Source organism: Dysgonomonas termitidis (assembly GCF_042654545.1).
Taxonomy (GTDB): Bacteria; Bacteroidota; Bacteroidia; order Bacteroidales; family Dysgonomonadaceae; genus Dysgonomonas; species Dysgonomonas termitidis.
In genome coordinates this window covers 1-57,671 of the sequence record NZ_JBHSGN010000063.1, presented here as the reverse complement: position 1 = coordinate 57,671, position 57,671 = coordinate 1, and the positions used below count along the sequence as shown (strand labels likewise).

Here is a 57,671-nt window from a genome sequence, read left to right as displayed (position 1 = left end):
AGATGAAAACACATGATTCAGCGTAACGGACTGATGATTATTTATCATATAGCTGATATTGGCATTGGCTACCCACTCCCTATTCCTTATTTTGGAATCGGTATAAGAATTAGTTCCCCGTTCACCCTTTGTATCAGAAGGTTGCCATTCACCCAGCCAGTTATAGTTGCGTGCCAGAGTATCTGTGCTGAATGAATTGACCATGCTGTATGCTCCATAGAATGAAGCGGATAATCCTTCAACGAACAGATCATCCTTTTTGTAGCGGATAGACGGTATCATCGACTCGCTTTTGGATTTTACACCACCGTATACAGCATCTATCACAGCGCCGGTTTGTACATCTTTATCGTTCTTTGACAGGATAACGCCTGCTAACAGATAATCAGCGTATGATTTATTGGTTATCCCTGTTTCAAATTTTATCCCCATCGACTGGTAATCGTCATGGAAACGTTTCACCCATCGTTCTTCAATTGTTTTTCCGTTACTCAAATCCTTAATAGGAGCGAATACTTTATAGTCGTTATCCGAGTAATTGAAGAATGTATTGGCGCGGACGGTAAAGCCTGTTTTCAGGTCAGTATAAGCTCCATTCAGAGATATCCGGTGCGTATTGAATGACCCGATAGAGTATGATGCATCCAGATAGTTGGCATCTTTGCGACTGATTATATTCACCGCTCCGCCCAAGGCATCGGCGCCTAAGCTTACAGGCAGGACACCTTTATAAACTTCGATACGTTCAGCCATATTCACAGAGATATTACTCAGGTTGAACGAAGATCCGAAGTTATCCATCGGAATCCCATCCAGAAAGAATTTCACCTGATTTCCTGAAAAGCCATTGAGACTGAAATTGTAATTAGACCCTACTCCTCCGTCTTCCCGGATACGGACACTTGAGATATTGCTCAGCATCTTGCTTAGGGGGGCTACAGTATTGTACGACTGCTTAAGGTCGACCACGGTTATGGCATAAGCTTGTTCCTGCTTTTGCCGGGCTTCGGTTTTCCCTTCTACAGCTACTTCATGTAATTCTACGGAATTGTCTATTTCAACATCAGGGACACGGGTAGTTTTACCCGCTTCGACCAGTACATTTACTCTGACCGTCTTTGCCCCCACACCCGATACGACAATAGTCTGATTTCCGGGCGGTACGTTGACCAGCTTAAATTCTCCACTCTCGCTTGTATATTCCCCGATTGCAGTTCCTTCTACCGATACAGCTATCGAATAAACAGCTTTTTTCTGCGCATCCGTCACACGCCCGGTAATAATCCCACTTTTTGATTGCTGGGCCGATATATTTAATGTATTGCTTATAAAAAATAATAAAAGCAAAGAGCATAAAAGATTAGCTCCGAATAGTTTGTTACTCATTTTGATTCTTAATTTTCGAACGCGTAAAAGTAGTACACCGCGTCCCTCCTCACAATCACCATAAATAGGTATTTGCAGAGTATTTTATACCTAAATAGTATGAGTGAACACTACAACAAACAGGCCCATTAACTCCTATGCAACAACGTTTTAGTTACACGATACCATTTACAGTCCATCGTGGCTGCAGCAATTATTAACGCTATTCTGGCCTGGAACACAAGCAATTTTTGATTGCATACACCACATAGTACATGACATAAAATACAGCGATAAAAGTTACCTTGAATATAATAAATTATTTTTTTACAAATATTTTATCTATATAGTACGCCATTAGCTGTTGGCTATTGGTTTATAGTTCTTTGAAAGAATGAACAAGCCCCTAATTGACTCTGTCGAACGTTGTTTCCCCTCGGGGGATTTGCAGGGAGGGAAAAAAATGACAGATAGAAAATAGTAGAAAATGTGTCAAGTTTGTCAAGTTTTGTACATAAGCTATTGGCTAACGGCTATCAGCTAATAGCTAAAAAGGTGTTACTTTTTAACAGTTACAAGTTACGAGTTGTTTATTGATATATCTTTTACCTTTTGAAGAAAATCAATACTCCAAAATAACTTTAAGCGACCCAGAGAAATGACAATCCTCAAGTATATGGAAAAATACTTCCTTATATACCTGAGGATTAAATAGATTCAGAGTCCTGACCGATAATTTAATTATATTCCTTATATAGTAAAAACAGGTGTGCGGCCGACCAGCTGAAATGCGAGGCTTTTAGCCGTTCTCCAGTATACACATCATAGTTCTCATGTATCGGCGCATCGTCTTCCAGGCCTTGCAGCCGATCGAAAACCTGCTGTGTATACATATCTGCCTCTTTTGTATATCCATACTTCCGTATGCCGGATATGGCAAAATAAATCTGGTCGATCCATATAGGTCCCCGCCAGTATCCCCTCGGTGCAAATTCAGGATTATCTGCGGCAGCAGTCGGAAAAGGAATATATGTAGAGAACTTTTCCGCATCGAACATGATTTTAACTGTTTCATCTGCCTGCTCTTTAGTTGCCAGCCCTGTCCATAACGGAGTCCACCCTTCGGGACCGAATACTTTTATGAACGATTTATTCAGCTTCTTATCAAAAAAGTACCCTGTCTCTTTATCGAAGAAATAATCCTGAATAAGGTCTTTCCTGTCCGGCTCGTTAAAAGGAGTATTCAAAATTGCAGCAAACTCTTTCAACAGTGAATATTCGTATTGCAGATAAGCATTCAGGTCGACGGATTCCTGATCCATACTCCATGCTTTCTCACCGTTTTTCACCATTTTTGCGTCATCGAAACGTATGGCGTTATCCATGCCGCTCTCCCATTTGGCAGCTTCCAAAGTTCCATCGGTAGCTCCATATTCACAGATACCGTTCCGGTCGTGATCCCTGTATTTATACCACCACTGATGATACCTGAGGAGTTTCGGGTACATTTCAGCCACAAAAGAAGTGTCCTTATCGGCCTGGAATACTGCATTGACAGCCCAGGCAGCCAAAGGAGGCTTCGTATCACGGTAATTATTCCCGGCAGGATCGGTATAGATACAATCTGCAATCATTCCGGCATCATCCTGATAATCGAACATCGTCCGTATCTGGTCTTTTGCGAGAACCGGATCAAGATACGACAGGGCAACAGCATGCTTCCATGAATCCCATGCCCAGAATCCGACAAAGTAGTTCATCGCATGCGAAGGTACAATGCCCGCGTGCAGCAATGCCCCTTTGGGACTGCGCCAGTTACTCATAAGCGTCATGATGCTTTTTACCATTATCCGGTTATTCTTATCCGGCATATCCTGACGGAGATTCTGCCTAATATAATGATTCCAGCATATATTGCGTTCTTTGGCTTTAGCTTCGGAATTGGTCAAAATATCAACTATTTCCCCGTTCTTTTTTAAGAAATCCTCTTTTGTATTGAAATAAGAAATTACAATATCGAATTGCTTTCCGATATCTTTCGATGTAGCAATATAGCGGTCTGCCGATAGTTCCAATAAAATATCTTCAGGAAAACTAATCATTACTATTTCCCCGGTTCTTAAAGATGCCGTAATCCCGTGTGATTCTTTATTCCATATCAGGCTGTCATTCAGACATCCCTCTGTCACAAAATAAACTTCATTATCCGATTTACATTTCAATAGAGCATGATTGGCTGTTACGAAAACCAGTTCCTGCCGGATGCTTCGCGCATCGCCCGACAGGTTCAGAGTCAATTTGCCCGGATAATAAATTGCCGTATCTTGCTTTAATGCAACAGGCGTACCCTTTCCATCTAGAACCGAAACTTCACAAATGGAATTACTGATCCACTTACGATGGTCTAAATCGACAGGGCCGCAAAATCCACTGAAACCTGCTTCTTTACCGGGTATTGAAAAGCCCATCCACGAACCGCAATCGGTAAAATAGCCCTGCCCCTGCCTGACTTTTCCCTGTGGGGTATGAACTACATTAAGCAAATTGGGAAAATTGAGGGTCAAATCTTCTCTCTGAAGTTCTGCTTTGTCTCCGGCCTTACAGGAATGTAAAAGCATTCCCGTAATAACAGCCAGAAGTATAAATATCTTTGATCTATTCATTTCGCTCTTTTAATATTGTTTACCGGTCTCTACAAGGTTTGTGTCTTTATCTACCGGAATAATAGTGAATCCGTACGACATATCTTCCGGAGTAATCGTATATTCAGGGTGAGTCTGGGCTCCCCAAGTATTATCTCCGCCCACACCCATCTGCATATAGTCTATATTCAGCCATACCATATCCTGCTTTCTTACACTGCCGCCATGCTTGCGCTCTACATCGAAAGGTATATACATCAGGTCTTTCATCGGAAAATTCCATGCACTTATGCTCAGAGGCTGTTTACCTTTTATCAATAGCCCGTCTCCCGTTGCATTTTGCAGGCTAAACCACCGGACATCGGATTTATTTGCAGTTTCCTGCGGACGTATGTACGGGTGGAACTGGCTCCAAACATCACTTTTATACAAATCGACCATAGCTGATGTTTTCCTGTCCCAATAATTTTCATGAGGTCCGCGGCCAAACCATGTCATTTGGTCATATTCACCTTGTAATACCATATATAAGCCTACTTTCGGTATTTCGGGCAAAGCGATATCTCCTGTTGTCAGTTTATAATCCGTTTCGATAGTACCATCCGGGCAAATCATATAACTGATGCCAATCTTACAATTTTGTTTTTCCAGATTATAGGCAACCTTTATGAGCGTGTTATTACCGGACTTCTCACTTGTCAGATTTTCTAATGTCATTTCCCCGGTCGCTTCCTTCCATGTCAGGCAACGTGTACCCAGTCCGTTAGCTACGTCATTATCGGTCAGCGGTCGCCAGAAATTCGGAGTAATGCCCGTTTGCAGCAGTTCTTTCCCATTTCTCCTGAGTGAATACAATTGTCCGTTTTCCTTTGAGAATGAGACTTCGAAAGCATTACCCGACACAACAATACGGTTGGCATATTCAGCTGATTGGGTATTACCCTGTATGCTGTTCTTTACAATATCTTTACTGCCGGCAAGCAAAGGAAACTGTTCATATGCCTGTAAGTGTCCTTCAGGTATAAATGGATGGCTACCCCTGTAATAAGCATTAAGATGCAGAAAATATTCGGTGTTATTCCTGACGGCAAAATCAGGAATATCGAGTGTAATATTTCTCGATTGATGCGCATTTAATCCTTGTACATCAAAATTTTTCCGGGCTATAATTTCTCCGTCTGCTTTCACCTGCCATTCGAAATCAAAGTCATCCAGATTTATAAAATCGAATTTATTGGTAATACGGACTACATTATTCGTAAACGAAACAGATTCGAAACGTACAGGCTGATATACTTTTTTCACTTCCCATATATGCGGACGAAGCTTCCTGTCCGCCAATACCAACCCATTGGCACAGAAGTTGGAATCATTGGGAATGCCGACGAATCCCATATCTCCTCCATATCCCCAGATATCATTACCGGCCTGGTCTTTGATAGGGAAAGTCTGGTCTACCCAGTCCCATATAAATCCGCCTTGCAACTGGTCGTGCTCATCTATAAGATCCCAGTAATCCTTCAGATTACCGACACTGTTCCCCATCGCATGTGCATATTCGCAGAGAATCAACGGGCGGCTCTGGCGTTGATTGACATGCTCTCTCAATTGCCAGATGCGTGCATACATCGGACAATAAATATCCGAAAGGCCTGTCTTACGCGCACCTTCGTATTGTACAGGACGCGAAGCATCGAACTTTTTCAGCCAATGATATACCGTTTCGAAATGTTCTCCGTATCCGGATTCATTTCCCAGAGACCATGTAACTACACTGGTATAATTACGGTCGCGAAGCGCCATTCGTTCCACCCGTTCCTGAAACGGTACAATCCAGTCCGGAAAGTTTGCCAGCGTACGGGCTTCCGTTGCTTCCATTCCATGAGATTCTATATTAGCCTCATCTACAAGATACAAGCCATATTCATCGCATAGTTCGTACCAGCGTTCTATATTCGGATAATGGCTACAACGCACGGCATTGATATTGAATTGCTTCATCAGCCTGATATCTTCTATCATGCTGCTCTCGGTGATGGTACGGCCTGTTTTCGGCTCGAACTCATGACGGTTAACCCCCTTAATCGTAACAGGTACGCCATTTACCATAAAGAGTCCGTTCTTCATTTCCACCGTACGGAATCCGAAACGATGGGAAAAAGCTTCTGAAACTTTTCCTCCTTTGTCCAATGTGGAAACAGTCAGGGTATAGAGGTCAGGCGCTTCTGCACTCCAAGGTTTCACTGCCACAAATGTATTCTCCATGCTGATTGTGCTACCCATTATATCCGACAATTTTTTAGTTGAAGAATAAATGATTTTTCCGTTTTCAGCAACTTCTATTTGTAGCGAAGAATTGGTAAAAGAAGTATTCTTATCCATCTCTATATTGAGTCTGAACAGGCCGTCTTTATAGCCATTGACTAAATCGGCCTTCAATTCAAAGTCCTGAATTCTTACTTTAGGACGGGCAAGAAGAGATACGCTGCGTTCTATACCGCTATACCGCCAGTAATCCTGCCCTTCGAGATAAGACCCGTCGCTGTATCTGTACACTTCTACTGCGATGTCGTTAGTTCCGGCCTGCAGGTAATCATTGACAAGGAATTCGGCCGGGAGCCGGCTATCCTCACTATATCCTACATAATGTCCGTTTATCCAGCAATAAAAAGCGGATTCAACCCCTCCAAAGTGCAGGATTATATCCATTCCTTTCCAATGCGCAGGGAGTGTAAATGTGCGTTTGTACGAACCTACCGGATTGTAATCGTGCGGAACATAAGGAGGGTTTGCAGGGAACGGATAAGCCACATCGGTATAGATAGGCGAATCGAAGCCTTGTAGTTCCCAACTTCCGGGAACCGCAATTTTACTCCATTCCCTCACATCGAAATCCTTTTGATAGAAAGCGGACGGACGCGAAGCCGGATTTTTTGCATAATGAAAATCCCATGTGCCATCGAGGGATAATTCCCTGTCGCTTGCCTGTTGTTTTATTGCAGCTTCTTTAGTCGAATGCGGCCTGAAAAAAGCATGCATAGGCAAACGGTTGACCTGATTGACCAATGGATTTTCCCACTCTTTGGGCTGTTGTTGAGCCAGACTGTATTGTAAAAACAGAAACAGTCCGATTAAAAGATTTATTTTTTTCATAATGATTTAGGTCGCAGACCTATTTATTACTTTGTTAAGTTCAAATACAACAAGAAGTTAAACTGAAATAGCATGTCATTAAATCCTTATTCTACTTATTTACAAATAGCAGAAGAAAGTAACAAGAAACGGGACGGTAAGGTCGAGTGTAATTCCATGGAATATGGCGATTATTACAAATTCCGGCCCGGAATATTTGGTAATAATGGGAAGTGTAGTATCCATTGTCGTCGCTCCGCCGGATGAGACAGGCGCCAGTTTTCCGAAATAAGTAACAAGCAACGGTGCCGCGAGCAGCGTAAACAGTTCCCTTATAATATTTGAGACTAAAGCGATTGTACCTAATTCAGCCCCCTTATATTGAGTAATAAAAATACTGGATAACGAGTAATACCCGAATCCCGAACCTACTGCCATACATTCGAAAATGCTCCAGCGGGGAATAAACAGACCGACGATTGCACATCCTGCCAAAGTGCCGACCAGTGTAGCTGCTGGTACGAGTATCACCTTAAGCTTATTATTTTTGAGAGCGGATAATGCTTTCTTATCATATCCTATATTAATACCAACCAGAAACATAAGGCCATAAAGGATATACACGCTTAAATCGTTATCAAGAACGACCTGAGGCAATATGCCCATATATGAAGCAATGGCTCCGGCTATAAAAAACGCAAGGATTATCAGACTGCCTTTCATATTTATTCTTTTCCTTTTACAAAGAATTTTTTATAGACAAACCATGCCAGCAAGATGCTGCCTGCAATGGCTCCCATCGTGATGATGAGAGCCTGCAAGCCAATTGTTGTCAGATTGTTTACTATCTTTTCATTATGTCCTACCGATATCCCCAGAAAAAAAAGGAGCAGGAATATGAAACAGGTTATCAGTTTCCCGATTATTTTTATATCCGGGATGCGGCGCAGAAAGTATCCGGCACCAATACCGGCAAGCATAATAGCAAAGACTGTAAGCATTATTAAGTAATGAATTGAAAAGAGTTTATTAATTAATCTGGTCGTTCGATTTTATTTCCAACAAAGGTATGGGATAAAAATTATTTTTGTCGGGAGAAAAACCCGTCCGACCGACAGCGGTAAGGGCTTCCTTTACCTTACCCCAACGGCGCATATCGTAGAAACGTGTGTTTTCAAGAGCAAATTCCAGTATACGTTCATGCTCAATCTGCTTCTTCACAAAGTCCTGATTCGAGTCAGCAGGAATCCCCGGCATATCCGCCCTGTCTCTTACCTGATTGATAAGCGGTACAGCTTCCGGTGTCTTCCCCTGTTCGTTTAAGCTTTCGGCAAGGAGCAACAAGACATCTGCATAACGCATCAGAGGCAAATTGACCGCCGTCCTCGATTTATTCAGGTCTTCCAGAGTCGCAGGAAGATATTTTCTGAAACAGGCTTTTTGTGAAGCGGCCCCGAATAATTCATTATAGGTATAACCGTACACCTTCTTATCTGTCACATCATTGAAATATGAATCGTTAAAGAAGACGGTTTGGTACAGCCGGGAATCGTACAGGCCTGTCGTGGCTGTCTTTCCTTCTTTTTTATATTCATCGATAAGTATCTGGTTAGGGAATATTTCGTCCCATCCTCCCAGTTCCCCGGTCGATATCCATTTGTGCAATGCAGTTCTGTATGCCGCACCATTAGCAGTATTTTCTGTGAACTGCAACTCAAAAACAGATTCTTTGGAATTTTTATTTGTCCCGTTAAACATAGACAGGAAATTCTTTTCCAATTCATAGCCTTTCACCTTTTTAAAGGCGTCTTCAGCCTTAGCCAGATATTCGGATTTCCTGCCTGTTTCTTCATAAGCCCGGGTAAGGAGCGAATATCCCATGTATGCATAAACGGCTCCCTGTGTTGCACGTCCGGTACGTTCAGGAGTTTGTTTCTGAGGCAAACCTGTAGCCGCTTCAAATTCACCGATTATAAAGTCCCACGCGGCGGCCCTGTCTGACAATGGCTTGCTGATCTGCGCTTCACTCGTAATATATTCGTTACGGATAATTATTCTCTCCCAGTTAAGCAAAAGTTTCATGTGGTAATATCCTCTTAAGAAATGGGCTTCGGCCAGGATTTGATTTTTATACGTCTCATCCATGCTGATGGAAGGAACTTTTTCCAGCACCTGATTAGCATAAGATATTCCCTGATAATGGATCTCCCAATATGTGTAAAACTGGCTGTTGCCATTCGTATATGTGAAATTGAATAATTCTACCCATGTAGGATAATTAAGCGCGTCACTTCCGATATTACAAACGTCCTCCCTATAAGCCTCTACGGGGAACTTTACTTCAGCAAATTCCCAGGTTTCAGTCGCGCATTCCAGTTTTGAATATACAGCCGCGAGCCCTGCTTCCGCATCGGTCTGGCTACGCCAGAAATTAGTCGAAGTAAGTTTGTCGGGGGAGTTCATATCAAGCCTGTCATCGCAAGACGATACAAAAAGTCCTGTAAGTATCAGACAAAGTATAATATATAGATTTTTTTTCATGTCGATAAAATTTATAAATTCAACAAGCCTCATTTAAAATGTATATTGGATACCCAGTACATATGAACGTGTGAAAGGGAATATATAACGGTCTACCCCTGTATTCAACACACCTGAAGGTGCGAATTCAGGGTCAATCCCTTTATACTTAGTCCATGTTAGCAGGTTTTCACCACTGATATATATCCTCAGATTTTCGGATTTCATCTTCGCAAGCAATGACTTAGGTAATGAATATCCTATCTGTATCTGACGCAGGCGGATAAAGTCGCCGGACTCAAGGAAACGATCCGATTCACGGGTATTTCCATTAGGGTCCTGTAAGACAGCGCGAGGTACGTTGCTATTCGTATTTTCCGGTGTCCATGAATCCAGAGTGGATGCAAGGAAATTTGATCCGGAGTTCATGCCTTCGTAAAAATATCTGTTGGCATTGTATAACTTGTGTCCCCATCCGCTACCGATAAGAGCACTGAAATCAAAACCTTTGAATGAAGCCCCTAAAGTCAGGTTTATTTCTGCTTTCGGAAGACCTGTTCCGGAATATACCTTGTCGTTATCATCAATTACACCGTCGCCATTTGTATCTGCAAAGCGGATATCACCGGGTTTTGCATTTTCCTGCAACAATTCACCCTTATCGTTTCTGTGAGCATTAACTTCGGCTTCCGTCTGGAAAATACCGTCCGTTTTATAGAGGAAGAATGCTCCGATAGGATACCCCACCCTTGTCTGGTTCGGGAAGTGCTCTGTACCAAATTTCAGTCCGGTTCCCAATAATATCTGATCTTCATCGGCCAGTGCAACCATTTTATTTTTCAGCAGGGAAACATTAAATCCTACATTATATTTAAAATCCCCTGAACTCTCCGCATAAGTAAATTCAAATTCCAACCCGGTATTACGCATTTTTCCTACATTGAGTGTCGGATTCTCCAATCCGGCAGAAGGTGCAAGTCTCTTGGTTATCAGCAAATCCTCTGTAGTATTGTTGAAATAATTTATTGTACCCGTAATTTTATTGTTCAGGAATCCATAATCCAGTCCGATATTTTTCGATACTGTGGTTTCCCATTGCAGTTTTTTGTTCTCAAGTCCCATTGCTATACTTCCGGGCCAGGGGTTATTGCCATCGCCCTGTACATATCCCATATAGAGGCTGTTATATGTAGTTATCAACGCCTGATGGGCATAATATCCCAAAGCTACTTCATTTCCCAGTTTACCCCAGCTCGCTCTCAGTTTCAGGTTCGAAACCGGAGTATTTTCGGGGAAGAATGCTTCCTCGGTGATCCGCCATCCTAAAGCCAGTGACGGGAAGTTACCAAAACGGCTGTCTTTACCGAACTTGGATGAACCGTCGCGACGGAATGTAAACTGCAACAGATAACGATTATCGAATGAATAATTCACACGTCCGAAGTAAGACATACGGTTATATTTGTATTTGGAGCCATCGGCACTGTATGTACCACCTTTTCCAGCTCCTATAGTCATAAAGAATGGATCAAGGAAACCCTCTGGTAACTCACTGGTTATAATAGACCCGTTATCTATAGAGTAAATTGTCTTTTTACCTTCAACTCCGACGCTGTTCCAGTTGTACGACTGCAAATCGAGAGATGTTCCCAGCATTGCATTAACCGAATGCTTATTGAAGGTGGCATTATAGTTCAACAGGTTATCAAACACCTGTTCGTCCCAATAGCTTCTGTTCTCCTCATAATATGCATATTCGTACGGATTTTTGATATCAGAAGTAAAAGGCGGGTTGTGATAATATGATTGGGTATTGTTACCCCTGTATGAGTAGCTGGTTTTGAAGGTCAAACCTTTCATTATGTCCACTCCTACCGCAATATTTCCGGCAACCTCCTGACTCTTTGTCCAGCTTGTGATATAGTGATTGTTTGCCATCACATTCACATTATTTGGAATATCGCCCCAGTTTGTAAGAGCAAAACCGTCTTTTTCATTCTCATCATATACAGCCACCAAAGGGGAAATCATGTACACTTCCTTCAAGCTGAAATTCGGGGTTTTCCGCTTCTTTCCGGTAAAAGCCAGATTGCCATCAATGGTGAATATATTTTTCTTGGTGCTGATTTTCATTCTGGCATTCTGCTGCATAAGATTATTGGATAGAACGATTCCTTTTTCCTCTGTGAGATTACCTGATAATGCGTAACGAGTGTCTCCCTGCCCGCCCCGTACCGCAATACTCTGAGTAGAGGAAAGACCTGTTCTGAAAACTTCATCCTGCCAATTGGTATTGTTTGTACCCGGATTTGTAAGGTAAGCCGGAAGATTGACAGGCTGGGAAGCATATTTGTTATATTCATCATACATTCGCTTGTGTACAGTAAGGTAGCCGTCTGCATCAAGCATTTTGAGTCTTTTGGCTGTTTCTGTAATGCTGACATACGAATTTATATCTACCTGAATTTTTCCCTGCTTACCGTTTTTGGTCGTCACAATGACTACCCCATTGGCAGCTACGGAGCCATAGATAGCAGCCGCAGCCGCATCTTTCAGTATTTCCATCGATGCTATATCGTTCGGATTAACAGTAGATATGTCTCCGGGAAATCCGTCGATAACATAAAGAGGCTCATTGCTCCCGAATGTATTGACACCTCTGATTTTCACAGCAGCTCCGGCTCCGGCCAATCCGCTGTTTTTCTGTATATTTACACCGGCAACCACACCTTGTAATGCTTCTACTGGATTACTTGTCGCCTTGGTAGTTATATCTTTTGTATCGACAGACGCCAGCGAGCCTGTCAAATCGCTTTTCTTTAATGTACCATAACCGATAACGACAACTTCATCGAGAACTTTATTGTCTTCTTTCAGCCGGATATCAAATGAAGTCTGGTTTCCGATTCTGATTTCTTGTTTTTCGAAGCCTACATATGATATGAGCAATGTTTCGCCGGATGATGCATCGATATCGAAATTACCGTCCACATCGGTGGTAGTACCTCTGGTTGTGCCTTTGATAACAACGCTTACTCCAATTACAGGTTCATTAAGATCATCTACAATATTTCCCCTTATCTTTTTCTGAGGCTGCGTTTGTAGAGGTGTTATACTGCCGGCTTTAGTAAGAATTATTTTATTTGACGATATTTCGTAACTGATAGCCTGATTTTTGAGGGCACTGATGAGCAGGGAATTTATGTCTGCATTTTTTGCGTCTACAGATATACGTTTACTGTCATCTATATCGACATTACTATACATGAATGAATACCCCAGCTTTTTCTCTATCGTAGAAAAAAACTCCTTTAAGGTTACATTGTTCAGGGTAAGGTCTATTTTTTCTTTGCTCTGCGGAAAAACCGCAAGTGAAAAGCAAATAAAGAACAGAACGCAAAGTGAAAGTGTTTTTCTTTGCATAGCAAAACTTATTTATATTGTTAATAATTAATATATTAAGAAATAGAGTTGATGTCTATTCCGGAATCATAAAGAAAGGTTAATTAATCTATTTCAATAGTATTGATATCTAAGGTCACTTATTGATAATGGTCACCTCCTTTCCGTTTATTTTATAATCGATTGGGGTTAACTTATTAAATAATTCGAGCAATTCGCGCAAAGATTCGGTTTTTACCGAGAATGTATATTTCTGTTTTTCATCAGGGTTTACCAGTTTAATATTTATACCATACCAACGTTCCAACTTCTTGGTCACTTCATATATATCCTCATTATAGAATATCAGTTGATCCTGTGTCCATGAGCGATAAGTATTTGCATCATCCTTAAACAAGGTGTACTTCAGGTTTTGCCGCGAGATGATGACCAGTTCGTCCGGATTAAGGTCTGTCATATATTTTCCCGTTTTATCGGTAATGACCACCTTTCCTTCCAAAAGGGACACACTTATTTCGCGGTCGTCGTTATAAGCCGATACATCAAAGGAGGTTCCCTTTACTACTATATCGACATCCGATGTTCTTACCTTGAATTTTTTAGTTTGATTTTTTGTCACATTAAAAAAAGCCTCTCCTTCAAGGTTTACAATACGTTCGGAACGATTAAAGTCTCCTGCATATGTCAGCTTTGATCCGGAATTGAGCCATACTTTTGTGCCATCGGGAAGGGTCATTTGCATTTTCTGTCCCTGCATAGTTTCTATGATTGTGACAGATTGGGACAGAAAAGCCGAATCTATAGTAGATTTCACAAAAACAGTAGCTGCAACACCAACGATAATCGCAACCATAGCTGCAATACCGGCAACTTTGATAAGTAACTTCCTTGTATATGATTTTACTGGAAGCGATGTCCTTATGTGCGAAGATATACCCGACCATATTTTGTCCTTGTCTGCGCGAACCGACTGTTCCGGACTGTCGTAGATATTTTCCCACTCATTTAATAATTGCTCGAATAATTTACGGTTTTCAGCAGAACTATTAATCCACATATCTATTTTATGCCTTTCCTGTTCAGATAATTCCTGACGGATATATCCGGCTATTTCATCATATGGAATATGTGCATGATTCATATTTCTGCTTTGTTTTATTATTAGACACGTAAGCTATCCGAATACCCTTAAACTATTTTCATTTTTTTTTGATCCAATCAAAAGAACACTACCATAATACTAATTATCAATCAAATAACGACATAAATTGCAGAGCTAACGTAATTATTATTGTAGGTAAAAAATTTCTTCCATTATAATATTTAAGTATATATTCCCTCACTTTCTTTATTGCAATAGACATTTGAGCCTCCACTGTTTTTACAGACAAGTCCTTCTCTCCGGCAATCTCCTTATATGTTTTATTCTGTTCTCTGCTCAGGATGAATATCTCTCTGCATTTTTCAGGTAAACTATTAATAGCCTGCTGGTATACAGAGCTGAATTCTTCCATATTTACACAATCCCGCGCCTTTTGCTTTTCCAGTTCACGGCTGGCCCATCCTTCAAGCAAAAGAGACCTGTTTTGTTCGTCGCGAAGAAGATTTAAGACCCTGTTCCGGGCGGCATTGTAGAGGTATGTTTTTATGTAAAATATATTGATTGTATCCCGTTCCTCCCAAAGCCTGATAAAGACATCCTGTATGATATCTTCTATCAGTTGTTTATTGTGAGTATAATAGTTAAGAAAGGTACACAGGCTGTCGGAATATACATTAAAAAGCTCTTTCAATGTAAATTCATCTATAGTAACTCCCGTATTTCTAAACTCTTTCTGCATTTGTCCGGTAAAAAAAGAGAACTTACGAATCTATGAATTTTATTGATATATCTTTTCTTTTACTGTGTTATTTTTCCCTATCTCTTACGCAAAAGAGATTAATTCGCACAGTTGAGAGAGATGTTTATCTAATATTGGGCTTATTGCATCTTGCAATGGAAATCCTTTCCCATTTAGAAAACTAAACCATATAGTGTCCGGATAAATAATTAGTTTTGCTATTTTGTTATCAGCCAGGGGCCGGCTTTTAACACGGAAAAGACGGAAGCCTTACCAAATATATTCACCTGATATTATGTTACTTACATCACGACTTAACCATCAACCGTGAATATAGATTAAATAAATACGACCTTTGAGATACTTATTGTTAACATTCCGTAGAGAAAGTAGGAACAGGTGTCATCTGAAAGAATAATGCTCCTTGTATATAACCCTTTGTGCTCTCTGTGATGAAAAAGATTCAACCACTAAGGGCACAAAGGATTAAACAAAGAGCACAAGCTAAAGAATAATCTTTGTCATGTACTATGTAAAAGTTATTGCTTTAGTTATTTCTTAACTATATATTCGAAATATTGGATAATTCAATAGTATTTTCAGGTTATTCTATAGCCAGTACTTCCGGTACAAAAGCCTTATCTTGAACCGTATCCTGATCTGTTACCATCTTACAGGTACCAAAGAAATTAGCCCCTGCCTCTATTTCAAGATTTACAGCTGTTATCTCTCCTTTGAAATAGGATGAGGATTTTAGCCTTACAATATCATAAGCGATAACGTCACCATTAATCTTACCCATCAGTTCGATACTGGTACTCTTTATATTACCCTTTACACAGCCGTCAGGCCCGATAATAACTTTGCCTTCGCATCGAATATTGCCTTCGACATTCCCGTCAATCCTCAAATCTCCTTTAGAATTTATCTCTCCGGAGAACATTGTAGATTGAGACAAGACACTGGGTGTATTACCCAGAGATCCGGCTGATACGACACCTTGTATATTGTTTTTCTTATTAAACATATTCAACCTTTTACATTATTTAGACTTCTAATATTCAAAATAAGTGGGACACGGAAGACAATCATCGTTCAATCCTCCGGTTTACAACTTGCATAATGAGCGATAAAACTCCTGAATAATCTGAACAAAATACCGGTCTTTAAACAAAGTTATCCATCCGTCTTTCCATTGCTGAAAGCCCTTACATTTGATCCCGCAATTGAGGACCATCTGATGCTCGGTTCTTTCGACAACTCTCAGTTGAGGGTTACCGGCTTTCTCATACCCATTCTTTAAGACGGATATCAATATTGTTTTCTTATTTTCAGGCACTGTATATTTAAAAACTGCATCGACACAACAAATTGAATATAGATAAAATGCAGAATATTCGTATGCAAACCAATAATCATCAATTTTGTACAGATATATCTGGTTATTATCAGAACAGTTTTTACTTTCTTTCATTAATATTTGTTGCATGTTATCCATGAGCTGCTCACTTATTTTATAGATTATTATTTACAAAGCCATTATTTTTTCCACTTTTGTTTTACCATCTTCAGTCTGCACTTTTACAATATACAAGCCCTGGGCTAACGACAGAGGTTTGGTATAAACAGTTGAATTAATCTGCTTACCCGAGTGTATCAATCTTCCATATAAGTCATATACAAGAACGCTTTTTATTACCCGACTCGATTTTACATCCAATACATGATTTTGGTAAATTATACGGATATCATCACTTGCATCTCCAATAATGTCGCCTGAAGAAGCCAAACGCAACACAAACCGGTCTGCATCTATATATCTGTTTTCTGCAGTTGTTTTACGCTGATGGAAGTGATATGTGGAATTATCTGTCAGATCTTGCTCTATCGCCATAAATTTATCTACTAATACAGGGCGGAAACCATAGGCTGAATAAAATTCACTTACATTATCAAACGTGAATTTCAGCTGTTTTTGAATATCGGAGCATTTTACGCCTATACCTATTTCATGAACATCGTCCTCTAATGCCTGAACAAGATTATAATCTTTACCATTAGGCGTTATAAAGAATGTTTCAGGCACAACATGCCCTTCGGTGTAAATCATTTTCCTTACGTTATTCAGATTTTCATCCGATTGAGATGCATTCAATATGGCATAATCACCGGCCTTATCATTGCTGTCGCTCGTCTTCAGATATAAAGAGTTCCCTTCAGGTACCACCAGAGAACGTCCTCTGAAAGTAGGTCCGGTTAAAGCAAATGCTCCTTCAAATGGGTATAACAATTCTGTATTGCTCACGCCATCCGCCAATGTTACAATAAATGCCTGTTGAGGTTTGATATTGTTTGTGGCTGAGAAAGGAAGGTGTTCCCATGTCTGGGTCGTACTGTTAAATACATAGTATCCATCACTAGCCAATATTTTTGGAGTGCTTATATTATTCGCATCAAGGAAACGCTTTGAATTGATAGATGACATAAACGGATTCCCAATCATAATTCTCTGCGATGAAGCTATATGCTTCGTCACTTGTTGAGCATATCCCGGTACGCTATTTCCACCGACATTGATATTCGTTACTCCATTCGAAGAAGTTTCGTATACGAAGCGATAAGACTCCGCCCCACGTTTCATTCGTCCCACAGGCGAATATATTAATTGAAGCGTTTTGGTATCGAAATAGAAGAACTTACTTTCTCCGGTAAACTTATCATAAGTATGGGCCGGATGATATGGACTTTGTGTACTATTTTCAAAGTACGGGAATTCCAAGATACCCTTAAGCGCATCCATATGGCAGTGATTATCAAGACCTACCTGATTCTTGAACGAAGGAACTTTTATCGCAACTGCATTATTCGTTTCTGTCAAATTGATATCGTTTCTTGCATATGCCTTACCGAAATCTCCGGCTTCTACTCCCACAGATTCACCTGTCACAGGGTCTTGTATATTAAAACCGCCCTGCCATGTTACAGGGAAACCGCCAAACGAAAAGTCTCCCGATGCCATATTCTTCAATGGAGCCGCTAATGCATACCACACATCCCGCTCTTTTACCAGACATGGATCGCCCGATCCGTTCTGGTCGGGCTGAGTACCATCCGCCAAACCGCTTGTATTGCTATAATATCCCCAATTGTATTGAACAAATGCTTTTTCATAAGTTAACTTATGCTGGAACGCAACTTCCGCACCATACTGGAAAGTAATATTCCTACATTGCGGAATCCCATATATATCCACAGGCGTACTGCTTAAATCCAGGGAAGGATAATTTGCAGAACCTCCTGTTATCTGTACGTCCGTACATGCCAATGGCACCATTCCCAACTGATTGCCTTCTTTATCCACCCAGTTGTCCGGATTGTTCCAGTTGCTGTCCCCTGCCGTTGATTTCCAGTAAAGCGCTGTTGGCTGAGCCATGACCTTTATTGTAAAGACGTTACTTTCAAACTGCTGTCCACAGAACCCATCGATAGTTATTCTTTTGAAATGCGTATCTACAGAGAGGTGCCCCGGTGTATAGGAGGTACTGTTCGCTCCTGATATATCTGTCCATATCACACCGTCTATACTGGACTTCCACTGGTATGTGAAAGAATTACTTCCACCCGAAGCCGCTGTAATTTCTTTTATTTCCAACGGATTCTGATTTCCACAGACGAACGGATTACCCTTTATAGTTCCTGCTATAACAGGAGCATTTACCGTAATCCTGAAAGTCATTGTTGGTCCTGTGCAACTGTTATCATATTCCGGAGTAACCGTAATAGTAGCCGTCACAGGGGCTGTCCCGTTATTGGTGGCGGTAAAGGCCGGAATGCTGGAAGTTGTGCCTGCGGCTGCGATACCGATGCCGGGCTGGTCGTTCGTCCAGCTGTAAGTCACCAAATTAGCTGGTGTGGTCGGTGTACCGAAAGTTATTGCAGGTATTGAATTTCCATTACACACTGTCCTGTCGGCAATGGTATTTACCATAGGGGTAGGGTTTACCGTAATTCTGAAAGTCACCGGTGTACCAATACAACTGTTATCATATTCCGGAGTAACCGTAATAGTAGCCGTCACAGGAGCTGTCCCGTTATTGGTTGCGGTAAAGGCCGGAATGCTGGAAGTTGTGCCTGCGGCTGCAATGCCGATGCCCGGCTGGTCGTTCGTCCAACTGTAAGTCACCAAGTTAGCCGGTGTGGTCGGTGTACCAAAGGCTATTGCTGGCATTGATGTACCGTTACACACTGTCTGATTAGCAATGGTATTAACCTTCGCCGTAGGATTGACCGTGATATTGAAAGTCATCGGAACACCTATACAACTATTATCATATTCCGGAGTAACCGTGATACTGGCTGTCACCGGGGAATTACTGTTATTGGTTGCGGTAAAGGCCGGTAAGCTCGCACCTGACCCACTGGCCGCAAGACCGATAGCCATATTATTGTTTGTCCAGCTGTAAGTTACCAAGTTAGCAGGAGTAGTCGGTGTACCGAAGGTTATTGCTGGCATTGATGTTCCGTTACACACTGTCTGATCGGTAATGGTATTTACCTTGGCTATAGGGTTGACCGTGATACTGAAAGTCATCGGAGCGCCTGTACAACTGTTATCATATTCCGGAGTAACCGTAATAGTAGCCGTCACCGGGGAATTACTGTTATTGGTTGCGGTAAAGGCCGGAATGCTGGAAGTTGTGCCTGCGGCTGCAATGCCGATGCCGGGCTGGTCGTTCGTCCAGCTGTAAGTCACCAAGTTAGCTGGTGTGGTCGGTGTACCAAAGGTTATTGCTGGCATTGATGTACCGTTACACACTGTCTGATTAGCAATGGTATTAACCTTCGCCGTAGGATTGACCGTGATACTGAAAGTCATCGGAGCACCTGTACAACTATTATTGTATTTAGGAGTAACCGTAATACTGGCTGTCACTGGGGAATTACTGTTATTGATTGCGGTAAAGGCCGGAATGCTGGAAGTTGTGCCTGCGGCTGCGATACCGATGCCGGGCTGGTCGTTCGTCCAGCTGTAAGTCACCAAGTTAGCAGGTGTGGTCGGTGTACCGAAAGTTATTGCTGGCATTGATGTGCCGTTACACACTGTCTGATTAGCAATGGTATTAACCTTTGCCGTAGGATTGACCGTGACACTGAAAGTCATCGGAGCACCTGTACAACTATTATTGTATTTAGGAGTAACCGTGATACTGGCTGTCACCGGGGAATTACTGTTATTGGTTGCGGTAAAGGCCGGAATGCTGGAAGTTGTGCCTGCGGCTGCGATACCGATGCCGGGCTGGTCGTTCGTCCAGCTGTAAGTCACCAAATTAGCTGGTGTGGTCGGTGTACCAAAGGTTATTGCTGGCATTGATGTACCGTTACACACTGTCTGATTAGCAATGGTATTAACCTTCGCCGTAGGATTGACCGTGATACTGAAAGTCATCGAAGCGCCTGTACAACTATTATTGTATTTAGGAGTAACCGTGATACTGGCTGTCACCGGAGCATTACTGCTATTGGTTGCGGTAAAGGCCGGTAAGCTCGCACCTGACCCACTGGCCGCAAGACCGATAGCCGTATTATTGTTTGTCCAACTGTAAGTTACCAAGTTAGCAGGAGTAGTCGGTGTACCGAAAGTTATTGCAGACATTGATGTTCCGTTACACACTGTCTGATCGGTAATGGTATTTACCTTGGCTATAGGATTGACCGTGATAGTAAAAGTCACCGGGGTACCACTACATGTTCCTTGTTTAGGAGTGACTGTAATGGTGGCTACAATAGGTGCATTTGTATTATTACTCGTAGTTGTGAAAGCAGGTATGTTCCCCGATCCACTGGTTCCAAAACCGATATTCGTATTACTTGTCCAACTATAAGTAGTATTAGGTAATGTACTTCCCGAAAACACAAATGTATTTGCCGGAACTGAAGCTCCACTACAATATATTTGACTTGCCGGCTGATTTACAGTAGGCGTATCGTCGTCTATAATTGTAAAAACAGCATTTTTTATTGTACCGGGCTGAATAAGATCATTACATGCTTCAGTATCAATTGAAATATTGAATGTCCTGTTATTTTGGCAAGTAGTATTACCAATAATCGATATGTTGTTTAATGTAAGCGTTTTTGCTGTTGTATAATCACCTGCGGGAATAATAAATCCTTTCACATATGAATAATCTGTATTAGCTGTTGCCGTACCTCCCGAAACAGTAAAGTTACATACCTGATCCTGAGCCAGCCGACCTCCACCTACTATTATTTTTGCAGTAGTAGCTACATGCGTATTGTTTCCCTCATCCTCGCTAAATGTAGCAGATGAAAAATTAACCGTAACCGGAGAAGACAAACCTGACGGAGGGGTAGGATCTGCCATTGCTATATTATTAAATTCAGTTTGATTATCCCCATAAGCGTGCATCACCTGCTTTGCTCCAATCTGGCCCGCCGATAATGGACCAATAGTAAATTCGACGGCAACACCATCATCTATACAACTGACTGTCTGCACAGTATTGCTCAATTGTAATTGAGCATTCAGGCCATTACGACTGCTATACGCCCCACTATAATAACTTCTAAAACCACCTATAGTTTTAAATCCGTGAGCAGACGGGCTTACGCCTGAACTATATCGGGCACAAGTACTGGAGTTATCCGAAGCTGTCCGATAATTACCGACATAATGCCCTGTTGTATTAGTAACCATATATCCACGGGAACCATCGGACCCTTTAATGTTCGCATCATGGTCCAAATATATATGCACCGTTTCCGGTATAGCCAAATCATGCGGAGCTCTCACATAATAATCAACTAAAAAGTATTTATCAGGATGAGTGTACTTAAAATTCATAGTCACATAAAACTTCTTCTGGCTCAATCGTGATATAAAATAACCGGAAATACTGGTTGTCCATACATTCCCAGTCTGGACTGCTGCTGTAGTTGAACACGCCGTCCATTGATTCGCTGAAGAATTATATTCTGTTGTACTACCATTAACCCTACTAGACCTAAATGTTAATGCTACCCCACCGGTGCTACCACTCGGGTAATTATGGCTACAACAGTATTGTGCCAGATTCGCTCTGTATACCGCCAAGCTACCGGTTGTATTGACAACAATTTTCAACCCATCATTAAATGATGAGCTTGCGCCTCCGGTGGGATTTATAGTCTGGGCAATCTGTCCCTGTATCTCACCTCCTATACCTATATAAATAAGTAAAAGAATTAAATATTTAATATATTGATATTTATACATTTCGATTTAATTATTTAGTGTACAAAGAGAAAAAAGCCTAATACATCAGGAGAGAAAGAGTCATCTACTTTATATTTAACTTTCCCGAATAGATAAAGCGTGCCTTCATATAAAACTGCACATTCATCCTCTTTTCCGGAACCAGGCTCTACAATAGTATATCTTTGCACCTTATCCTTAGATTTGTAATAACCAACCATCTGATCTTCACCGTTAAAGTAATATGCTATATCACCTTTGCGGGATAAATGTCCTTTTTGTCCTTCCAACTCTCCGTTTGCAAGTAAAAAGAACTTATTGTTTTCAACCTTGTATGAAACCACCCCCGCCGGAACGGGTTCGTATAAATTATCTCCGATTTTACGGGCATATTCTTCGTTTGTATCTGCCCATCTTATACTTTGTGCTTTTATACTTCCGGCAAAACATACCAGAAGTATCATTATCATTATTGTGTTTATTCTTTTCATATCAATCTTATTTTCTATTGTCATAATCTATAATTAGTTTTATACATCAATGGCCAAGGTACTTTAAAAGAATCCTGCGAATCTCCCGACTCACAGGATTCACCTTAACACAAACTTTACAAAACTTCGATAACCCACTTTGGGCTACATCATTATTCGCTATTCGAATATTATATCCTGGTCTATGGACGTCTCCCAGTCTTTCACCGTCACCTTCACATCGAGATCGGTATCAGGTTCACCTCTGAATTTCAGCACTACCTGAACAATACGGTTAATCTTAGGTACAAAAGGTATTACGATAGGAGTTTTTCCATAATAACTGGCATTATTTAACGGCATACTTGCGCGCAAACGCAATTTGTGATGTGTAGTATCGCTATGTGTAGCATCGAATGCATCATCACCTCTGTGCGCCGGTACAATAAAATCGACAGTATCTGCTTTTAGCTCATTATTAAAATTAAAATATTCCCTTATTGGCTTATCTGACTTGTATGGAGCATCTCTGGTAGGAAGATACTTCCCGCTCCATGCCAAAGTTGTTGGCGCGTCAAGTAATTCTACAAAAGCAAAAGGATTCGTTCCTGCCACTATATTGCCAAAGCCTGTATATTCTTCTAATATAACCTGTATTTTAGCCACATTCCTGTTTAGGGAAGCATTCTTATAAGTTGTTACGCCTTGCTGGATTTCTGTATTGAAAATAGGTGCATAACTTAATTCGGCCGGGGTCTGAGAGAGAAACTGATTCGCAGGAGCTATCAATTTAGTCTCCCACATCGGAGAAGTATCGATATCGCCTCCGTACGGAAGATTTAATTGGCCTGAAATATCAGTATCGCAACTGAAGAGTACCAGATTCCATTCTCCAACCGGCATCGTAGTAGAAAGTTTATCCCCTGCTTTATTAACATTAAATTGTTCTTTGACAAATTTCCGGTCCTCATCAAACACATACAAATGCGAATTATTTATTAATTCAACAGGTAAGGATTTCGTTTGCATCGACAGATTAGATTCTCCGTCATCTTGCCTCTGATTCATTCGCATTACATCTTCACCTGTACAACCTTGTAGAAAAAGCATAAAAGCCAATACTATGAAGGTTAAGAAGAATAAAGTCATGCATGTTTTCAAAAAGAAAACAAAATGATGTGAAGATGCGTATATAATAGTTTTCATTCTCATAATCTTTCTTTTTTCTTACTGATAAGTATTTCCCACCCAAGGAAAGAGATTCTTACCTATTGTTTCATCTATCTCAATCGCCGTATCCGGGCTCTGTGCACTTTTTAAAAGGGCGGCGTTATTTCCATATACAGTCCCCAGACCCTTTATTGTAGCCTTGATGCCATACTGGTAATTACGTTTTATGTAATCATGTGTTGTTTTCCCCGGTGCCGGAGCATTCACTATTACCGGATAATAACACTTAACGGTTTTAATAACCCCTGCATCTTTTGTACTCTCAAAGTTGTACCTTACCCCTATTACAAAATAGGTGGGATAAAGAGTACTCTCATCGTTTTCGAAAACATAATACCATAAAGGGGTATCATTTGCTGTTACGTCAGATGTTATATCATATTTTTGTGTGAAGATTGGCTCTGTTAAATAGTTTGTCAATTGACTTGCCGGGTTAAGATTGCTTACTAATGCCGGACTGTTCAGGAACTGATATCCTGTATTACATCCATGCCCAAATTTTCCGGACAGCACGTTTCCGGATTCGGCAGGAAACCACGATGCTGTTTTTACGTTCATCATAAATACCGAATCGATATGATATGTATAATTACCCGTCGGATGACCCTGTTCAAATTCCATATTAGCATCCAAATCAAATGCAATCTTTTGAATCGCGACCCTTGCCACTAACCGCTCCAACAGGAACGGACTAGCACCGAACAATGCATGTCCGTGATCGGAAGCCACATCTCCTGGACGGCCGTTATTTGATGTATATCCCAGATAATGTTGTTCTTTAGTATTTACAAATTCCACATTTTCCTCGTAATGGCACATGGTTAAATTTGTTTTCAGATCTGACGGATTGATTCCTCCGATTGGAGGGTTATCATCAGGATCAGGAGCTACCGGACCCGGATGCGGGAACAAGCCCTGAGTAGACAAATTTTCATATTTTTGTAGAAACTGAGTAAGATTCTGAACAGATGCAAAGCATCCGTCCGGAGCGTTTGCGATAACATATATATCGCGCTTTCCGGCTGTAAGCCTGATTCCTTTTATTTCATCTATAGCTTTATACTCATTCCCGTTAATTATAGTGCGCGGAACAGAATCATGACCGTCAACTTTTCCCGCTTCATATTCTCCTGCCGATTTGAATATTAGGACATCGAGCCTGTAAATCTGGCTTTCGAAACCGGGATCATCAATATTCCCTACCGATTTTTCATTCATATCCACATCTGAATTCAGAGCCATGGAAAGAAAAATTTTCTTTTCAGTATCTGTATTTCCGCCCTCATCAATAAAGACGCTATCTCCAGAACAGGAACATACAAATCCCATTATCCCCAGAAGTATAACGGCCATATTTATATGTTCTTTTATTTTCTTTTTTTTCATTGCTTGTACCATTTATCCTTAAAATTGTATAGTCTTGTCCTCTATATCTTTATTGTTTGTGAGAATCAATAACATTATTATCTTAGGGATGTTATTGAAAGGTATAATGTACGTTACACCAGGCTATAGTTGCTTTTTTATCTTTCATATAGGACAAAGAATTTAAACCTGCATAGTTTAATGCACCAAAACAAGTTTCATCCGTATTCTTTACCCTGTGCTGTAAAAAAGTCAATTCATTCCCTATACAGGTAAGTCCTTGTTTTATCACCAGTTTACTCCTATTGCCATATGCAAAGTTATCCCAGCTATTATGCATGGTGTTGTATATTTGCAAAACCCCGTTTTCGAATCTGTAGGTATAAGTATATTTTTCGGGAAAGAAAGCCAATGTCGTTTCATCAATAAACGCCATCATTAATTCCTGACAAATATTTTCTTTTCGTACAATATATTGCTCCCAAATGGCCATCGGGTCAAATTCGGATGAATTTAACTCCACAGCTCCTTTGCGGGAACCGGTATATACCTTAAATTCTTTTATTGCAGAATGCCTAAAAGACAGAATAGAAGGGACGTTTAAATATTCCATATTTTCTCATTCTTTAATTTAGTAACTCAAAAACAGGGTCAGCAAATAAAACAAAACAGATGCTTTTAGTGCTTAATCGTTAATCACAAAGCTTGCTGATTTGCCTTCTGTCGAAATGGATATTTGTGGGCTATACTCCGGTGTTGTTACAGAATTAATTTCCATTGATAATTTTTTAGGTCCTGCCTTATCTTTGTCGTAGAGGACAATACCGTTCAGATTAACAGTACTGCGATTGCCGTCTCCCCAGATACGCAGGTCGTGCAGGTTGGTAAGGACAAAGTCTTTACCCTCTGTTGCCGTCGTTTCGGCTCCTATCGAACATGTCACATTAACATCTCCTCCTGTAGCATTGGTAAGTAACGCTCCGTCAGATGCTCTCAACAATGAGATACGATAAAAACCCGATACGATATTATTCATTCTTCCATGATCGCCCAAAGATGTAATTGCAATCATAGCCTGTTGGTCAATAATATTACCGGCACAACTCAGAAGTGAACTTTCAAAGTTGATATTCGCATCGTTTATAGCATGTATCTTATTGAAATCCACTACTACAGTTTTAGGTAATTCGTAACGTGTATCGTTAAGCGTCCTTACATTGAACTTACCTGTTTTTTGTCCTTTGGTTATTACAACACGGGGGATAATCCCCATATCAAAATCCAAAGCATCAGCCGTTCCTTTTCCATAAATACCATCTATAACAATGTCCGACCCGGTGGAATTCACCAGCATTTCGCCGTTCGTTTTAAATATCCCCAATTCGTAAGCCACATCTTTCTGATCCTCTACACCATCTTCTGTATTCACCAGTTTTACCAGTACTTCCTGATCTTCGATTGTACCTAAACCTACTGGTTTCACCAGATAACTGTGATTTACATTGGACAGATGCATTTCGAATATTTTGCGTCCCTCCATCAGGTTGTTGGCCTTGATAGGAACTTCGACATCCTGTTTTATCATATAGCGTGTAGCACCGTCATTGGATGGAACAAAAGACAGGCTTCCTTTTATAGGGGAATAGTTGTCAGCTTCCGTAGCTGTCCCTGCTTTAGTTCCGTACTCAACTGTCACCGGTACAGGGACACCTTGCTCTGTAGTTGAATATCCGGTAAGCGTAACCGTAAACAATGCTGTAGTGTAACCATTGACAGGCTTGTTTATTCTCACATCAGACACATATACTCCATGTCCCAGTTTCACTACACGATTGTTTTTTCCTTTGAATAATATATCACCGTTAGATGTAAAGTTGATTTCTTCAAAAATATTCCTTTCATTTTCGATAGCATAGCGATCGAAGAGCATCTCACCCATATTTGAGAGCATACAGATACGGCCTGTTGCTGTACTGGCAAGGAAAATACCATTCTGAGTCAATTGAGTCTTATCAAAATTACCGTCGGTAGATTTCTGATATATCTGACGGCCGTCCTTGGCCAGTCCTACAATTGTACCACGACCACGGTCAGCATCAAAGCCAACTACAACAGATTCTCCCGAAACTGGATTCATACCCATACCAGATATGCTTCCCCTTAGGATATACTTCAGTAAGTCGGTACCATCGTTACGTAAAAGCGAGTAATAGCATTTATCACCACCATTGCCACCAACCAGAATATTTCCATTATTTGCCAGATACAAATGTTCCAATGTAGAAAATTCAGACGCAGGCACAATCTCTTTGTTAAAGACAATATCACCTTCCGTTCTGATTTTAATGACACGGCCACCCGTAGAGACACTGCTTCCTATAAGGAAAATATGATCATCCGGCGCTGTTATCATTTTGTGTATATGAAAACCCTGATCGGGCAGATTAGTTGCAAAGAAGGGTTTTCCTTTACTATCTAACCGGACGACAGAAGCAGATGTACCATCTTCTCCGGTAAATGCCGCATGTATGTATTCCGTTGTGCTTCCTAATACATCGAAACCTACACAAGTCCCGCTTTCGCTGGAAAGATATTTATATATAACCTTCCCTGTAGCATCTACTTTCCCCAGCAATCCGGCCCTTACATCTCCAGTCTTGGGTTCATATCCACCGAGTACAAGGTTGCCGTCTTTCAATACTTTTCCGCAGAATAGTTCACTCCCGTCTTCTCCCAGATATACATCTGTCAGGATCTTCCCGGTATTGTCTACTATAATTGCACGGCCGCAGACCTTATTAGTCTTTGTTCTCAGAATCAGGTAATTCGACTGCCCCAGAATCAATATTTTATCTTTCTCTATATAAGAAACGTTATTCACTGATGTGAAACCCGATGGCAACGAATGAGAAAAGTATATGTCTCCATTGCGCTTTACCCATGTTATCGTTGTTTTTTCGCCAATAGAACCAACCAGTACAACCTGACCGTCTGAAGCCGGATATATATGCTGATATTGGATATCTTCGCCATCATATGTCCTGTCATAGACTACAGGCATATACTGAGCATTAGTTTTTTGTACTGAAAACCCAATCAATAGAGCACAAATCAGTAAACTTTCGAATATTTTTCTTCTGTACTTCATGTATATATTTGTTATGTTATTTAATTACTGCTTTTATATCTACCCGTCTGGCTTTGCGGTTCATCCATATCCGATGGTTCCAGATTGAAGTATTCTGTGTATCACTATAAAAAGGAACATCCAATGGCGACTCGTTATTGACAAATATCTTTCCTTTTCCTGTCACCCTTGCACGCGCTTTAATTCCCTGTTCGGATAACCATTGAGCGACAACCTCAGCCCTTCTTCTCGATAGATTGTAGTTGTAGGCATCTGTACCCATTTCATCTGCATATCCATCAATGATTAAAGATTCTATGTTATTGAGATCTGTCTCTGCAAGCCACGCTTTCAACTCCTGAATAGCAGAAGGAAGCAAAACTGATTTATCGAAGTCAAAATATATACTCAGTAAGGATTCCGATTCCAGGTTGAACTCAGGCACAGACTCCCTGCGAGGACTGTTATAATTGCCTTCGTTGTTCACTAAGACAATTGCTCCATTTGTTATTGCATCCGCTTCCGACATGCCGTATATAAGTTTTTCACCTTTGAAATTCTTATTACGTTCAAAATAATATATATCATCTTTATTGAAACGTTGCCTGTCTGACACCACATATCCTCTATCCTTATCTATCCTCAGCATACTGAAATCGTTAAGCACAGTATTTATAGGATAATCGAAATGAGTAAGACTTCCATTTATTATCTTACCATTTTCATAGCTGATACCATAGATATCATACCCCCCGAAACCAATATGTCCATTTGATGAGAATACCAGCATATCATTAAATACGGCCGGAGATATCTCATCACCTTCTGTATTGACCTGTGCTCCCAGATTAATGGGGTCGCCCCAGATCTGAAGTTTATCGTCCCAATGAACAATATATATGTCATAACCTCCATATCCCCCCTCCATATCGGATGAAAAGAGTACAGACCTATTTCTGTTAAAGATGAAAGGATGCGCATAAGAAGCTTCTTCCCGCTGAGGAAAAGCAGACTGGAATGCAGACCAGCCTTTGCGATTCTTATTGTATTCGGAATAACATAATTTTGTTTTATAGGCGTTCACCCCATCTGAAGACATTTCTACAGATTCTCCTTTATCGTATGCAACTTCCGTTACAATCATTTTCGACATATCGTCGGAGAACGATAAAGGTCCATTCTGTAAATCGACAGGAATCATATGTAATAATGATTTCGATCTGCCTTTTTTAGCCGAGTTGATCGAATATTCGGAATTTTCATCCAGCGAATAATATCTGGTTCTGTGATAAAACTTTTTGTTAGGATCATGAAACCGGCTATTGCTGCTAGCATAGAAATACTCATTCCTCATTTTCCCAACCCAGAATTCAGAATATTCAGTATTAAATTTATCAAGTTTTTGAATATTAAATTCAGGTGTTCCTACCGGCAAAAAACCATCCTCATAGTTTAGTGCATGCAATATATTCAGATAGCGCTGATCTCGCCTGTATACATCCCGATAGGCATACTCCCGGGCAACGATGATCGCCTTCGTTTTTTCACCGGAATATCTCAATGCATCCAAATAATTGCAGACGTCTACCGATGTTAATAAATTTTCGTTTGATGATATTGCAGCATCGTAATGAGGTATTGCCGCCACATAATCCAATAATGTAAGATATAATCTTGCCGTCTTCAGATGAAGAGTCGCTGTATAAACATCTGTTTTTACCTCTTTTATTGCCGACTCGTATAGTTTCATCGCTTTATCGAAATCTTGCTCTACAAACTTACGATCTGCCTTCACCTCTATTTTACGGGCTTTATTATCCAGCTTATCTTGTCGTACATCCTGTGAGTATGTATTAAAAGACAATGCTACCAGACAGCATAAGGATAAAAATCGCATTCTTATTTTTCTGTTTATCATTAGTTATATATTATCTGAATATATTATACACTAAGTGAACTCCAAATTTGGTCGGTCCCCAATAACTTTTCGTTTTTTTTCTTTCTAAAGGAAACTCAGCGAATTCTCCTCCCAATTCAAATTTGTCATATTGAAGATGGGCATATCCTACCCCGGCATTGATGTCCAATCTAAATCTGCTGGATAAATAGAACTTATAGCCGATAGTAGCACCGGTGGAAAGCCCCCACCCTTTTCTACGGTAACTGGTTTTAGTATCGTCGCTGTTTTTAAGACCAATATTAAAATTTCCGGCCATAGCATAAGGACCGATATATAAGCCATCCCAAAGATCGTTAGTATAGTAATATTTAGGGTTTACATAATATCGCAAATCGATGTTCCCTATCAGTGTTCTGAATACCTCCTCTTTCTTTTTGAACAGATAAGGCGCCCAAAGAATATCGCCGTTGACTGTAAACTGTTTACTGATCGACCATTCAATGCCTATATTAGGATTTCCTGTCGCAATCAGAGGAATGTTTGTTTTTATAGCCTGCGCGTCGGCTTTAGGACAACAGACTATGAATAAAAGTAAGCTACTGAATATATACCGTAAAGGACGTTTCATTTATTCTATCGTGTTAATTTATTAGTTATTCGTTTCTATCATATCTCTGTTCCTCCACCTCCGGGAGTGTTATTACCTCCTGATTCGATACCAGAATTCCAGTCAGACGGATCTTCTAAATGAAGTATCTGTATATTATTTCCGTCCACTGTTACGAGAAGAGTCTCTCCCGTATGGAGAATGATTGCTTCTCCGGTAAGTCTGTCTATCAGGTCTATAGCAAGTGTGCTTATTATATTGTTATTTCCGCTCAGAAAGTTCAACTGGAGGCTTATCGGTTCTGTTATACCATCCACTGCACTCAGAGAAGGGAAATAGTAATTATCAAATCCAAAATCAAAATCCGGATATGGATCTTGGGACAATTGTGATGTAAGTAAAATTTTATCGTCGATACTATAGCGTGAAGATCGTGTTTCAAGGGGATCGGTTATTTCTATTTGAGATAAGTATTGTGTAACTCCTACTCCCTTCGCCAATATTTCAACGTTCTTTATATTGTCAAATGTGAGAGAAGGACTCAGGTTGGTCATATTTTTGAAAGCAATACATATACGTCCTACATATACTTCTTCGAACCATACAGTATCTGTCACTATCGGTCCGGGAAAATGTATAAACGGTCTCTTACTTTCCAACAAAATTGCAGGCGGTTCTTCATAATATCCACTTTCATTTTGTTTCAATTCAAACCTGGCCGTGCTAAATGTTTCAATTTCCGGGAAATTGATCCCTGCTATATTCGTGAAGCAGTATGCAGAATGTTCACCAGGAAAAAGTTTGAAATTAAAATTCCCCAGTTTTGTCCGGGCATTATCCTCAAAAGGATAGGATGAATAACGCTCCTTTTCCAGATTGTTATTATATATAAGGATACTGATATTGTCTATTTTATAAGTATCGGTCCTCATATTTATGTCAACTTTTGGGACATATATCACATAGTTTGACTCATCTTCGAAATAATCGTATGTGCAAGATGATGCAAAACATATGCATACCGATAATATTATAAAATAAAGAAGACCGCTATATATTCTATTTGTCATTTGTTCTTTTGCTTTGTGAAGAGAAAGCTTCTGTTTAGGTAACCCCCTTCCTATGCAACGACCCGGATTCGATTCCGGATCATTGCATCTAAAGGAGAAGATCAAGTAATAGATTGATGTGTCTGATGATGTATTTAATTAAACTTCCTGATCTGTTCTTTGTATGTTATCATTCCAGTCCTGAGGTGGTTCAACTGTAATTATTAAATCACCTTCTTCTTCTGGTCCCGGAGGATTTACAATCGAGCCACGAGATCTTATCGTTAGATTTACTTCACGAATTACATTCGGAGTGAACCCTCCCTTGATATTTCCAGACCAGTATAGAGGAGTTGGGGTTGTTAACACCGTTCCATCATCAAGCTTATATCCTGCTGGAGCCAAAGCACTGATTACTACAAAGTATTTCCTGCTATCGTCTGCATCAGCGCTAATATCCATGCTGGCGGTTGTCAGAACGTTAGGCAATACAATTATATCCTGCCACAGAGTGAAGTCTGCATCTATGATTTCAGGGTTTTTATATTTATCTGCACCTGGATCAGCAGTATTGAATGTTGTATTACCGGTAGCACCTATCATTATCCGATTCTCGTTTGAATTCTGATTTAAAATACCACCCAAAAACACAGGAGTTGTATGCGGTGTTTTGACCCCGAAACCGGCAGGCAACCTATGAATCACAATCAAGTTTGAAGCATCGGCGAAGCTTACTTCTCGGCCTGTTTCATTAAGGAATTCAGCTTTTTTATTGATTCTCACACGCATAAGGGAAACATCGCGTTTAAGCCTTAAAGTACCTAAATTAGCTGGTGTTCCTTCCACTATATGTACATCTTCCGCATATGCGGTAAATACTTCCGGTGCAGGAGCATAAGCTTTTTTCCCTGTTTCAAAAATATGTCCCGTAGGAAAAGTAATTTCTCTAAGGTCCATAAATATCTGGGAATTCAGATTTCTCCCCCTGACATTAAAATCAGTAATTGCCTCGCTGGTTGCACCTCCGGCGACATAAGTGGTAATATTATTCTTTGCGGTATTTTTCATATTCGCAACCAAAGCCAGGTCATAATCCCCTACAGGAATATTAGACCACGGAAAAGAAGTATTGCCCGCAGAAGGCTGAACTTCATAAGAGAAAACTACTTTGCCCGTACCCTGCTCATATAAAAACATTTGTACTCGTTCAATATTCGCCCAACCTGTAATTGGTATAGCCCTTGATAAAGCAGCAGCTTTAATACCCGAACCTGCTTCTTCAAACGCAAGATCGAATGATAATGAACCTGTCTTGTTTTCGCCTCCATCAGGCTTCTGCGCGTCATCGTTACTACATGCAGAAAACAATAGTGTAGCTGTAATTAAAGTAATAAAAACTTTCTTCATTTGTTAAATAATTAAATTATACTCTGTTATTAATCATAAAATACCGTTAACATTGGCCTCGTAATATTTTACTTTAATAACTGTCTGGCTTCGCTTTTCATAAAAAAGACATAGCTTCAACATTTGATTTTAAATGATTAATTTTTTTTGTAGTTTGTCACAATTAAAAACTAAAAATTTACCTTTGTATCACAAAACAGTGATAGATGAACACTAACTGGAAAAAACCTCTGCAAACTTAGGCTAATAAACGCTTTATACACTTATTAATATTTACCCCTTATTACATAATTCTGACATATATTTTAGTTGATCCGATATAAAACAGTATATATTACCTTCCATCAGAAGTATTAAACGGAATTACAATCAGTCTCATAAATAGTAGCAATACAGCTAAAAAAAATGGCGCAACCGAAAAAGATCAGTTGCGCCAGTATTATTTTTTAACGCTTGCAGTTGATTCTGATTTATTTTTGTCAGAATGCTTTATTCTTTCTTATGTAACTAGGAGGATATCCAAAATTAGATTTACAGAAATCATTGAATTGCGACAAGGAGCTAAAATCATGTTCATCGCAAATCTCCTTTAATGTTTTATCCGTACAATTAATTTCATGAAGTATCCGGCTTGCCTTCTGTTGCTTGATCCATTGATAAGCCGGGACACCAAATGTTTTTTTAAAACGCTTTATAAAACCGGAATGACTATAATTAGACAATGACGCTAATTCCTGTACTGTTTTTACCTTACTGTAATTATTATATACAAACTCGGAGAAGCTTGTATCGTTACTCAATAACGGGTAAAAAAACCGGGCCAGCTCTTCCTTTGTATAATAAGATCTTATAAGAAAGAAGAATTCTTTCATTTTCAGTTCAAAATAATAACGGCAACGCAATCCATCTGCCAAACAAGCTTTCAGACCTATAAGGTAATAAGCGATTTCTTCTTTTATATCCAATAGATTAAAGGTCTGATCCGGTTCTTTAAACTTATGAAACAACTGTTCCAAACCTACACGATCACATAATTCAATCTTATCCCGGAGTCTAAAAATAAGGATGGAGGCATCTTCTTCTGCCCTTGCAATATATTTGCTGCTGGACGGAAGTAAGAGCATCTTCCCTTCCTTTACTCTTTTATCGATATGCCTCTCATACGATATACGAAATTCGCCTTTCATAACTAACATGATTTTAGATTCGGAGAGAGTTTTCTCCTTAATTTTCCCTTTCACGAATTCAGTAATTTCAATAATTGGTTTTTTATTTGAGTTAGTGTTAACATCCTCATAATTGACACATGTTTTATGCTCATGGAAGTCCGTAATGATACCCATAATCAATATATATGTTATTTTGACGTGTTAACAAATCCCAAGCGGAAGTACATATATGAGATAAAGAAACCATCTAAGAGATAGTAAATCATATCACTCACTTATACACTTCGTTTCAGGTAAATTATTTTATTCTCGGCTTATTCAGTTAAGATCTCTCTGTTTTATAAATACAATAGTTTTTGACATTTGCGAAATATTATCCCCTCTTTATTTATAGAAGAAGCCTGCTCCTATTTTTTATATTAGTGTACGCAAATATATTAATTTTTTTAATATAAACCGGGTACATTTTTTCATTCATAAAAAAATATCAACTGTATAGTTAGTGATGAATTTGCCTCATACCGGTAGTGTCTATAATTTTTATTTATTTGAGATACAGTTCAGAAATGACTATTAGTAAGCCATACAATCATTCTGTAATATTTAAACATCTATTGAATCTGATTACAAATGACATACAATTCAATAAAGTAACAAATTGAAACAAAAATGTATTTTTTAAAATTTTAAACTCCATTAAATAATATTAATATAAATATCAAAAAGGTAATTTCTATGTAATTCTAGGTAAGTTTAAATAACAAGACAGATAAAAAGTCCAATTACTTTTGTAACTGTAGAACGACGGTAAATCATTACAGTGCTCTTACTTCCTTATTTGTTAATATAGTTTGGCCTGTAATTGTAAAGAAAAATAATTATGATTTCACAGATTATTCAAAAAGATAAGTTTATAAAAAAAGGAGAATATCTGCAAATTGATATGCAAATTAAAATGCCTCCTTTTTCTATAAAAGAAAATGGATATATGACACTTACCCCCCTACTGACAGGAGGTAAGAATAAAAGAGAACTTCCTTACTTTTTGATTAATGGTAAAAGCCGGCATAAAGGTTATAAACAAATGGTACGTTCGGTAGGCAAAAAAAATGTAAACTCAGTATATAATATATATAAGGCGATCGATGGGAGTAAATCATTCAGTTGTACATATTCTGTACAGATCAATTATGAAAACTGGATGGATAATACCCAAATAAAGCTAGTATTGGAATAACGGATTTTCAGGTTAGAATTCAACAATCATAACAGCATAGAGCCCAGAATGCTTTTATAATTACCAATGAAAAGGATCAATTGCATGCAGATTAAATATGTTGCAATATATTCCTGATTAATAATTTCTTTCACAAAAAGTATAATCTACATAGAATTATTCTATGATTAGAATAGATTCCGTGTAATTAAAAATATTCTGATAACACAATTAATTTATTATTCATTAAAAACAATTGAAAATGAAATTTAAGTATGTAATGATTACAGCTGCTACTCTTCTTTTCAGCTTTGCGAGCTGTGGTAGTGATGAGACTGTCCCGGAAGATACCGGGGAACCGAAAAATGTAACAGTTAAAATCGTGAAGCCAACAACATATGCCGAAGAAGAAACCGCCGTAGGTGAGACCCCGGTGATCTATGACGCTGAAGTATTCTTCATCGGAGGTGGTAATATATTGAAAAGGGGTTCTATGAGCGATAGCGAAGCCGGATTCCCGGTTAAGCAATTTCAGGATGTCCCTGCGGCTGCTGACGAAATTATCATAGTTGGTAATACAGGGGCTTTAGGATCTCCGTTATTACCGGCTGCGTCCATAACAACCAAAGCCGAATTGGAAGCTGTAATGTTTGAACACAGCGCACAAACACATGCGGAAACAGATGTTAACTTGTTAGGTTCGGGTACTATTACAGGTACAGGAGATGCATCTGTAAACGTTCCGGTACGGGCAGCAGTATCCCGCATCGAAATTAGCGAAATAAAAGCCAAAACGACCGGAGCAGTATTACCTTTGGTAGATTTTAAACTAACTGGTATTTATATAAATAATACTTACACAAAAGTTAGTTTAAGCTATGCCGACATACCTACGCTGGCAACAGATATCTTACAATATGGAGCAAATGATATAGCATTCACAGACGGATCATATCCGGTACGTTTCAAAGATGAATGGACAAATGCAAGTGTTACTGCCGACGATTCTTTCAAACCAGCTAATGCACTCGCGAAATGGGCATACTTTATCATGCCTCCTGTTGCAGGCAAGGGTACAACTATCGATAGTGAAGTTCACACCTCTGTTCCCCATATTATTGTAAAACTGGAAGATGTAACTACTGGAAGTGGTAGTGGTAATCTTGGTTTTTCGCCGGCATATCTGACAATAACAAAATTGATAGACAGCAGTACAAGTTCTGAATTGACTCATCTTGAAGCCGGAAAAGTGTACAAAATCACATCTCTCGACATAGATGGTAAAGATTTAAATCCGAAACCGGAGACCGGAGCAAGAAATGTTGAAGTAACTGTTCAGGTACAAGCATGGGAAGGTGTAGACGTTGATCCGGCTCTATAATTTACCAATAGGCGCACTAGACTTAATTATAAATCTATGCAGGCAGGCTTTTCTGCCCGCTTGCATGGATTTTTTGAAACGAGGAAATTTAAAAAGAAAATAAATGAAACTGTTGAAAGCTCTGCCTGTACTTATCCTATTGACATTCTTCTCCGGATGTATAGGCGACAACATGGACGACTGTCCTCCTCTTAATAATGTGATTTTGCATTTCAATTATTCCAGTTTTCCGGATCATATCAACCGGGTGAATGTCGGTATTTTTGATAAAGACGGTGTACATGTTCTCAATCAACAAGTTGACAAAGATGATCTTAATACATTCCAAGGAACTTATTTAACACTTAATACAGGAGAATATACTGCTATTTGTTGGGGAAATGCTTTCGATGATACCCGCATTACCTGCTTCGACCCCAATTCATCTATGCATGACGGGGAAGTTTCACATCCCAATTATGGAACATCCCTGCAAATTCCAACACATGATTCTCTATATTACGGGAAACACAATTTCACGGTTAAATCCAGAAATAAAGTTGAACATACTGTTCATTTCAAACCTTCACATATCAAGATACATGTATATGTGAAAGGCCTGGCTTCATTAGCTACAAATCTCCTGCCTTCAAATTATCCGGTAATAAGAATAAACAATCTCAATCCGGCCTGCAACTTCGAAATGCAAACAACAGGAATGAGCACGACTTACCACCCTACCGTAAAGATAGATAATACAGAAAAAACGGCCGTTGCTCGATGCAACACCTTACGATTTGAAAATGACAACCCTATAACGATAGAGCTTTTGGATAATGCTATAGGGAACAATATATTATGCACAGTAGGACTTCGTAAATTCATGGAAGATAACTCCATCACGGTTCAAGAAGGAGAAGAACTGACTATTCCAATACTGATTCAGTTTAAAAACGGAAATATAACGATAGAGCTTCTCAAATGGGAAGAGGTACCCGTTGAACCAGCAATTTAACATAACAGGTTAATGATGAAAAAAGTATTATTCTATATCATATTGATTCTCTTTACTCTGGGATTTTCCTGTCAGGATTATGATAAACCAAATAACATAATTAATGAAGGAAAAATGAAGAGCGTCACACTTTCATTGAAACTCCCCGGAGATATGCGGAAAGACGCATCATCCGCCACCAAATCGATGACGGAAGGAGAGGAACAGCATGTAAGAACAATTGAGGTACTTGCATTCATGGACGATGGCAGTGGAAATTATCTGTATGCATATAGGTCGAAAGGTGAAAATATATCTCTGCAAGATGGTGAAGGCACATTCAGAGTAACTCTTGCGGAATATTACAGACCTCAGGTCTTGATCATATTAGCAAACGCCTCTGTTGAATTAGATGCTGTTAATATTGCATTAAACGATAACATAAATTCTGTCATACCTCTTCTTACAGCCTCCAGCAGCACCGAATGGGATGCCAACAATAACAATTCAGGTATCCTACGCGATATTCCAATGTATTATAAGACAGCTCCTACCATAATCAGTAATACAACCTCTGCTTTGGGCACATTCGACCTAACACGGATGTTAGCCAGGCTGGACGTAAGGGCAAAGGCCGGTATCGCCGGCTTCCAATTGGTAAACGCGTGCATATTCAATCGAAAAGACAAAGGATATATCGCTTATAAAGATCATTACTGGGATGGGGCAAAAGTAATAAAGGCCGATGTGCCTGAAGATGCTGCAACAACAAAACTGAACAGCATCTTATACGAAGCAGATGCTTTTCATCAAATTATACAAAGTATATATACCTTCGAGACTAAAGGCGCAGAAAACAGAAGTGAAGCGACAGCTATTGTTGTCGGCGGTTATTATGGCTATCCTGCCAATTCATCCAAAGTAACATATTATCGTATAGATATTCCAACAACACTTAACGGAGATTTCAGCGGGGATATTCTCCGGAACCATCTTTATGACATAGAGATACAATCTGTAGATGACGAAGGAGCTGAAACCCCCGAGAATGCTTTTGATGGAGAAATAAAAATAACAGCGACGGTCACTCCCTGGAACCTGGCCAGGCAAAATGTAATATTCGAAGGCCAGTACAACCTGAAACTGGACAAAGCCTCTATTGATTTCAAAAACCATATTGAAGACCAGGAGATAGAAATAAGCACAACCCATCCGTCCGGAATCAGTATAAGCCCTATTACATACACTGACGAAAATGTGACCGGATGGCTTCAAATAACGCAGATAAGCACAAAAAAATGGAAAATATCCACTAATGGCGACAACTATCAGGCAAAAAGGCTGGCCCGGCTAACTGTAATCGCCGGTAATATGAATTATGTGGTAAAACTGGCTCAAAAAGGTTGTGGCAATAATGGAACGGCAGAATTGATGGAAATAACTGAAAATAGTGCCTACTATACTCATTTATACAATGGAAAATGCTGGATGGTTGAGAATTCAAGAGAAGAAAAACTTACCGGCAGTGGCGAACCGGGCTATGCTTCAAATAAATACGGAAGTATAGGGATAATCGTCGATCCTGTTTCCGAAATAAATAATTATCAACATTACTATACATGGGATCAGGCAATGCTTATCGACAATGCATGCCCCCAAGGATGGCATTTACCCACCCAGGCAGAATTCGACGCGCTTATCAGCGAAATTACATCACAGCCTTCTTTGGGTCAATTCTGGATCGGTCCAAATTACAACAACAGTATGTCCGGTTATTATTTAAATGCCAATAATGAATGGCATGATTGGGATATTAAAGGGCATTGGTGGAGCTCTTCAAATGACAATAACTCATATTATTATACAGGAAGTATCAACAATATGACTGGTCCGGCACTAACTGATGGAAGCAACTGGCTTTCGGTACGCTGTGTAAAAGACTAATATTCAATTCTATTATAATGACGATTTACATTCACATAGAAAATGAAAAATAAAAGATATATAAAAATGAGATACAGAATCCTTTATCTGCTGTTTATCTCTATATTGCCCCTGATATTCTCATGTCGCAGTGAAGAGACGGACTTTGAACCGGATGATATATCAAAGCATGCAATAAATTTTACTCTAAATATTCCGGGTCTGAATCTCCCATCCACATATTCCATGGACGAAACAAAGGAAAATGAAGTTAACGAAGTCGACGTGTTTATTTTTAAAGTAAATAATTTGGGCAACCAGACTTTTATCTATCATAAGAAAGCTACAAATATCAAAAATGCATATGGCACAGCAAAATTCCATGCTGTAATAGAGGAAGATACCGATTGCAATATATTACTGGTAGCCAATGCCCGGACAAAAGTAGATAATATTTCAAGTACCCTTACCGAGGGTGTATCTACAAAGGAGGAAGTATTATCTCTGCTGGAATATTCCAATGAGGGTAAATGGGAAGCCGACGGCTCCGGCATTTACAGGAACATACCAATGATAGCCGAAACCGGCAAAATAAATATCACAACAGGAATGCACATAACAAATGTATCCTTAGTCAGGATGCTGGCACGTATAGACCTAAAAATAAATGCATCTGTGACTCCTGCTACATTCAAATTGTCCAATATTTACCTTTGCAATTACAATACCAACGGATACATCGCCCCCACCTGGAACTCTCAGGGGGAACTTTCATCTGCTGCTGCAACCAGTCCAAACCTTCCGGCTTCTACCGGACGTAAGTTAGGAACAGGAAATGCGATAAAATATGAAGCCGGCGGATTAACCTCCTTCAATGGTGAAATATATGCTTTCGAGGCCGATGCCGCCAGCGATGATAATGGCTATGACCACGCCGACCGTAAAAATGCAACATGCCTGATCATAGAAGGAAAATACAACAGTGCAAGTAACTCGTCTTTCTACCGCGTTGACTTTACGTACCCCGAAACTGGTACAGGTATCGATAAAGGCGATTACATGCCTATTTTACGCAATTACAGATATGAAATAGAAATAAACGGCGTTACAGGCGCAGGACTACCCTCCCTGGAAGAAGCACTGGCGTCATATATGGTTCGTTCAAATCTGGATATTAAACCTATAATATATGATGAGGGACTCATAAAAGACATTGTTTTTAACGGACGATATATGCTTGGCGTAGATATAGGAGAGTTCTTGTCCTACTCAGGAAAAAATCTTAATGGAACAGAAGAAGCCTCAAAACTGGTAATAAGTACCGATGAACCAGAGGGCTGGAAAATAAAAATAAGTGACACGAATAATAAAACAAATCCGGACTGGCTAAAAGTAACCAATATACAAGGAAATACAGGCTCCACCCAGATAGGTTTGATCGTAAATACCTCAGCCGCAGATAAGGCGGAGGTCGGATATCTGGATATCCTTGCCGGAAACCTGGTAAAGAGAATAACCTATTATAGCGTCGACCCTCTTTTTGAATTCAAAGATCTCACAGATGGAGACATTATAGACTTCGGAGCTGAAAATCAAAGCCTGATTTATAATGTAAATATCAGGACAAATGCACGCTGGAAGTACTCGGCATCGGACGATACGAATAACAATGCCTTCCCTAACACAATTCTAAGTATGTCGCATCCGTTGGAAGCGCCGTACAATATAGGAGGGACTTCCGCCCAGGCAGCAGATATAACGTTCCACTTCATACCGTCGAGTGACGATACTCCTGTTGCGGGTACAAAGTTTGCCACAACACTGTCATTCTCTACGACCTTTACCGGCGATTCAGGAAACGATATTACGAAAACACTCACTTTCAAGAGAACAGTTCCGGCATACGTAGGTCTTTTCAGCATGGAACCCAACGACATAGATTTACCTTCAGCCAATTCTGTTGTAAAGATAACTGCTACAGCTAACGTAGCATGGAGCGGAATAGCCAAATACAATGGGACGATCGTATCTACTAACTCTACACCTGTTCCGGCAGCAACCAAAAGTTCCGGTTTTTCAAATGTTACAGTACGCGAGAATCTCGATTCTTATACCAAAGTCATTAATTTTTATATTAAATATACGGATACAAATGGTATATCTCAGGAATCGTATGTAGGCCAATTGATACAGAAAAAAGCCGGAGAATAAGATGAAAAAAAACATGATACATAATACCCTCGTATATATGCACACTATAGCGTTACTATCTGCTATTTCATGTTCACATAGCCAATCCCGGCCAATGGAGAATTATACTGAAATAGAACGCTGTTACTATCAGCTGAAATCGGTAAATACGGATGCTGACAAAGAAGCTATGAAATCATATGTGTGCGATTCCTTAAACTTCACGAAATTATACAATTCGCCCCTATGGGACACATTTATTGAAGACTGGATAAATCTCTTCGGAAACAATGTACGGTCTTTTCCGGCTGAAGAATTTACATATATTTCAAAGAGAATACTCGAACGTATTGCGATAGAAAGCCCTGAAGTCAGCAAACCATTGGTTCGTAAATCAGCCGATATATTAATGGAAATGGATCAGAAAAAAGTAACCGCCTGCCTGGCCGCATATTCCCATGGAATAAATATAAATGCAAATGAGGACAGCGAAATAGCCATGCGACTACTCACCGCTATCATGCTTCCGGGCACAAAAGCGCCTGCCCTGACAGGTACGAAACCGGCAGGAAATAACACAGAAGGAGAAAAAAGGCTTATTATCTTCTATGACAGCAATTGTCCCGATTGTGAATCATTATTAGCCAATGTAAGCAGCCGGTACAAAGAATTACTCAATAAGGGTATAGATATAATCAGCCTGTCAGCTGATACGGACGAAATATTATATACGAAACACGCCAAGAGGCTTCCCTGGAAAAATAAACTGTGTGACTATCAATCATTCAGTAGCGATAATTTCAAAAATTATGGAATAGCAGCAGTTCCGGCAATGTATTTAATTGATTCTAAAGGACTAATTGTAGACCGGTTCGAGTCATTAGATGAATTTGATTTGCTTAAACATGATGGATCTGATATAAATACAATAGACAATGAAGAAAAAGCCCTTCACTAATACTATGGATCATAAAAATTTGTCTTCATCCACATATCGGAAACACCGAAGTTGAAGATATGTGTAGTTTTGTAAAGTCTGAAATCCTGTGAGTCGGGAGATTCGCAGGATTTATTAAAAAAGAAATTAATCTCTTCTAAAAAATAATATTAATGACTATCGGCAGAAAAATATTCAAAACAACCATAATTATATTAACAGCGATACTATCCGTTTCCTGTATATATGATGAAGATATTCCCCCCGTAAACAGGGTAATACTCATTTATCTTGGAGGGGACAACAGCCTGTCTGACGAAGTCTACGAGAAAACAGAAGCTATCCGTCAGGGTTGGAATAAAAATATCGAAGGTAAGCTTTTGATTTACAGCGATCCGTCTGATGCATCTCCGCAGTTGATAGAAATATGCACATGCCGTGAAGGAAACCCTATAAAAGAAGTTATACACACATATGAAGAGGAGAATTCTGCTGACAGCAAAGTTTTTAATCGTGTTATAAAAGAAGTCAAAACAATGTATCCGGCACCGTCATATGGCTTGATCTTATTTTCACATGCTTCAGGATGGTTGCCTCAGGAAACATTGAAAAGCCCCAAATCGGTACTAATGGATAATAAGCAGGAAATGGACCTGGCAAATTTCGTTAATGCTATTCCCGACAACTCCTTCGATTTTATAATCTTCGAAGCCTGCTTTATGTCCGGTATTGAAGTTGCATACGAACTCAAAGATAAAACCGATTATATACTTGCTTCGTCTGCCGAAATAGTCTCCCCGGGATTTACCGGGATTTATAAACAGTCTGCCATAAGCTATCTGTATGAGTCTCCTGTCAACCTGAAAGGATTTGCACAATCGGCATTTAATTATTTCAACTCGCAATCGGGATTTCTCAATTCCGCAACGCTGAGTATAATAAAAACCTCTGAATTGGACGCACTCGCCAATACTGTAAAAAAGAGTTATGATATAAATAGGACGGTCGATTTAAATGCAATCCAGCATTTCGACAGATATTCATATCATTTATTTTTCGATTTTGAAGATTATTTTTCATCATATCTGCAAACCGATATACAAAAACAGGAACTATCAAAAGCTATTAATTCCTGTATTATCTATAAAGCAGCCACTCCGGCATTCATGGATGGATATAACGGTTTTGAGATAAAAAAACACTCGGGATTGACCACCTATATCCAACAGGAACAGTTTCCATATCTAAATACAGAATATCAGAAACTGAGATGGTACAAAAAAATTTCAGAAAATTGATCAGCTAAAGGTAAATATGCCGGAAAATGTAAGGAAAACCCAAAATATAAGAGATAAAATGATAAAGAGGTTGTTAAATACACGAGAGTTAAAAATCGTGTTGTTGGGAACGATACTGCTATTAGGCACTATAAACAAAGCAAGCGCCCAATTCTACTCCGTTAAGACAGATTTGCTGGGCTTAGCGACCACCACGCTGAATATAGAAGGTTCGGCTGTTGTCAGTAACCAATGGACACTTCATTTACATGCGCAATATAATCCTTGGACATTTCCAGATAACAAGAAGATGAAAAATCTGACATTCCTGCCTGGCACACGCTACTGGTTCAATGAGACCTACAGTTATAGTTATTTTATAGGTTTCAACGCAATTATCAGCAGGTACAACATCGGCGGGCTATTCGGCAGTGATTACCGCTACGACGGAATGGGTTATGGAGGAGGAATATCGTTCGGGTTTTCAAAACCCATTCAAAGGCGGTGGAACCTGGAGTTCGAGTTAGGCATAGGTGGTGTATATTCAAGTTATGATAAATATCCCTGCATAAAATGCGGGGAAAAAATAGATGAAGGGTCAGGATTCTTTCTGTCCCCAAATAAGGCTGCTATAAGTTTGGTTTATTTATTCTGATATAAAAGGATTTATGAAAAGAGAAGATTGTAAAAGAACAGAAAATAACGTTGAGGAAAAGAGCAGAAAACATGCAATAAGATCCTTAAAGTCTATAACTTACAGCATATTGACTGTCGGTTCTATTTCATTGGCCGTAATGTCGTGCCGTTCGGAAAAAATAATGACAGAAGCACTTTATATGCAATATAAGAATGTGAAACTCGAATTGCCGCCAGGAGATGAGATCGGGGATTCTTTTTCTTCGGGAGGTATGCTTTCCGAGATCGTTAATTATACAAATAAAGAAGATGGGAAAAGTAATGAGACGACGTATAGCACCACTAATAAGCTGGATGCAAATACCGTCTACCGTCTAAATGAAGTGGTGGTAACTTCCCGTTCCAGCTTCACTCCTGAACGGGATGGCCGTGTATCGGTAAATTTCCTTGTACGGGTTCCTAAAGAATTAATTTCATCAAACTGGAGCATTACACTCAGCCCCCAATTACTGCATAATGATTCTGTAGTACCTTTAAAAGATTTAATCATAAAAGGTGAAGAGTTCTACAATAAGCAACAAAGCGGTTATGAAGCTTATGGTGAATATCTGGCATCTATCGTGGACAAAAAGGATTATGACAGCGTATTTCTTGACAGGAAGGGTATCGCCCAGGATATATTTGACCGTCAGAGCCTTTATCTCGGCCTCTATAAATCGGAATGGAATGATATGATGGATTACCAGAAATGGAAAAAGATGATGGATGACCGTTATATGACATTCAATGCTAAACAGGAAGCCAATCGCCTGGCTTTGTGGCATAAGTACCAGAGGGAAGCAGAATTCCTTAAAGTAAAGAACCTGGCTACAGATAAAGATACTACCGGTATTAGTGCAAGCTTCAATAAAAAATTTGAAAAACGGGCAGGACTACTACCTCAATACAGGTTAAAGCGGGAGATCAAAGAAAAATCAGTACCCCGGAAATTTAAAGAAATGCATACAGAAGGACATACCGTCGAAGATATTAAAAGCCATGCCGTAAGCGAAAATGATTCTGTAGACATCTCAAAACACCGCTATTTCTATAATAAGATTATAGAGAATGAAATGAAGGACAGTCTCAAAAACTATAAATTCCGAGAACTGATCCCTTACGAAATCCGTAAAGATGTGAAGCTCGACAGTATAGCTGATCCCGGTTCTGACTTTGTATATCTCTACAATCATGAATATCCGGTAACTGCGGGACTGAAAAAAATCCGCATCACGATGAAAGGGCATGCACGCGCAATAGATGAAAGCGGATACACCTTCCCCGGAATGGATACGCTTACCTACCTTATATCATCTATAGACCAGCTGATAGATACAACGTTAACAGTAAAGAAAACCAAGCTGTATCGGAATATGTACAGCCTTTTGACCATTTATCCTAAATTTGCCACAGGGAAAGCCGTATTCAACGTGCGGCACGAAAATAACAGGATGCAGATCGATACCCTCATCAACACTTACAATGTTTTCACGAAGGAGAAAGGCTTGGATATGGATAGTGTGGTAATGACTGCCTCTACTGCTCTTGACGGATCTTTCGACAATAACGCATACCTCAGTAAACAGCGTGCAGACGCGATCAAAGACCATCTGAGAAGAACATACGGAGCCGGCATGGATATAGAAAATGTCTTCAAAGTACGATATATCGGAGAAGACTGGAACGGATTAGTAAGACTTCTCCAAAAAAGAGATGATATTGAACACAAAGGCGAGATATTACATATGATCTCCAATGCGACATTCCCCGATGCCTGCGAAGAAGAAATCAAAAAGCAATATAAAGAAGACTATAGAATCATACATGATTCTATTTATCCTAAACTGCATAAAGTGGAATTAGCATTCAATATGAGCCGCCCGGGAATGGTTTCCACAGATTCTATACAAAGCGAATTCCGAAGTGAATATTATGAGGGCTTACGCTTACTGAAAAACCGCCAATACTGGGAAGCTCTGGAAATATTAGCCAACTATCCGGATTACAATACAGCATTGTGTTTTACCAGTATGGGGTATAATGACAGAGCCTACAACCTGCTGGTACAGTTGGAACAGACAGCCAATGTAAACTATCTTTTAGCCATAGTTTGTTACCGGCTGAATAAGAAAGACTTAGCTGTAGAATACTTATTAAAAGCCTGTGAACTTGATAATTCCAAAATATACAGGGCGCCACGGGATATGGAAACCAAAAACCTGATAAATACATATAAACTAAAACCTAAATTGGATAAGATAGAAGCTGACGCTGCTATTTAGGTCCGGTTGTTGAAGGCGACAGGAAATACAGAAACAAAAACTCTCTAAGCATTTAAATTAGAGAGTTTTTTGTGTAACCGCCAAAATATACTACCATTTATTCATATGTATCTTTTTCTCATCATATTTATCCTTCACACTTTGCGGTCCCCTCGGATAGCCTACCGGGATGACCACCAATGGTAATATTTGAGAAGGTAATTTTATATTTCTACTCACAGTTCCCATCCGGTCCGGATAAGGATAAGCAGCCGTCCATACAGCACCTAGACCCAAGGCTTCAGCTGTCAGCAAAATATTTTGTGTCGCAGCGGAACAATCCAGATACCAGTAAGAGGATTTCGTTGTATCACCACAGACTACAATAGCCACAGGAGCCTGGGAAAGCATTTTAGCTGTCGGCAGCTCTTCGGCCAGCCTGTCCAGAATATCCCTTTCGTTTATAACAACAAATTCCCACGGACGTGTATCTTTACCCGAAGGCGCAGCCATTCCGGATCTAATAAGCGTTTGAATATCTTCGTTCGATACAGGCCTGTCCTTTATAAAGCTTCGGACACTCTTTCTTCCATGTATAACAGAAAGTATCGTCTCCTTCTTTGAAATTTTGTCATTATCCGATCCGTTACAACCTGAAAATAGCATAACTGTTATAAATGTACAGAGTAATACAGATTTACTTTTCATATTTATTTTATTGAATTAATAAAGCCGGTGGTTCCACAAAACCACCGACAATATATAAATTATTTTTTTAACTATTTTCTAATCGGATAATATATAGCTAATTACTCCTCCCATTTTGCTATGATAGACTTCCGGTCGTAAGAGTATGCGCTAAAGATACCCAAAGCTCCCCCTTTGATATTTGTTGTAGGATTGTTCAGGGAATTTTCAGCCTGACTCAGATTTTCGAAAAACGTATAAGACGGCTTATCCACACTCTGAAATTCAATCAACAACTCGTCATTCTGCTGGATAGGATCGACATCTTCATTCGCAGAAAATACCGTGAGCGGCATGTGCATATCGCTACCATCGGTATTTTCAGTGTTTATCACAATCTCACCGACATCTGCCCGCTGCTTACCATTTATGTACACCAGGCAACGGTAATACTCATTCTCTTTCCCAACCGGGTCTGTGAAATGCACCATCGGTAGACCATAATCCATTGCCAAAATCTTAGTTATTGTGAGCGAATCTAATTTCACCTGCTTCGGCATCCTCGATACAGCTGTATATTCTTTACCTTCATAATTCACATACAGGCTGTATGTCCGCCCTTCTTCCCCCTTCATTTTCTGGGCTACATACCATCCGGTATTATCCTGCTCCAGTATATCCGAATTCCCGGCATCGTCCGATATTTTGACAATAGCGCCTTTCAGGAACGGATAACCGCTATTATCGCCAAAATCCAATGTTTGGCTTACGCGTACCATCGCCAGTGTATTTTGCGGGACCATCCCTTCAATTACTATACGCGGAGGTACCGTACGGAGATCCACATCAATTTCTTTTTCGCAGGAATAGGCTGTAAAGATTAATAATACTATTGCAGCCGTCAATTTACATATTTTGAATATATTGGTCATAATATCTTATTAATTGGAGTTAAAACTTAAAATTCCATGTAATTGAAGGAACGAATCTGAATAATGAATACTGATAGGCCGATGTCTTGCTTGTATCGTCATTATTGGTACGGAAACGAATCATATAAGCATTTTCTCTTCCATAAGCGTTATAAAGGCTGAATGCCAGCTCCGATTCGAATTTCGAGGTCTTTTTCAACAGGCAGGTCGCCCCCAGATCCAGACGGTGATAGTCCGGCATACGGTAACCGTTTCTTTCGGCGTAATACATCACATCTTTTCCGTTTATCTGATATTTACCACTCGGGTAAGTAATCGCGTTACCTGTATAATATACCCACGCGGCAGACAGCGTCCACTTGCGGTTCAGTTCGTAAACTCCCACGATAGAGAGGTCATGTGTCCTGTCCTGATAAGCATTATACCATTTATCTTCATTTATTCCATCAATCTTTTTCTCCGATTTGGATAGTGTATAACCGACCCATCCGGTCAGACGTCCCAATTTCTTTTTAAACATCAGTTCAAGACCGTAAGCGCGCCCTTTACCATATAGCAGCTCAGTCTCTACCGCATTATATGTCTGAAAGTTAGCATTATCTTTATAATCTATCTGGTTCCGCATATCTTTATAATAAGTCTCTACACTAAATTCGAACATATTATTAGAAAAATTACGGAAATAGCCTATGGAAACCTGGTCGGCGACCTGCGGCTTAATATTATTCGAACTCGATGTCCAACGGTCGAACGGTGTACCCTGTGCCGCGTAAGTCAGCAAATGCATATTCTGGACTGTACGTGCATAAGCAGCCTTTACAGATGATACTTTGTTGAGTTTATACGCAGCCGATAGGCGGGGCTCGAGATTCACATAAGTCTTAACTACTTTACCGCCTTTATACCACACACTGTCGGTCACATTATTTTCTTCATCCAGGTTATAAAATTCACCTTTTCCTAACGCCATGAATGCAGACAGACGCAAACCATAGATAATTTCCAGTTTATCAGACAACTTAATTTCATTAGAGGCATATATTGCATTCTCCGAAGAATAACGGTGAAGCAGGTTCAATGAATTATTTTGCTCGGCATTCAGTTCATAATCACCGGGGCCTATATCATGATAGGTCGAACTTAACCCCATTTTCCACAGGCTGTTTTTATTGGGCTGAAAGATAAACTCCTGCCTTACTCCGTAATCTTTTATCTTTGCCCTACCATTCATATCCATCCCTATTTCCATTCCGAAATAGTAATTGTACTGATTGTAAAACACCGATGTACCCGAGTTCCATTTGCTATTGATAACCCTGTTCCATTTCAGATTACCGAACATATTGCCCCAGTTGATTTCAGCAGCATCTTTCAGCACCATTTTATCCCGTCCCAGATATCCGGAAAAAGAAAGCTGGTCTTTATCCGATAAACTAAAATGCACTTTGGCATTCAGGTCATAAAAATAGAGATAAGCATTCTGAGCGTCTTTAGCACCCGACAAACGGGCCATAGCATCGGCGTAGGTGCGTCTGGCACCAATGAGGAATGATGACTTACCTTTTTGGATGGGGCCTTCAACATTCAGCTTGGACGAAATAAGCCCGATACCTCCCGATACATGATAATCCTGATTGTCCCCGTTACGTTGCTGCACATCGAGTACCGAAGCCAGACGCTCCCCATATGGAGATGGCATGGCACCTTTATATAAAGTTACATCGCGAAGCACATCAGAATTAAACGTTGAAAAGAATCCCATCAAATGCGATGCATTATATAAAGGTACATTATCCAGCAGTATCATATTCTGGTCGGCACTACCTCCCCGTACATAAAAGCCGGAACTTCCTTCTCCTGCCCCCTGCACTCCGGGTGTAAGCTGGATCGTTTTAATAATGTCGCGTTCCCCCAATAATACAGGCAATTTATTTATCTTCTCTATTTCGAGCCGCTCCACACCTGTCTGAGGTGATGAAACGTTGGCGTCGGCACGTTCGCCCGAGACAACGATCTCTTTCAACCCGATAGCAGATTGCTTGAGTTCTATCTCCTGACGCATATCTTTAGAGAGAGAAATTTCAATTTCCTTTTTCTCGTAACCTATGTACTCTATCTGTAATGTATAATTACCTTTGGGAAGAGTCAATGTATAGTCTCCTTTCTCGTCGGAAGCAACACCCCGCCCCTGATTATTTTTCACGATTATAGGAACTCCGATCAGCGATTCTTTCGTCCGTGAATCATAAACTACTCCTTTTATTTTATAAGTCTGGGCATTTGTGAAGTTTGAAAATAAAAAGAATAAAATCAACCCGGAGAAAAATATAAATCTCACCCTTTGGGTTGAGTTAAAATGTAGTGTCATACGTTAATTAGTTTAATATTAGTACCTAAATTACTTCATAGGTTAAAATTACCTCTTCATTCATCTATAGACAACGATAAATCGATGAATTAATTTTATTTCCCGATGAATAATTAAGAATTATCTGTTAAATTTTCGCTTTCAGCAAGAAACAGAAAACAGAGATCATTTGACAAGTAAACGAGATACGAGATACAAGATTAAAACTTGTCTACTGGTTTACTCGTCTACTTGTATCTGTTTTTGTTAAAACCTGACACATCTGACACTTTTGTCAGTTAACAGTTAGCAGTCATCAGTTAACAGTCGTGGCGCGTTAGCACTTATTACTTAAAAACTCATCACTTATAACTGCCAGCAGGGCCTTATCTTTCTTCCTTTTATGTTCGGCTTTCCTTTTTTGGGAAGAAGTCAGTATTTTCATATCCCTTTCTATATGTTCGTTTTTCGGAGGATACCCGGTGATTGCCTCGGCACAGGTTTCCAATATTTCTTCTATCGCTTTTTGTTCCATACCATTATCTGTTTCTTCTGTTTTATCCAAGGGCCCGGATTCATTCTTCATTGCGCATCCCTCAGCTGCTTTCTCTTCCCTCCGGGGAAGCCGGGTGGGGCTTTTATCCTGTCTGTCCAGTAACATCTTTATTGTCCTCAGGTCGGGCGGGCATTCTTTTTTGGTAATTGTCTTTTGCTTAAAGACAAGTTCACCTGTATATTCACCGGGGACATAAATATCTTTTTCTACCGTTGTGTAATAACCTTCGAGCTTCTTTTTCAGCGACGCATGCACCATCGTCATCAGTTCGGCTTCACGGCGTGCTACCGCCTGTTCCACTTCGCTACGAAAATCGTCTCTGGTATTCATCCAGCTGTAAAAGGTCTCCCTGCTGATGTTTACCGCCTTGCATACCTGCGATACAGTAAAAAACTCCTCTTCAATCAGGTTTACAATCTTTTCTGTCAAATCTGCATTGTACTTTGCCATAATCGTTTATTTATATAGATAAACGGGATTTCTATTTATACAGAATTTTAACATTTTAGATGTAATTAGCGGATTTAAGGAAGATTCCTCTGCTCCTTCCACCTTCTGCCCTCACGCGATGCGATCGCGCGGGAGCAGAGGTTCACTCGTTTTACAGGGCCAAAGGTATGAATAATTAATCTGATTGAAGAAATATCTGTTATAAACTGATATTAGCTGAATATAAGAAATCCCGGCCGGCCTCTCCCAATACTACTGCATATAAGTCGCTTATAATGAATCTTAATAAAAAATTAACACATACAGATAAAATAAATATACCATGACAGTTGTAACACATCATGGTATATCTCTTTAAACAAACCGGAAACCTAAACCCTATCTCTTTTTACTTAAATTTTAATTATCCAATTGCTGCAACGCGTATGCATAAGCTCCATACATAACTGCTTCACTGGTCCCTATATGCGAAATAATCACTCCTGTCTTTTTCGATCTATTATAATGAACAAATTCGTCGCTTCCGGGAACTTTTATCTGTACGTCTTCGTTTTGTAAAAATCGACTTCTATCCCCTTCATCCATCAGATTATATATATCCATCTGTGTTTTAGAGAAAGAAGCTCCACCGAACATCCTTACGTTTCCCTGCAATTCTTTCATTATACCATTAAGTATATATTTCGAAGCCCCTGTGAGTCCACCGCCGATAACAAGGATACCGTCTACAATAGTGAGTGCATATGTCATCACATCACCTATCATTTCACCCATCTCCTCGAAACTCCTGATAGCTGCTTCGCGGTTGCCGGAGATATTCCCTTCTGCTATGTCATATATATCTTTAGGTGTAAGACCCGTACTATCCTGCCCCGATAATTCCTGATAAACCCTTTTGACGGCGCGTATGCTTACACTTTCTTCAACGATATATTCCGGGTATTTTTTGTTTTTCATTATCCAGACATCGGCGCCACACCCGTTATCTCCGGTAAGGAGCACTTTATTTATAACTACTCCCGCGCCAAAACCTGTTCCTAATGTTACACCTAATAAGTTTGAATAACGTTTCGGATTCCCGGCATTCCCCAGCCAGTAGTTAACCATCGGTAATGCTCCGTGCAAGGCTTCACCATACGCAAACAAATTTCCATCGTTGTTGATATATACCGGGATTTTAAATTTATTGTGAAGATACGGGCCTAACGCGACCCCATTGCGAAAAGCACTAAAGTTGGGTAAGTCTCCTATTATCCCATTCTTATAATCGGCAGGCCCCGGAAACGCAAAGCTTATCGCCACAGGTTCGGCTTCCAGGCCGGCCTTAATAGTTTCAAAGCCATGCACCAGCACTTCCAGGCATTTATCCAAATCGTCGGAGACAGCAGGCAGAACCAGATGCTCCCCAACTTCCTTATATGCCTGAACAGCTGAGAATACAAAATTTGTCCCCCCGGCATCGAGTGTCAATACTATCCGTTGATCGTTAATATACATAATTATGATTTTTTCTCAAATTTAAGCGATAATATATAGATATAAGCTGCACTTAGCAATAAAACACCGAAACTGATGCCGAGGCCGAAATGTTTCGCCACAACTCCTACTAACGGCGTCACTACAGCACCTCCGGCAACGCCCATTATCATCAATGATGATATTTCATTCGCCTTTTGCGGACGGTATTGCATAGCAACTGAAAATATGATGGAAAACACATTGGCACATGTCAGGCCGATTATAAATACAGCAGCAAACAACAACCATTTGTCTGATAAAAACATTAACATAAGAAATGCCGGTATGGCAATCAGCATATTGGTTTTCATAAACCTGGACGGATTAATCTTCAGGAGAAGAACCGATCCTAAGAACGCGCCGAATGTTCTTGCTCCGAAATAAAGACTGGAACCCAATGTAGCATCGTCAGTAGTAAAACCGAGCCTTTGCTCCAGCAATTGGGGAGTATTTACATTCATACAGACATCAATACCCACTATTAACAGAATACCCAGAAACATCTGTAAGATAAGGCTGTCTTTCAGTAATCCTAATGTATTCCCAAAAGAAGCCTGTTTTGTATCCACATTTTCTTCCCTCCTGATGGGAACAGAATATAACCAGACAAATGAGATAAGCGATGTTATGGCAAACACAGGCAGAATAAGTTTCCAGTCCCCGTAGTTCTTCACAGCCATACTGGCTATAATAGGCCCTACGAAAGAAGATACAGCCTTGATGAACTGCCCGAAAGTCAGAGTCCCCGCGAGCTTGCTGTCATGTACAATACTTGCTACCAAAGGATTCAGGGAAACTTGCAGTATGGTATTTCCAATCCCCAAAAGGGCGAATGAGAAAATCACCACGTAGAAATCGTAGAAGAAAAAAGGTAATATCAATGAAATACATTCGATCAGAATAGCCAGTAATACGGTTTTCTTCCGTCCTATCCGGTTCATTAACAATCCCGTCGGTATTGAAAATATCGCAAACCAGAAAAATACCATCATAGGTATAATACTGGATGTGAGTTCATCGAGGGAGAAGTCCTTTTTCAGGTAATTAGTCGAAAGTCCGACTATATCCACCATTCCCATCACAAAGAAGCTGAACAGGATGGGTATAAGTATTTTAATGGTATTTGATTTATTTTCAGTCATAAGTTTAGCTCGATATTGTTAAAACCGCACATATGCTTTTATTACAATACATTCCTGCCCCACGGATTTTCCGGTAGGGGTAATTGTATATTCTTCCAAAGCCGCCGGTATTATAAATGTTTCCGCATAATGTACAACAAAAGGTTCGAACACCCCTTTAGGGTCTTCTATTATAACTTCCTCACCTTCTACAAGGTTCAATACATTTACGCTATTATTGGTTTTATGAGATGTCTTTTTCGAAAAGCGGAATCTTCTTGTCTCAATAAATTCGTTCGGGTGCAATCCTGTTTTCTCTTCCAGCCACCCATCGCCTTCAGATACAGTAGAACATACATTCACCAGATTCTTGTGTGTATATTCCGTATCCCTTGTCCAGTCAATTACTTTTTTCCCCCTTTGCACATTTATCGGGCGAGGCTTCCCGTCAAGCCCCAATCGCTCCCAGTCCCAGAGTTTGAATGTAAACAGATTGGGAGTAGAACTGATTTCGAGCACAACCCCCTGTGGTCCGGAACAATGTACGGTTCCACCCGGTATCAGGAAGTGGTCGTGTTTCTTGGCAGGGATCTTATTTGCGTACTTGTCTGCATCGAATACGATCTCACCTTTTTCAGCCTTTTCCAGATCGCGAATCATTTCGTCCTTGTCTATCCCTGTTTTCAGTCCGAGATATACAACAGCATCTTCTTTGGCATCAACCATGTAGTAACTCTCGTCCTGTGTATAATGTATGCCAAAGGATTCGTGTACAAACTGTGTTGTCGGATGCACCTGAAGGCTCAGGCTTCCACCCTGTACAGTGTCCAGAAAATCGAACCGGATAGGAAACTCCTTTCCAAAACGGGATTCGACAGGTTCTCCTAATAATTCACGGCTTTTGAGCAATACCAAATTTACAGAAGGCATTTCGAAGACAGTACCGTTAACATCCAGAAACAGGCTATTCTCTTCGGGGACACAATCGAAACACCACCCATAATTCACATTTCCCTTATCCAGATCGAATGTCTCTCTCATCCACTGGCCGCCCCATGGCGCCGGATCAAAGAACGGAACTACCCGGAAAGGCTTCTTTATTGTTGCTTCAATACCATTGAAGAAAGTCTCCCTGTCTATCATTTTCGGTTGCTCTTTAACGTGAGTGTCCATCCAATACGAAACCTTGTTATATAAGGTGTTCTTATGCGCGTCACATATTTTCCAATCGTTAAAATATCCGCGTTTATGCTGCAAAGAAATGGCTTCATCTCTGTCGTCCAACCCCAAAGCCATAATACTGCGTGAACGGAATCGCTGCTGGATCTCCCATCGCGCCATATCAATATATATAACACAAGCTGAATCCGGAACAACAAGTGACGCCCCGCTACCGATGACAATGACAGTACCTTTACATTTTTTTATCTGATCCCGGGCTTCGGTCAATTTCTTCACATCGAAATAGTCTATCATTGACAGATTGGTAACATAGCCGAACAGGACATCATCGGTCATAAACCGTTCTGTCATTTTCCGAATCTCCTTTTCAGACTTAAACAAATCCCTTGTATTAAATATCAGGTCAGGTTCTATATTATTAACATGTGATATTACTTCTTCTTCGTGAACACCTACATACATATCTATACAGATAGTAGAACATGAACTTAACATATCTTTTAATGACTGTAAAATATCACTCCATCCCTCTATAATAGTCCCTTTAGTCTTTGTTGCAGGATATTTGTCATAATTAGGCTTCCTCATAGTATATTATTTATTAAACATTATTCAAAAAATATATTATGTTCATACATATATATCATTGTGCAAATATATGCATCTTTTTTTGTTTACCAATATTTTTTTGTGTTATTTTGTATAACAGTTAAACAATTCAATAAATAATAAGCTATGAAAATAGAAGTTAATCGTGAAAGTTCAAAGCCGCTCCACCTGCAAGCAGAGGAATTTCTTCGCAGGTTGATAGATGAAGAAGAATACAAAAACGGGAAGCTTCTGCCCAAAGAAATTGAATTGTCCAAACAATTTAATATATCCCGAAACACACTACGACAGGCGATCAACAAACTTGTATTTGAAGGACTGCTCGTACGCAGAAAAGGATATGGCACCAAAGTCGCGCGCAAAGGCTTTGTCGGTGGTATAAAAAACTGGCTGAGCTTCTCCCAGGAAATGAAAATGCTGGGGATAAAGATTAAGAACTTCGAACTCTTCATCGGAACCCAGAAAGTATATAAGGAAGTGGCCGATTTCTTCAATGTGGAAGTGGACACACGTTGCCTGAAACTTGAACGGGTTCGCGGAAGCGAAGAATACCCATTCGTGTATTTCATATCTTATTTCAATCCCAATATACCTCTCACCGGAGAAGAAAACTTCAATATTCCTTTATACGAATTGTTAGAACATAATTACAATATAGTTGTCAAAACATCCAAAGAAGAGATCTGCGCCAGATTAGCCGGAGACTTTATAGCCGATAAGCTGGAAATATCCCCCAACGACCCTATACTCATCCGAAAACGTTTTGTATATGATATCAACGATGTGCCAATAGAATACAACATCGGCTATTACAGAGCCGACAGTTTTACATATACGCTGGAAGCCCAAAGATAAATCCCCATAACAACCTTAAAATAAAAAGCCTTCTTCTCAGACAGGAGTGGTCGGAAGAAATTCCGATCACTTTTTGTTTTCTACGTTTTGAAGAAAATAG

Annotated in this window: 39 protein-coding genes (1 of these 39 running past the window's edge); 10 read left to right on the top strand and 29 right to left on the bottom strand. The window is 39.9% G+C overall.

Translation table 11 applies throughout. From position 1 onward, the window contains the following. The 22 genes from ACFO6W_RS08740 to ACFO6W_RS08635 form a co-directional block, all read right to left on the bottom strand. Nucleotides 1-1,386, bottom strand: the 5' portion of a protein-coding gene (locus tag ACFO6W_RS08740; protein ID WP_379995395.1) for a TonB-dependent receptor. 1,032 nt of this gene lie to the left of the window's left edge; 1,386 of the gene's 2,418 nt are visible here — the first part of the coding sequence; the start codon lies at nucleotides 1,384-1,386; its stop codon lies off the left edge, out of view. Nucleotides 1,387-2,102: 716 nt separating this feature from the next. Beyond that, nucleotides 2,103-4,028 (bottom strand): MGH1-like glycoside hydrolase domain-containing protein, encoded by a 1,926-nt coding sequence (locus ACFO6W_RS08735; protein WP_379995393.1) that lies wholly within the window; start codon nucleotides 4,026-4,028, stop codon nucleotides 2,103-2,105. A gap of 9 nt (nucleotides 4,029-4,037) precedes the next feature. Continuing rightward, nucleotides 4,038-7,160, bottom strand: a complete 3,123-nt coding sequence (lacZ, locus tag ACFO6W_RS08730) for a beta-galactosidase, LacZ type (RefSeq protein ID WP_379995391.1) — start codon at nucleotides 7,158-7,160, stop codon at nucleotides 4,038-4,040. A 99-nt stretch (nucleotides 7,161-7,259) separates the two neighbouring features. Then, nucleotides 7,260-7,862 (bottom strand): LysO family transporter, encoded by a 603-nt coding sequence (locus ACFO6W_RS08725; RefSeq protein WP_379995388.1) that lies wholly within the window; start codon nucleotides 7,860-7,862, stop codon nucleotides 7,260-7,262. A 2-nt stretch (nucleotides 7,863-7,864) separates the two neighbouring features. After that, nucleotides 7,865-8,140: a LysO family transporter gene (locus ACFO6W_RS08720; RefSeq protein ID WP_291113726.1), complete on the bottom strand. Its 276-nt coding sequence runs from the start codon at nucleotides 8,138-8,140 to the stop codon at nucleotides 7,865-7,867. Between the two features lie 28 nt (nucleotides 8,141-8,168). After that, the gene (locus tag ACFO6W_RS08715; protein ID WP_379995385.1) at nucleotides 8,169-9,680 is read right to left on the bottom strand and encodes a RagB/SusD family nutrient uptake outer membrane protein; all 1,512 of its coding nucleotides are present in this window, start codon (nucleotides 9,678-9,680) and stop codon (nucleotides 8,169-8,171) included. Between the two features lie 33 nt (nucleotides 9,681-9,713). Continuing rightward, entirely contained in the window at nucleotides 9,714-13,082 is a 3,369-nt protein-coding gene (locus ACFO6W_RS08710) for a TonB-dependent receptor (RefSeq protein ID WP_379995383.1), read from the bottom strand. A gap of 115 nt (nucleotides 13,083-13,197) precedes the next feature. Continuing rightward, nucleotides 13,198-14,202: a FecR family protein gene (locus tag ACFO6W_RS08705; protein WP_379995380.1), complete on the bottom strand. Its 1,005-nt coding sequence runs from the start codon at nucleotides 14,200-14,202 to the stop codon at nucleotides 13,198-13,200. A 106-nt stretch (nucleotides 14,203-14,308) separates the two neighbouring features. Further along, nucleotides 14,309-14,902, bottom strand: a complete 594-nt coding sequence (locus tag ACFO6W_RS08700) for an RNA polymerase sigma-70 factor (protein WP_379995378.1) — start codon at nucleotides 14,900-14,902, stop codon at nucleotides 14,309-14,311. 604 nt (nucleotides 14,903-15,506) lie between these two features. Beyond that, nucleotides 15,507-15,929, bottom strand: a complete 423-nt coding sequence (locus ACFO6W_RS08695; protein WP_379995376.1) for a bactofilin family protein — start codon at nucleotides 15,927-15,929, stop codon at nucleotides 15,507-15,509. 81 nt (nucleotides 15,930-16,010) lie between these two features. Beyond that, on the bottom strand, nucleotides 16,011-16,376 hold the full coding sequence (locus tag ACFO6W_RS08690) for a hypothetical protein (RefSeq protein ID WP_379995374.1): 366 nt from the start codon (nucleotides 16,374-16,376) through the stop codon (nucleotides 16,011-16,013). 54 nt (nucleotides 16,377-16,430) lie between these two features. Next, entirely contained in the window at nucleotides 16,431-22,178 is a 5,748-nt protein-coding gene (locus ACFO6W_RS08685; RefSeq protein ID WP_379995372.1) for a PKD-like domain-containing protein, read from the bottom strand. A 14-nt stretch (nucleotides 22,179-22,192) separates the two neighbouring features. Next, nucleotides 22,193-22,648, bottom strand: a complete 456-nt coding sequence (locus ACFO6W_RS08680) for a hypothetical protein (protein WP_379995369.1) — start codon at nucleotides 22,646-22,648, stop codon at nucleotides 22,193-22,195. Between the two features lie 159 nt (nucleotides 22,649-22,807). Continuing rightward, a complete protein-coding gene (locus ACFO6W_RS08675) occupies nucleotides 22,808-23,833 on the bottom strand; it encodes a FimB/Mfa2 family fimbrial subunit (protein ID WP_379995367.1) in 1,026 nt (341 codons plus the stop codon). A 21-nt stretch (nucleotides 23,834-23,854) separates the two neighbouring features. Beyond that, on the bottom strand, nucleotides 23,855-25,243 hold the full coding sequence (locus ACFO6W_RS08670; RefSeq protein WP_379995365.1) for a fimbrial protein: 1,389 nt from the start codon (nucleotides 25,241-25,243) through the stop codon (nucleotides 23,855-23,857). 91 nt (nucleotides 25,244-25,334) lie between these two features. Continuing rightward, entirely contained in the window at nucleotides 25,335-25,835 is a 501-nt protein-coding gene (locus tag ACFO6W_RS08665) for a hypothetical protein (protein ID WP_379995363.1), read from the bottom strand. Nucleotides 25,836-25,907: 72 nt separating this feature from the next. Continuing rightward, nucleotides 25,908-28,370, bottom strand: a complete 2,463-nt coding sequence (locus tag ACFO6W_RS08660) for a Calx-beta domain-containing protein (protein WP_379995361.1) — start codon at nucleotides 28,368-28,370, stop codon at nucleotides 25,908-25,910. Nucleotides 28,371-28,386: 16 nt separating this feature from the next. Continuing rightward, complete coding sequence (locus ACFO6W_RS08655) at nucleotides 28,387-30,246, bottom strand: OmpA family protein (RefSeq protein ID WP_379995358.1); 1,860 nt, start codon at nucleotides 30,244-30,246, stop codon at nucleotides 28,387-28,389. A 31-nt stretch (nucleotides 30,247-30,277) separates the two neighbouring features. Continuing rightward, entirely contained in the window at nucleotides 30,278-30,877 is a 600-nt protein-coding gene (locus ACFO6W_RS08650; RefSeq protein ID WP_379995355.1) for a DUF3575 domain-containing protein, read from the bottom strand. A 38-nt stretch (nucleotides 30,878-30,915) separates the two neighbouring features. Beyond that, entirely contained in the window at nucleotides 30,916-31,788 is an 873-nt protein-coding gene (locus ACFO6W_RS08645; RefSeq protein WP_379995353.1) for a hypothetical protein, read from the bottom strand. 276 nt (nucleotides 31,789-32,064) lie between these two features. Continuing rightward, nucleotides 32,065-33,312, bottom strand: coding sequence for a FimB/Mfa2 family fimbrial subunit (locus ACFO6W_RS08640; RefSeq protein WP_379995350.1), 1,248 nt, complete (start codon nucleotides 33,310-33,312; stop codon nucleotides 32,065-32,067). A 479-nt stretch (nucleotides 33,313-33,791) separates the two neighbouring features. Continuing rightward, the gene (locus tag ACFO6W_RS08635) at nucleotides 33,792-34,499 is read right to left on the bottom strand and encodes a helix-turn-helix domain-containing protein (RefSeq protein ID WP_379995347.1); all 708 of its coding nucleotides are present in this window, start codon (nucleotides 34,497-34,499) and stop codon (nucleotides 33,792-33,794) included. A gap of 862 nt (nucleotides 34,500-35,361) precedes the next feature. Between ACFO6W_RS08635 and ACFO6W_RS08630 the strand changes: the two genes are divergently transcribed. From ACFO6W_RS08630 to ACFO6W_RS08590, 9 genes are all read left to right on the top strand, one after another. Continuing rightward, complete coding sequence (locus ACFO6W_RS08630) at nucleotides 35,362-35,718, top strand: DUF3868 domain-containing protein (protein ID WP_379995344.1); 357 nt, start codon at nucleotides 35,362-35,364, stop codon at nucleotides 35,716-35,718. 241 nt (nucleotides 35,719-35,959) lie between these two features. Beyond that, nucleotides 35,960-37,078 carry a hypothetical protein gene (locus ACFO6W_RS08625; RefSeq protein ID WP_379995342.1) on the top strand — a complete coding sequence of 373 codons (1,119 nt, stop codon included), beginning with the start codon at nucleotides 35,960-35,962 and terminating at the stop codon, nucleotides 37,076-37,078. Between the two features lie 103 nt (nucleotides 37,079-37,181). Then, nucleotides 37,182-38,072 (top strand): FimB/Mfa2 family fimbrial subunit, encoded by an 891-nt coding sequence (locus ACFO6W_RS08620; RefSeq protein WP_379995340.1) that lies wholly within the window; start codon nucleotides 37,182-37,184, stop codon nucleotides 38,070-38,072. A 12-nt stretch (nucleotides 38,073-38,084) separates the two neighbouring features. Next, on the top strand, nucleotides 38,085-39,995 hold the full coding sequence (locus ACFO6W_RS08615) for an FISUMP domain-containing protein (RefSeq protein ID WP_379995338.1): 1,911 nt from the start codon (nucleotides 38,085-38,087) through the stop codon (nucleotides 39,993-39,995). 66 nt (nucleotides 39,996-40,061) lie between these two features. Then, complete coding sequence (locus tag ACFO6W_RS08610; RefSeq protein WP_379995335.1) at nucleotides 40,062-42,185, top strand: fimbrial protein; 2,124 nt, start codon at nucleotides 40,062-40,064, stop codon at nucleotides 42,183-42,185. 13 nt (nucleotides 42,186-42,198) lie between these two features. After that, nucleotides 42,199-43,122, top strand: coding sequence for a peroxiredoxin family protein (locus ACFO6W_RS08605; RefSeq protein ID WP_379995333.1), 924 nt, complete (start codon nucleotides 42,199-42,201; stop codon nucleotides 43,120-43,122). Nucleotides 43,123-43,274: 152 nt separating this feature from the next. Continuing rightward, complete coding sequence (locus ACFO6W_RS08600) at nucleotides 43,275-44,399, top strand: clostripain-related cysteine peptidase (RefSeq protein ID WP_379995330.1); 1,125 nt, start codon at nucleotides 43,275-43,277, stop codon at nucleotides 44,397-44,399. A gap of 58 nt (nucleotides 44,400-44,457) precedes the next feature. After that, nucleotides 44,458-45,033: a DUF3575 domain-containing protein gene (locus tag ACFO6W_RS08595; RefSeq protein WP_379995328.1), complete on the top strand. Its 576-nt coding sequence runs from the start codon at nucleotides 44,458-44,460 to the stop codon at nucleotides 45,031-45,033. Nucleotides 45,034-45,046: 13 nt separating this feature from the next. Further along, the gene (locus ACFO6W_RS08590; RefSeq protein WP_379995326.1) at nucleotides 45,047-47,335 is read left to right on the top strand and encodes a tetratricopeptide repeat protein; all 2,289 of its coding nucleotides are present in this window, start codon (nucleotides 45,047-45,049) and stop codon (nucleotides 47,333-47,335) included. A 90-nt stretch (nucleotides 47,336-47,425) separates the two neighbouring features. Here ACFO6W_RS08590 and ACFO6W_RS08585 read toward each other — a convergent pair whose 3' ends face one another. The 7 genes from ACFO6W_RS08585 to ACFO6W_RS08555 all read right to left on the bottom strand — a co-directional run bounded on the left by ACFO6W_RS08585 (nucleotide 47,426) and on the right by ACFO6W_RS08555 (nucleotide 56,695). Beyond that, on the bottom strand, nucleotides 47,426-48,022 hold the full coding sequence (locus ACFO6W_RS08585) for a nitroreductase family protein (protein WP_379995324.1): 597 nt from the start codon (nucleotides 48,020-48,022) through the stop codon (nucleotides 47,426-47,428). A gap of 101 nt (nucleotides 48,023-48,123) precedes the next feature. After that, nucleotides 48,124-48,933 carry a DUF4249 domain-containing protein gene (locus ACFO6W_RS08580; RefSeq protein ID WP_379995322.1) on the bottom strand — a complete coding sequence of 270 codons (810 nt, stop codon included), beginning with the start codon at nucleotides 48,931-48,933 and terminating at the stop codon, nucleotides 48,124-48,126. A gap of 19 nt (nucleotides 48,934-48,952) precedes the next feature. After that, complete coding sequence (locus ACFO6W_RS08575) at nucleotides 48,953-51,301, bottom strand: TonB-dependent receptor (protein WP_379995320.1); 2,349 nt, start codon at nucleotides 51,299-51,301, stop codon at nucleotides 48,953-48,955. A gap of 316 nt (nucleotides 51,302-51,617) precedes the next feature. Next, entirely contained in the window at nucleotides 51,618-52,286 is a 669-nt protein-coding gene (locus ACFO6W_RS08570; protein ID WP_379995318.1) for a hypothetical protein, read from the bottom strand. Between the two features lie 399 nt (nucleotides 52,287-52,685). Beyond that, nucleotides 52,686-53,783, bottom strand: coding sequence for an ROK family protein (locus tag ACFO6W_RS08565; RefSeq protein ID WP_379995316.1), 1,098 nt, complete (start codon nucleotides 53,781-53,783; stop codon nucleotides 52,686-52,688). A 2-nt stretch (nucleotides 53,784-53,785) separates the two neighbouring features. After that, complete coding sequence (locus tag ACFO6W_RS08560; protein WP_379995314.1) at nucleotides 53,786-54,946, bottom strand: MFS transporter; 1,161 nt, start codon at nucleotides 54,944-54,946, stop codon at nucleotides 53,786-53,788. An 18-nt stretch (nucleotides 54,947-54,964) separates the two neighbouring features. Continuing rightward, complete coding sequence (locus tag ACFO6W_RS08555) at nucleotides 54,965-56,695, bottom strand: class I mannose-6-phosphate isomerase (RefSeq protein ID WP_379995312.1); 1,731 nt, start codon at nucleotides 56,693-56,695, stop codon at nucleotides 54,965-54,967. A 147-nt stretch (nucleotides 56,696-56,842) separates the two neighbouring features. Here ACFO6W_RS08555 and ACFO6W_RS08550 point away from each other — a divergent pair, with 147 nt between their 5' ends. Further along, nucleotides 56,843-57,571, top strand: a complete 729-nt coding sequence (locus ACFO6W_RS08550; RefSeq protein WP_379995310.1) for a GntR family transcriptional regulator — start codon at nucleotides 56,843-56,845, stop codon at nucleotides 57,569-57,571. Nucleotides 57,572-57,671 lie beyond the last annotated feature (100 nt).

Coding starts and splice junctions, on each gene's coding strand:
- ACFO6W_RS08735 (WP_379995393.1), bottom strand. CDS start 4,028: ATGAATAGATCAAAGATATTTATACTTCTGGCTGTTATTACGGGAATG.
- lacZ (WP_379995391.1), bottom strand. CDS start 7,160: ATGAAAAAAATAAATCTTTTAATCGGACTGTTTCTGTTTTTACAATAC.
- ACFO6W_RS08725 (WP_379995388.1), bottom strand. CDS start 7,862: ATGAAAGGCAGTCTGATAATCCTTGCGTTTTTTATAGCCGGAGCCATT.
- ACFO6W_RS08720 (WP_291113726.1), bottom strand. CDS start 8,140: ATGCTTACAGTCTTTGCTATTATGCTTGCCGGTATTGGTGCCGGATAC.
- ACFO6W_RS08715 (WP_379995385.1), bottom strand. CDS start 9,680: ATGAAAAAAAATCTATATATTATACTTTGTCTGATACTTACAGGACTT.
- ACFO6W_RS08710 (WP_379995383.1), bottom strand. CDS start 13,082: ATGCAAAGAAAAACACTTTCACTTTGCGTTCTGTTCTTTATTTGCTTT.
- ACFO6W_RS08705 (WP_379995380.1), bottom strand. CDS start 14,202: ATGAATCATGCACATATTCCATATGATGAAATAGCCGGATATATCCGT.
- ACFO6W_RS08700 (WP_379995378.1), bottom strand. CDS start 14,902: ATGCAGAAAGAGTTTAGAAATACGGGAGTTACTATAGATGAATTTACA.
- ACFO6W_RS08695 (WP_379995376.1), bottom strand. CDS start 15,929: ATGTTTAATAAGAAAAACAATATACAAGGTGTCGTATCAGCCGGATCT.
- ACFO6W_RS08690 (WP_379995374.1), bottom strand. CDS start 16,376: ATGAAAGAAAGTAAAAACTGTTCTGATAATAACCAGATATATCTGTAC.
- ACFO6W_RS08685 (WP_379995372.1), bottom strand. CDS start 22,178: ATGTATAAATATCAATATATTAAATATTTAATTCTTTTACTTATTTAT.
- ACFO6W_RS08680 (WP_379995369.1), bottom strand. CDS start 22,648: ATGAAAAGAATAAACACAATAATGATAATGATACTTCTGGTATGTTTT.
- ACFO6W_RS08675 (WP_379995367.1), bottom strand. CDS start 23,833: ATGAAAACTATTATATACGCATCTTCACATCATTTTGTTTTCTTTTTG.
- ACFO6W_RS08670 (WP_379995365.1), bottom strand. CDS start 25,243: ATGAAAAAAAAGAAAATAAAAGAACATATAAATATGGCCGTTATACTT.
- ACFO6W_RS08665 (WP_379995363.1), bottom strand. CDS start 25,835: ATGGAATATTTAAACGTCCCTTCTATTCTGTCTTTTAGGCATTCTGCA.
- ACFO6W_RS08660 (WP_379995361.1), bottom strand. CDS start 28,370: ATGAAGTACAGAAGAAAAATATTCGAAAGTTTACTGATTTGTGCTCTA.
- ACFO6W_RS08655 (WP_379995358.1), bottom strand. CDS start 30,246: ATGCGATTTTTATCCTTATGCTGTCTGGTAGCATTGTCTTTTAATACA.
- ACFO6W_RS08650 (WP_379995355.1), bottom strand. CDS start 30,877: ATGAAACGTCCTTTACGGTATATATTCAGTAGCTTACTTTTATTCATA.
- ACFO6W_RS08645 (WP_379995353.1), bottom strand. CDS start 31,788: ATGAGGACCGATACTTATAAAATAGACAATATCAGTATCCTTATATAT.
- ACFO6W_RS08640 (WP_379995350.1), bottom strand. CDS start 33,312: ATGAAGAAAGTTTTTATTACTTTAATTACAGCTACACTATTGTTTTCT.
- ACFO6W_RS08635 (WP_379995347.1), bottom strand. CDS start 34,499: ATGAAAGGCGAATTTCGTATATCGTATGAGAGGCATATCGATAAAAGA.
- ACFO6W_RS08630 (WP_379995344.1), top strand. CDS start 35,362: ATGATTTCACAGATTATTCAAAAAGATAAGTTTATAAAAAAAGGAGAA.
- ACFO6W_RS08625 (WP_379995342.1), top strand. CDS start 35,960: ATGAAATTTAAGTATGTAATGATTACAGCTGCTACTCTTCTTTTCAGC.
- ACFO6W_RS08620 (WP_379995340.1), top strand. CDS start 37,182: ATGAAACTGTTGAAAGCTCTGCCTGTACTTATCCTATTGACATTCTTC.
- ACFO6W_RS08615 (WP_379995338.1), top strand. CDS start 38,085: ATGATGAAAAAAGTATTATTCTATATCATATTGATTCTCTTTACTCTG.
- ACFO6W_RS08610 (WP_379995335.1), top strand. CDS start 40,062: ATGAGATACAGAATCCTTTATCTGCTGTTTATCTCTATATTGCCCCTG.
- ACFO6W_RS08605 (WP_379995333.1), top strand. CDS start 42,199: ATGATACATAATACCCTCGTATATATGCACACTATAGCGTTACTATCT.
- ACFO6W_RS08600 (WP_379995330.1), top strand. CDS start 43,275: ATGACTATCGGCAGAAAAATATTCAAAACAACCATAATTATATTAACA.
- ACFO6W_RS08595 (WP_379995328.1), top strand. CDS start 44,458: ATGATAAAGAGGTTGTTAAATACACGAGAGTTAAAAATCGTGTTGTTG.
- ACFO6W_RS08590 (WP_379995326.1), top strand. CDS start 45,047: ATGAAAAGAGAAGATTGTAAAAGAACAGAAAATAACGTTGAGGAAAAG.
- ACFO6W_RS08585 (WP_379995324.1), bottom strand. CDS start 48,022: ATGAAAAGTAAATCTGTATTACTCTGTACATTTATAACAGTTATGCTA.
- ACFO6W_RS08580 (WP_379995322.1), bottom strand. CDS start 48,933: ATGACCAATATATTCAAAATATGTAAATTGACGGCTGCAATAGTATTA.
- ACFO6W_RS08575 (WP_379995320.1), bottom strand. CDS start 51,301: ATGACACTACATTTTAACTCAACCCAAAGGGTGAGATTTATATTTTTC.
- ACFO6W_RS08570 (WP_379995318.1), bottom strand. CDS start 52,286: ATGGCAAAGTACAATGCAGATTTGACAGAAAAGATTGTAAACCTGATT.
- ACFO6W_RS08565 (WP_379995316.1), bottom strand. CDS start 53,783: ATGTATATTAACGATCAACGGATAGTATTGACACTCGATGCCGGGGGG.
- ACFO6W_RS08560 (WP_379995314.1), bottom strand. CDS start 54,946: ATGACTGAAAATAAATCAAATACCATTAAAATACTTATACCCATCCTG.
- ACFO6W_RS08555 (WP_379995312.1), bottom strand. CDS start 56,695: ATGAGGAAGCCTAATTATGACAAATATCCTGCAACAAAGACTAAAGGG.
- ACFO6W_RS08550 (WP_379995310.1), top strand. CDS start 56,843: ATGAAAATAGAAGTTAATCGTGAAAGTTCAAAGCCGCTCCACCTGCAA.